Below are 55,491 nucleotides of genomic sequence, written 5' to 3'. Positions count from 1 at the left end.
CTTCCTTCCTCCGTTGCTGTTCGCCACGGCGCAGAAGAGTTCGTGGGCGGTGTTCCGGGTGCGCTGGCGGACACTGCTGCTGCTGGCAGTTGCCCTGGTGGTGGTCTCCACGGCTGCGGTGGCCGGTGCTGCCTGGCTCATGATTCCGGGCATTGGGATCCCTGCTGCGATCGCCTTGGGTGCCATGGTGGCGCCCCCCGATCCCGTGGCGGTGGAGTCCGTGGCCGGGCGGGTGCATATGCCGCGCCGGCTCGTGACGGTCCTGCAAAGCGAAGGCCTCTTCAACGATGCCGCGGCCATCGTGATCTTCCAGGCCGCCGTGGCCGCCACGATGTCCGGCAAGGAAGTGGGCCCGGAGGTGATCCCCCAGTTCGTGCTGGGCGCGGCACTGGCTGTGGTGATCGGCATTGCCATGGGCTTGCTGACCCGGTTCATCACCAAGCTGGTGACGTCCATGGTGGCCCGCAGCGCCGTGACCTTGGTGGTTCCTTTTGCGGCGTACATCCTCGCCGAAGAGCTCCACGCCTCAGGTGTGGTGGCCGTCGTCGTCACCGCTTTGGAACTGCAGCGCCATGCGCGTCCGCAGGATGCCGCTGAGCGCGTCACCAGGACGGCGTTCTGGGACGTGGTGGAGCTGCTCGCCACGGGCCTTGCCTTCGGCCTGGTGGGGCTGGAAATCCGCCAGGTCATCCGGGACGAAGGAACAGCCATCTTCGGGATGATCGGGATGGCGGTTGTCATCTGCGTTCTTGTTTTCGTGGTGCGGTACCTATGGCTTGGGCTGCTTGCCCTGACGGCCCGACGGCGGCGCAACCTCCTGCAGCCCACCTCGCCCAAGGAGGTGCTGATCCTGACCTGGTGCGGAATGCGCGGGCTTGCCACGTTGGCGCTTGCGTTGGCACTGCCGCTGACGTTGCCTGACGGCAGCGATTTCCCCGCCCGGCACGAGATCCTGGTCATTTCCTGCGCCGTACTTCTGGCCACCCTGGTTCTTCCCGGGCTAACCCTCCCATGGCTGATGCGGGTTCTGGACGCCACGGAGGACGGCTCCCATGAAAAGGACGCAGCCAAGGAGCTGGCCAAGCGGGCCCAGTCTGCCGCAGTTGCCGCCCTCAAGGAGCACGATCTCATGAAGGAACTTCCGCCGGAGAAGGTTGCCTTGATCAAGGAGAAGATGCGGCGTCTCCACGCCGAACTGCTGGACGGCACCTTGCGGAATGAATCGGCGGCCGAAAAGCGCAAGCGGGGACGCGAACTGTCCATCGCCGTGCAGACCATTGCCCTCGATGCGGCACGCCAGGAAGTGGTGGCAGCCCGCAACGAATTGGGGACCGACCCCGAGGTCGCGGACAGAGTCCTGCGTCAGCTGGACCTGCGCACCATGTCGATGCCGGACTAATCGGCCACTCTGTTTTTCGGCGCTTTATGTGTCGACGCTTAGTGTTTCGACGCCGGGTGTTTCGGTAAGGACGCCGGGTAAAGGTCCAGGGCGTGTTCCTCTACATAGTCCAGGGCGTGGCGGATCGCGCCAAGCGACACGATCCCGTCGCCCAGGACCGAGGCAGCCAGCCGCGGGGGAGTGAAGGTGAAGTCCGGCAGCTGCTTCGCAATGCCAGGAAGCAAAGCTTGGGCCGAGGGTGCCACGCCGCCTGCAATGACCACCAGCTCAGGGTTGACCAACGTGGCGATGGAACCGATCACCCGGGCCATGCGCCCTGCCACGCGCTCCAGGGCCTTCAAAGCGGCGTGGTCGCCGTCGGCTGCTGCCTTAAAGACCATTTCAGCGGTCAGTGCGGCGGGATCGTGGCCGCAGAGTTCGCCCAGTACCGAGTTGTCCCCCGGCGATTCAAGGGCCTCCTGTCCCCAGAGCACTGCGTAGTGGGCTATTCCGTAGGTGTCGCCGACGCCGTCTACGTTTTCGAGGAACCCGAGCTCCCCGAATCCGCCACGCTGGCCGTGCAGCAAGCGGCCGGACTCAAGGATGCCGGAACCCAGCCGGTCGCCGGCCAGCATGACCACCAGGTTGTCCACGCCTTGGGCTGTGCCCTGCCATCGCTCGGCCAACGCGGCCAGGTTGGCATCGTTTTCCAGAAGTACTTTCCATCCATGCCGCTCGGAGATGATCCCGCGGACATCGAAGGACTTCCAGAATTCCTGGGCGGTCAGGACTTCCCCGTCACGGCTGACCGGGGCAGCAACTCCGACGGAAACGGCCAGTACGGAGTCCGCTGTCGCGCCCGCCTTCTCCAACGCGTCTGCTGCGATCTTGTCCAGGACATCGGCACGCTCATCGGCGCCCACGGTGTCCGTCCGGAAGGACATAGTGACTTGGGAGAGTGGAGTGCCGGCCATGTCAGCCACGATCGCGGTGATCTTGTTGGCGCCGATGTCGATTCCGATCACGGTGGCCGCGCTGTCGTCGAAAACGAAGCGTCGGGCCGGCCTGCCTTTGACGTATTCCCCGGCTCCCCGCTGGTTCTCCAGTTCCTGGAGCCACCCGAGCCTGACCAGTTCGTCGCAGATGGAGATGACCGTGGCGCGGGAGAGTCCGGTGGACGCCATCAGTTCCGTGCCTGTCACCACTCCGGCGCCGCGCATGGCCTTGAGCATCGCGCCGGCATTGACCCGGCGGACGAGTTGGGTGGACGGAGCAGTTCCGGTCAGCATTCCGACTCCCGATGGATGAGGAAGCCGCCCATCGGAGTGACGGGACGGTGTATCTAAATTTAGTGCATAAATTTAGATGACAACACATTTCGTCCACCACTTGACGCTGTGGCGCCCATCACCCAACATTATCGATGGGTTATAAATTTATCACCTATCAAAAGTTGGGGACGAGGCCGCGGCCGGCCACTCCGCCATGGCATGGAAGCCATCCGGAGTTCCCGCGACGAAAGGACTACGGAGTCTGTGAAAGCAACGCGCAGGAAACGCCTGGCGGCGATGGTTTTGGGGTTGGCCCTCCTGGCCGGTCTCCTCTCGGGCTGTACCGGGGCACCAGGCAAGGAGACCATCCGCTTCACCTTCAGCAAGCGGGAGGCCATCGGCTTCATGACCAAGCTCGTCGCAGACTACAACGCCTCCCAGGACAAAACCGAGGTAGTACTGGACACCTCTGGCGTTGACGTCGTTTCGGCCAGTTTCGTCAGGGGCAACCCGCCGGACGTGGCCTTGGCGAATTACAACATGGAGACTTCCCGCTTCGTGCAAAGGGGAGCACTCAGTGACTTGTCCGGCACTGAAGCTGCCGGCCGTATCCGTGGGGACCTCCAGCCGCTTATGGACCAGTACGGTTCCTATCCCGGCCGCACCAGTGCATTGCCGTACTCGGTCATGGCGTCCTCGGTGATCTACAACAAGGAGATCTTCGCAGCGCACGACATCGCCGTGCCCAGGACCTGGAGCGAACTGATCGCAGCGTGTGATGCCCTGAAGGCAGCGGGCGTCACCCCCTTCTACGCCACGTGGAAGGACGACTGGACGATTGCGCAAGGATGGTTCGACTACTCGGTGGGCGGCCAAGTGGACACCCTTGACTTCTTCAAGAAGCTCGACGCCGAAGGCACCCGGGTGGGGCCGGATTCATCGGCGTCCTTCCAAAAGGACTTTGACCAGCCCGTGGGGAAGATGCTGACGCTGGCGCAGAACTACGTCAACAAGGATGCCGCGAGCCGGGCGTACGGGGACGGCAACCTCGCGTTCTCCCAAGGCAAGGCGGCCATGTACCTGCAGGGCCCCTGGGCGTTCAGTGAAATTGCCAAGACGGCCCCCGGCATGGACCTGGGTACGTTCCCCTTGCCGATGACCGAGGACCCCCAGGATCTGCGCGTCCGCGTCAACGTCGACCTTGCGGCCTGGATCCCGGAAGCGTCACAGCACAAGGAAGCCGCGCGCGACTTCCTGGAGTACCTTTACCGTCCTGAAGTAATCGACTCCTACAACGCATCGCAGCTGGGCTTTGCGCCCACCAAGGATTCCGCCAAGGCCACCGACCCCCGGGTTGCGGGAATGGTGGAGTACTACGCGCAGTCCCGCGTGTACCAAGGCCCATCGGTGCTGGTTCCGCGCACCATCCCCATCATGAACTACACGCAGGCAATCGTCTTCGGCGCATCCCCTGCATCCACCCTCCGCACACTCGACGCAGATTGGGCGCGGCTGGCGTTCCGCCAGTAGTGCAGATTCCAGGGAGTCAGACACATGTCCAGCATGACCACGTCATCCACATCCACCACGTCCGGCCAAGGGCAAGCCCGCCGGCAAAAGGCCGGCCCCGCACTGCGGAGCAAGCGCCGGGTGGAACCCATCTTCTACTTCTTCCTGGTGCCGAGCCTGGTCCTGTTCACCCTGGCCATCACGGTTCCCGGCATTATCGGCATCTTCTTCAGCTTCACCGACTCCATCGGAATCGGGGACTGGGACTTCGTCGGCCTCACCAACTACATCGCGATCTTCAGTGATCCTGCCATCCTGCAGAGCTACCTGTTCACGTTCGGTTTTTCGATCGTCACGGTAATCGCCGTCAACCTGGTCGCCTTCCTGCTGGCTGTGGGACTGACCGCGCGCATCCGGATGAAGACAGCACTGCGGACGGTCTTCGTTATTCCGATGGTGGTCTCCGGCATCATCATCGCTTACGTCTTCAACTTCCTGTTCTCGAATTCCCTGCCCGCGGCCGGCGCTGCGGCAGGAATCCCGTGGTTGGAAAACAGCCTGCTGGCCAACCCGGACCTCGCATGGATCGCGGTGGTGCTGGTGACTGCCTGGCAGGCCGTTCCGGGAGCATTGCTGATCTACATCGCGGGGCTGGTGGCCGTGCCGGGGGATGTCTACGAGGCCGCCGAGATCGATGGTGCCGGAAAGTTCCAGCAGCTGACAAGGATCACGCTTCCACTCGTTGCCGGCTATGTGGTAATCAACGTCATCCTCGGTTTCAAGGGCTTCCTGAACGCCTTCGACATCATTGTGGGGCTGACGAACGGTGGCCCGGGAACCTCCACCAGAAGCATCGCCATGACAGTGATTGCGGGCTTCAACGGCGGGGACTACGCCTACCAAATGGCCAACGCCACGATCTTCTTCGTGGTCGCCATCCTGATCTCTCTCCTTCAGCTTTCGCTGACTCGCGGACGGAACGCACTCTGATGACCACTCAAGCCACCCTCACCATTGATGACACCCAACGCGGGACCGGTACCCGGACCGACCGGCGGAAGAAAGCTGCTCCGTCCCCGGAGCGCGTCAACTGGCCGGCAACCACCATCCTTGTGCTGTGTGCGGTGACTGTCCTGCTGCCCCTGTATGTGACGATCTCAATGGCCTTCAAGACCCAGGGTCAGGCAGTGGACGGCAACGCATTTTCCCTTCCCGCACCGTTCAGCATTGACGGGTTCGTCCAGGCATGGACCTTGACGAATTTCCCGGTGGGCGCTGCGATGTCGTTGCTGGTCACGGCGGGGACCGTCGTGGCCACCATCGTCCTAGCTGCCTTTGCCTCATATGCAATCGTGCGCAACTGGGAACGCCGGTTCTTCAGGTACTCGTTCTTCTACCTGCTGGGTGCCATGTTCATTCCGTTCCCGGTAGTTGCCCTCCCGCAGATCCAACTCACGGGCCGCCTCGGACTGGACAACCCTTTCGGCGTCATCCTCTTGGCGACCATGTTCCAGCTGAGCTTCAGCGTGCTGCTCTTCACGGCGTTTCTGCGTTCAATCCCCATGGAACTTGAAGAGAGCGCCAGGATTGACGGAGCCACCACGTGGCAGACCTTTTGGAAGCTGATCTTCCCGCTCCTGGCACCCATGAGCGCCACAGTAGGGATCTTTGCCTTCCTCTATGCGTGGAATGACTTCATGATGCCGTCGCTGATCATTTCGGATCCGGCGCTGCAGACGCTTCCGGTCCGGCAAAACCTGTTCCAGACCCAATTCAGCAACAACTACCACGTGTCTTTTGCCTCGTACCTGATGGCGATGGCACCGGCAATCATTGCCTACCTTTTCACGCAGAGGTGGGTCATGGCCGGTGTCACCCAAGGCGCCGTCAAGGGCTAGACCAAATATTGACCTTCCGCGACCGGCGTTTCATACTGGTCCCGGAGCTAAATTTAGATTCTAAATCAAAGGAGTTTCGTGAGCACCTCCGCCACTCAGGCACACCGAACCGACGCAGACCGCATGTCCGATCCCAACTGGTGGCGCCAGGCGGCTGTCTACCAGATCTACCCGCGTAGCTTTCATGACGCGAACGGAGACGGTCTGGGCGACATCAAGGGCATCACGGCCAAGGTTCCCTACCTGAAAGAACTGGGGATCGACGCCGTCTGGCTGAGCCCGTTCTATCCGTCAGCGCTCGCCGACGGCGGATACGACGTCGACGACTACCGCAACGTGGACCCGAAGCTCGGGACGCTCGAGGACTTCGACGAGATGGCAGCTGCCCTGCACGCAGCCGGCATCAAAATCGTGGTGGACATCGTCCCCAACCACTCCTCCGACCGTCACGAATGGTTCAAGGAAGCCCTGGCATCGCCCAAGGGCTCAGCGGCTCGCGAACGCTACATCTTCCGTGACGGCAAGGGCGAGAACGGCGAGTTGCCGCCGTCGGACTGGGACTCGGTGTTTGGCGGACCCATCTGGGAACGGATCACCGAACCCGACGGCACCCCGGGGCAGTGGTACCTGCACATCTTCGCCAAGGAGCAGCCGGACTTCAACTGGGAGAACCCGGAGATCCGGGAGGACTTCCTGAAGACCCTGCGCTTCTGGTCGGACCGCGGCGTGGATGGTTTCCGCATCGACGTAGCCCACGGCATGGCCAAAGACCTTTCCGAGCCGCTGCCCATGAAGGCGGACCTTGAGGCAAAGGCCCACGGCACCGACGGCTTCATTGACGGTTCCCACCCGTTCTGGGACCGCGACGAAGTCCACGAGGTGTACGCCGAGTGGCGCAAGCTTTTCAACGAGTACAACCCGCCGCGCACCGCTGTGGCCGAGGCCTGGGTCCACGAGTCCCGCCGTGCCCGTTACGCCAGCCCGGAAGGTCTCGGCCAGGCATTCAACTTCGACCTGCTGCAGTCCGACTTTGATGCCGCGTCGTTCAAGAAGATCATCACGGACAATCTGGTGGCCGCCAAGGAGTCCGGAGCTTCATCCACGTGGGTCTTCTCCAACCACGACGTCGTCCGGCACGCCACACGCTACGGCCTGCCCAAGGGTGGTTCCGTGGCGCAGGGAACCAACGCGGCGCAGGACATCACGGGCGGAGAGCCCAAAGGCCAGGACGGAAAAGGCTGGCTGCTTGCCGGCGCGCCGGCCGAGGAGCTCGACGTCGAACTCGGCTTGCGTCGCGCCCGCGCCGCGACGCTCCTGCTGCTTGCGCTTCCGGGCTCCGCTTACCTGTACCAGGGGGAGGAACTGGGCCTTCGCGAAGTAACGGAAATCCCCGACTCCGAACGCCAGGACCCGTCGTTCTTCAGGAACCCGGGCGTGGAGATCGGCCGCGATGGTTGCCGTGTCCCGTTGCCGTGGACTGCGGAGGGCTCCTCCTTCGGCTTCGGTACCGGCCAGGCGCACCTGCCCCAGCCCGAATGGTTCGCGGACTACGCCGTAGCAAAGCAGGAAGGCGTCGAGGGTTCCACCCTGGAACTGTACCGGCGGGCACTACGCCTGCGCAGTGAACTGCAAACGGATGAAGAACTCGAGTGGGTGGAGACCGGCAACGCCGAGGTGCTGCACTTCAGCCGGCCCGGCGGATGGCACACGGTCACGAACTTCGGCGGGGAGCCCGTTGACCTGCCGGAAGGTGAGCTTGTCGTCGCAAGCGGTCCGTTGGACAACGGAAAGCTGCCGTCCGACACCACGGCCTGGATCGTTGCCAAGGCCTAAAGGAGCCACATTGACCAATGCGAACGGGCGGGGACGCCTCATCTATGGCTGCATGGGGCTCGGCGGTCCTTGGGACGGCACGTCCTACGGTGCTGCCGAGATTGACCAGGCCGCCGCTGTGATGGACGCTGCACAGGGCATCGGGATAAGCCTTTTCGACCACGCGGACATTTACCGCAACGGAAAGTCCGAGGCCGTGTTCGGCGAAGTCCTCGCCCGTTCGCAGGGTCTGCGCGAAAAGATCACGCTCCAAACCAAGTGTGGAATCAGGCTGGGGGAGCGGGGCCTGCAAACCCACTACGACCTGAGCCGTGAAGCGATTCTCGAACGGGTCAACGAAAGCCTGAAACGCCTTCAAACGGACTACGTGGACCTCCTGCTCCTTCACCGGCCGGATCCTTTGATGGACGCGCGCGAGGTAGCTGACGCCGTCGGGCAGTTAATGGCCGAAGGCAAGGTGCGGCAATTGGGTGTGTCCAACATGTCCGGCGCTCAGATCGCTTTCCTGCAGGACGCGCTGGAGACTCCCATCGTGGCCAACCAGCTTGAAATGAGCCTGCTTCGCAGCGACTGGCTGGAGAGCACCGTGCTGGTCAATCATCCCGGGGATGCGGGCTACAGCTTCCCGCACGGAACCTTGGAGTACTGCATGTCCCACGGGATCGAGCTGCAGGCCTACGGTTCCCTGGCCCAGGGGCGTTATACAGGTGCGAAGTCCGGTGACCTGTCCCTGGCTGAGTCGGCAACAGCGACGATGCTCGAAGAACTGGCCGGCGTGCACGGCACAACCCCTGAATCGGTGCTGCTTGCCTGGCTGATGAAACACCCGGCCCGCATCTCGCCGGTGGTTGGAACGACCAATCCCGCCCGGATCAGAGCGTGCGCCGACGCGGCCAAGGATATGACCCGGGCGCAGTGGTATGGCCTGTGGACAACGGCGCGCGGAAGCAACCTCCCCTAACCCGGACTGACCTTAACCCGGACTGAGTCGCAGTCGGGATCGTTCCCGGCGTTCGGAACGATCCCGACTGCGACTCAGCCGGGTTAAAACAGCAACACATACAGGCCCCTACGAAACGGCAGGCGCAGTCACCGGAGCGACTACGGAGTACGTGCTTGAGTCGCCCTGGAGCGCCTGGCTCGGCTTGCCTTCGATGCTGAGCGGGATGTCACCGGCAATGGTCACCCGGTTGAGCTTGCGCGGCTGGCCGTCGTAGTTGTCCGGTGCGTAGTGCTGTGTGATGCGGTTATCGAACAGGACCACCTGGTTCGGCTCCCAATTCACCCGGACCACGTTCTCCGGACGTGTCACATACGCCTGCAGCAGACGGATGATGTCCTTCGACTCGGTGTTGGACAAGCCCACGATCCTGAGCCGTTGCGCGAAGCCCCCAATGAACAATCCGCGCTCGCCGGTCAAAGGGTGGACCCGCACTACAGGGTGGGCCGTCTCGAACTTCAACCGGGTGAATTCCTTGCGGCGTTCCTCGGCGTTCTGGTGTTCCAGGTTCTTGGGCACCGAGTAGTCGTAATCGTTGGTGTGGATGGCCCACAGGGAATCGGCGAAGGTGCGCAGCTCATCGGGGAGGTCCTGGTACGCGCCGGCCGAGGACGCGATCAGGGTCTCGCCGCCATAGGCGGGCAGGTCGATGCTGCGCAACGTGGAAGCCTGCGGCGGGTTGACCACGAAAGTGACGTCCGTGTGCCAGTTGTTGGCCGAGCCGTTCTCGCTGTCCACGGGAAGGACGTTCTCTTCGCCCTCCACCGATGCCACTGTCGGGTGCGCCTTGGTGAGCGGGCCGAAGTGCGAAGCGAACTTCACCTGTGCCTCATCGCTGAGGATGTTCGCCTCCCGGAACACCAGCGCCTTGTGTTCGTTGAGCGCTGCCCGGATCTGCGCAACAGTGTCCTCGCTGAGGTCTCCGCTGATGTCCAGCCCGCGGATTTCGGCGCCGATGCGTGAACCGAGTTTGGCGAATTCGAGCTTGGTTTCCGTAATGACGGTCATGGTTCTGTTTCCTTACTTGTTGTGATGGTTGCGGCGGATGCCGCGGGGGTGGTTTCTAGGAAGCTGCGGCGCCCACGGCGGTCCGCCAACGGGAGAAGTGCCGTTCAAGTCCGACCAGCAGGAAGTTCACGCCGAGTCCCAGCAAGGACACCGTGAGGATGCCCGCGTACATGTCCGGGATCAGGAAGCTGCTCTGCGCGTTCACGATCAGGTAGCCCAGACCAGCCTTGGCGCCCACCATTTCAGCAGCAATCAGGACCAGGATGGACGCGGTGCCGGCCATGCGGATGCCCGTGAAGATCGTGGGAACGGCAGAGGGCAGGATGACCTTCTGGAACAGCTGGAAGCTGTTGAGCCCCAACGACCGTGCAGCCCTGATCAGCAGCGGGTCCACGGTCTTCACACCGGCGATCGTGTTCAGGAGGACCGGGAAGAACGCAGCGTACGCCACGATGCTGATCTTGGATTCCTCGCCAATGCCCAGCAGCAGCGTGAACACCGGCAGCAAGGCCAGCGCTGCCGTGTTCCTGAACAGCTCCAGCAACGGGTTCAGCACCGAGTTCAGTCGTCCGTACCAAGCGATGAGGAGGCCCAGCGAAACGCCCGCCACCAGGGCCGCGCCGAAGCCGGCTACCGAGCGGGTCAGGCTGGCCGCGATATGGCCCTGGATGGTCCCGGATTCGAACAGCTTTCCCCACGCCAGCAGGACCTCATGCAGCGGAGGCAGGAACACCCGCGTCGATGGACTCGCCAGGTACGTCGGCCCCAGCTCCCACAGCGCCAGGAACGCCACGATCGCTGCGGACTTCCACAAGCCCGAGCCGAGCGCCGCGGTGACCCGCCGGACCCGGCCGGCTGCCGGCGTCGAACGTTCCGTGTGGGGGTCCTGCGTGCGGGAAGGTGCGACGGCGGTCCTCGCACCGGTCGCGACGCCGGCCTGGGGTGCCGCTTCTTTTTGCGTAAGCGTGGTGGTCATCAGGCTGCGCTCCTTTCGGGGATGGTGGCGGGTTCGTCAGGGGCGCTGCCGTCGGGCAGGATCTTGCGGTGGCCCGCGTCCTGTGCCCGGCGGACTTCGTCGTGCAGCAGGGTCCATACCTGATGGCGGTGCTCCACGAAGGCGGGGTGGGAACGGATGTCCTCGTCGCCCTCCCGGTCCGGGATATCGATGTCCACGATTTCCTTGAGGCGTCCCGGGCGGGCGCTGAGCACGGCAACGCGCTCGCCGAGGTACACGGCTTCGTCGATGCCGTGGGTGATGAACACGATCGTCTTGCCCGTGGCCTTCCATATCCTGAGGAGCTCGTCCTGGAGTTGCTCGCGGGTCTGCGCGTCCAGGGCTGCGAACGGCTCATCCATCAGCAGCACATCCGGCTCGTAGGCCAGGCTCCGGGCGATGGCTACACGCTGCTTCATACCGCCGGACAGCTCGTGCGGGTAGCGGTCCTCGAAGCCCGCCAGGCCCACCAGCGCCAGGTACTCGCTGGCTTTCGCGGCGCGCTCACGGCGGTTCAGTTTCCTGCCATCCGGGCCGGCTCCTTCAAGCCCGATGGACACGTTGGCCGAGGCCGTGCGCCAAGGGAACAACGCGTACTGCTGGAACACCACGGCCCGGTCCTTGCCCGGTCCGGTTACTGCCTTGCCGTCCACCAATACCTCTCCCGAGGTGGGCGTGGAAAGCCCGGCAAGCAGGTCCAGAAGTGTGGTCTTGCCCGAACCGCTGGGCCCCACCAAGGTGAGGAATTCGCCGTCGCGGACATCCAGGCTGAGGGAATCGATGGCTGTGAGCGTCGTCGCGGGAGTGGACTTCGAGGCCCGGACCGTAAATTGTTTGCTGACGTTCCTGAGGCTGATCTTCGCGGTCATGGTCATCCCTTCTTCGCAGCGGCGAGATCGTTGAAGTCGTTGGTGTAGTACTTGGACGGCGTCAGCTTGTCCTTGACGATTCCGGCCGAGTTCAGCCACGCCTCCCACCGCGTGAAGTCCTGGTCCTGGATCACGCCTGCATCCGGCACGCCGGGGCTCTTCCAGAACTTCAGGTTTGCCGTGCTTTCGTTGCGTCCGCGGCTTTCGATGATCTTGGTGAACCGGGCAATGACTTCATCACGCGGTGTTTCCGCAGCCCACTTGATGGCCTTGGCAACGCCCGTGGTGAAGGTGCGTGTGGTGTTCGGGTTTTTTTCAATAAAGTCGCTGCGGAGGACGATCTGGCCGCCGGCGAAGTTGCCGAAAAGTCCAACATCGCTGAACAGGGACCGCAGGCCGCCGGCCTCAATGGCCCGGTCCTGGAGGACACCGCCCAGGGTGCCCGCATCCACCTGTCCGCGACGGATTGCTTCTTCCGTGTCGTTGGGGGCCAAAGGAACCAGCTGGACCTGCTTGATCTCGTCCTGGCTCAGGCCGTTCTTGGTCAGGTAGCTGTTGATGACGGCTTCATGGTGGGCGCCAAGGGTGTTGACCGCGATCTTTTTTCCGATCAGGTCGCGGGGTTCCTTGATGGAGCTGTCCGCCTTGACGTAGTAGCCGCTGAAGGTTTTCTCATCCGAACCGTAGTAGTTGACCACAGCCTTGACGGGGGCTCCGGCCTCGATCAGCTTGACTACCGCGCCGGAGAACGCGCCGCCGAAGTCTGTCTGGTTCGTCGCAGCGGACTGGATGTCCTGGGGACCGCTGGTGGTGTTACCCACCCAGTCGAGTTTCAGGTCGCCGAGGTATCCGAGGTCTGCCGCCAGTTCGGGGAAAGTCACGTTGTTGGCCGAGCCCTGGTACCGAAGTTCTTTGACTTCGTTGCCAGGCTGGCCGCCTTGTCCGGCTTCGGCTGCACCGCCGCAGCCGCTCACCGTCAGCGCTAGTACGACGGCGGCCGCGACGCTCAGGAGGGGCAGATGCAGTTTCATGGGAGCTACTTTCGATGGGTTGGGGTGGGTTGGGTTGGGTGTCGGGTGAGCCGGCTGACGCAATGGCCGGGGACCTTGCGCAACGGCTTGGGAACGATGAAAGCCCATGGCGACGGCGTGTGGGAAGTGGCGCGGTAACGCCCGGAAACGCTGCGAAACAGCCCGAAACGGGGCGAAATCCTGAGCCACGTCCGGCAACCGGAGGACTCAAAGACGCCGTATTGAGTCCCGTGAACAACAGCGACAGGTGCGCCTGAAATGACTGGCGCGGACCGCCGTCGGACGTTCATACTGCGGGACTCCACAGTCATATGGGGTTTAGTTCGTATTGATCCTCACAAGGAGGCCGAATTCTTCGCCTAGCGGGCGGCAGGGCAGATACGGTAGATACATGACGTCTAGCATCGCCGCCGAATCCATTCGGCCCACCCGCAACATTCCCGCCGACATCGCCCGCTCATGGCTTCTTGTGAACGCGATGAAAACGGAGCTTTTCGACGAATCCGCGGGTTCGCGCGCTGACGCCATCATTCTTGACATCGAAGACGCCGTGGACCCGTCCCAGAAGGACGCTGCACGCGAGAACGTGGTGAACTGGCTGACCGCAGGTGGCCAGGCCTGGGTCCGCATCAACGATGCCACCAGCAAGTTCTGGGCCGACGACCTCGCAGGACTGCGCGGAACTCCCGGCTTGCTCGGCGTGATGCTGGCCAAGACCGAGTCCGCCGACCAGGTCACCGAGTCCTACCACCGCATGGACGGCAAGACTCCCGTTATTCCGCTGGTTGAGTCCGCCCTCGGCATCGAGGAAGCCAACAACATTGCCCGTGCGCAGGGAGCATTCCGGCTCGCGTTCGGTTCGGGCGACTTCCGCCGCGACACCGGCATGGCGGCCACCCCGGAAGCCATGGCGTACCCGCGGGCCAAGCTCGTCGTCGCCAGCCGCGTCGGCAACCTGCCGGGACCGATCGATGGCCCCACCGTCGGCACCAACCACCCCATCCTGCGCGAGCAGACCGGAATCACCGTGACCATGGGCATGACCGGCAAGCTTTGCCTGGCCATTGACCAGACCACTGTGATCAACGAGGTCATCAGCCCCACGCCGTCCGACGTCGCCTGGGCCACCGACTTCATGAACGACTTCGAAGCCAACGGCCGCGTGATCCGCGATGGCTCCGACCTCCCGCGCCTGGGTCGCGCCGAGAAGATCATGAAGCTCGCCGTCGCCTTCGGAGTCCAGCCTTCGCTGTAGGCATGCCGGTCAGGTAAATATGCTCGTCCACGGAGTCGTTTGGGACTCTTCCTCTGCGGCGTTGCGGCTTTGGTCGCCGGAGTCGGAGTTCACTGATGTTGCGTTGGCCCGGGGCTCAGCCCTGGGCCTGCGCGTTTCCCCCGGTTTGTGGTGCCTGGGCCACAGCAAAGTCCACGGCCCGGGAGAGCGCACGCACGTTCCCTGCCCCAGCGGCTCTCCTGCCGAACGGGGCAAGCAATGCGGGACCTGCTTCGCCCGCGATGATTCCCGGCTGATGCACGACTTCCACCGGGGCGGCTCCGTTCCCACCGGCCTCCGCGCGTACCTGATGCAACCGCATTGGCTCTACGTGGCTACCTTCGCGAACGGGGCTACCAAAATCGGTACCGCGTCGGCGCCGCGCAAATGGAACAGGCTCGCGGAGCAGGGAGCGGTTCACGCTTCCTACGTAGCCCATGCTGAAGATGGCCGTGTTGTCCGGGTCCTGGAGGACCTTGTGACCCGCGAGCTCGGCCTCGTGCAGCAGGTCCGTTCCGCTGCCAAGGTGGCCGGACTCGTGGAGCCGCGCGACGCCGTCGAGCTTTCAGCCGTGAACCGGCAGCACGCCGGGCGCGTGCGCAGCTTGCTGGGCGGGCTGGCCATGACCGGTTTTGTCGTGGTGGAGGAAGAGTGGGACAGGCCCGCCCTGGCCGACACCCTCTGCACTGTCCGTCCCGGCGGCGTGCGTCACCGCTACCCGGCAACGTTCGACGACGGCGGGCACGGCCTGCGGATCCACTCACTGTCCGGGGCGATCGCCTTGGCGGGCCTGCCGGACGCTGCAGGCAACGAGGTCGAGGGCAGCTTCGTTGCCGACCTGGGCGCCTTGAAGGGCCGCAAGATCGAATTCGGTCCGCACACTACCGAGATCCCGGCCTTGCAGGACTCGCTCTTCTGACCTCCCGTTGCGGCGAGGGGCGACATCCCGACCCTAAAAAGGGCTTCTTTCCACTTCTTTCCCTTGAAACCCAACCCCTCGCACCCACCCCGCTAGACTTGGACGGTGCTAGAACAATTCTGGGCCACCGCCTCCACCTCCTACAAAGCGCTGGTTTTCAGCGCCATGGGGCTGATCGCTGTGGGACTCATCCTGTCCATTGTTGGGAACACCACGGGGAACCAGGCGCTGGCCATGGCCTCTTTGCCCGTGATCGGTGTCGGCTTGATCCTGCACGTCACCGGAATGGTGGTCCGGGGCCAGAAGATCCGCAAGAGCTACAAGAAGTAGCGTGCCCGCGGTTTTCACGCTGCCCGGGAAGCCGCCGCCCGATAGGGTTGGACCATGAGTATCAATCCGGACCTGCAGGGCCGCAGCTACCCTGCCGCAGAGGTTTACGACGTCGGCCGTGAAAAAATCCGCGAGTTCGCCAAGGCCGTGAAGGCCACCAACCCGGCGCACTTCGATGTTGAGGCAGCAAAGGCCCTGGGCCACAGCGACCTCGTGGCACCGCCAACGTTCGCCATTATTGTCGCCCAACGTGCCGATGCCCAACTGGTTGAGGATCCCGAATCGGGGATCGACTTCTCCCGGGTGGTCCACGCCGACCAGCGGTTCACGCACCACCGCGCGATCGTTGCCGGCGACCGTCTGGTAGCCGAGCTGCATGTCGACGGCGTCCGGGCCATGGGTGGGGGAGCGATGATCACCACACGCTCCGAAATCTCCACGGAAGCCGGCGAGAAGGTCGCCACCACCACCTCGTCCATTTTGGTCCGCGGAGAGGGACAGTAACCATGAGCCACACATTCGAAGAACTCAGCGTTGGCCAGGAGATCGGCACGCGGAGCATTCCCGTCACCCGCCAGGACCTGGTGAAGTACGCAGGAGCCTCGGGGGACTTCAACCCCATCCACTGGAACGAAGCATTCGCTACCTCCGTGGAACTCCCGGGCGTCATCGCCCACGGCATGTTCACCATGGGCGCCGCAGTCCAGTTGGTGAGCGACTGGGCAGGCGACCCTGCCGCCGTCGTCGATTACCAGACGCGCTTCACCAAGCCGGTCCTGGTCGCCGACACAACCGGCACGGATGAGGCCGGCGCTGTCATTGACGTCACCGGCGTGGTGGGAGCGCTCGACGCCGATGCCCGCACCGCCCGCATCGACCTCACCGTGGTAGCGGCCGGACAGAAAGTCCTCATGAAGTCGCAGGCGGTTGTGAAGGTCTCTTGAACCAACAGAACACCACCCCACACGGCAGCAAGCCGAGCGCCACTGCGACTGCGATGTTGCGGTGGCGCGCCGCTGTTCTGGCGTCCTATGCTGCCAGCGGGGTGGCCTTCGCTACCTGGGTGTCCCGGCTGCCGGCCATCCGGGACGGCCTGGACCTGACTCCGGGCGGCATCGGGCTGCTGCTGATGTGCATGACGGTGGCGTCCTTCATCTCGATTTCAGCCTCGGGCCTCATCGTGCTTCGGCTCGGTCCCAAGCTCACCACGAGAATCGGCAGCTGCATGGTGGGGGCGGGGCTGGTTGTGGTCGGTATCGGGACCTCGCTTGCCGCCAATCCGTTAGTGGTTGCCGCAGGACTGGTAGTCCTCGGCCTGGGTACGGCAAGTTGGAATACTGCGTCCAATGTCGAGGGTGCGGCGCTTGAACGCGAACTTGAACGGCACATCATGCCGCACCTGCACGGCGCGTTCAGCCTGGGAACCGTGGCTGCGGCGGGCTTCGGGGCCTGGGCAGCTGCCGTGCACATGCCGGTGTTCTGGCACTTCCTGATTTCCGGCTTCGTGGTGACGGCCTCGGTGGTGACTGCCGGCTTCTGGTTCCGCTCGGAAAAGACCGCCCAAGCCACCTCTAAATTCAGCCCCCACGAGACCGATACCTTCCGGGATCCCTCCACGGGCCCGCTGCCTGTTATTACTCCAACGCCGGCCGGCCAAGAGGGCGGCAAGGCAACCGCACCGCTGGACAACAAACGGCTTGTGGCCCTCGCATGGCGTGACCGCCGGACGCTGCTGATCGGAGTCCTTGTCCTTGGCCTGGCTTTGGCTGAGGGTGCGGCGGGTGACTGGGTGGCTCTGGCACTGGCAGACGGGCACGGCCAAAGCGACGCAGCGGGCGCCGTAGGTTACGGGGTGTTCGTGACGTTCATGACCATCGGCCGCTTCACGGGGACGGTCATCCTCGACCGGTTCGGGCGGGTGCTGGTGATGCGCTGGTGCTCGGCCACCGCCGTCGTGGGTCTTGCGCTTTTCGTGTTTTCACCGGTTCCGTGGCTTGCGTTCGTTGCGCTGGCGGTGTGGGGACTGGGCGCTTCGTTGGGCTTCCCCGTCGGAATGTCTGCTGCCGCCGATGATCCCGTTCATGCCGCCGCCCGCGTCTCCGTGGTGTCAACCATCGGCTACGGAGCGTTCCTGTGCGGTCCTCCGCTCCTTGGATTGCTGGCAGAGCACTTCGGCATCCTCCATTCGCTGCTGGCCCCTCTGGCGCTCTTGGTGGTCAGTTTCTTCCTGGCACCCTTGGCGGGCAAGCAAAAGGCCTCGTCGGTGGAGCCGGCCGATGCCCGTTAGGCTTGATCAGTGACCCAGATGCTTCTTTCAGACTTGACCACAGCTGCCGTCGGCGGCCCCGCAGGGAACTATGTTGAAGCCCGCACCGAAGCCGAAATCATCGACGCCGTCCGCTCGGCAGACGCCGCGGGGGAGAAACTCCTGATTATTGGCGGCGGGTCCAATCTGCTGATCTCCGACGACGGTTTCCCCGGCACCGTGGTAAAAATCGCTTCCGAGGGCTTTACCGTGAACTCCGAGGACAGCTGCGGCGGTGTCTCCGTGGTGGTCCAGGCGGGCCACAACTGGGATGCGCTGGTGGAATATTCCGTGCTGCACGCGTGGTCAGGCTTGGAGGCGTTGTCCGGCATCCCGGGTGCCACGGGCGCCACCCCGGTGCAGAACGTTGGCGCGTACGGCGCGGACGTGTCACAAACCATTGCCGCGGTCCGGACGTGGGACCGGGAGCGCAACGCTGTCCAGACCTTCACCAATTCCGAGCTGAAGTTCGGCTACCGTGACTCAATCCTGAAGCAAACCACTGTTGAGGGATCCCCGCGCTACGTGGTCCTGACCGTGGAGTTCCAGCTGCCGTTGGGCCGGATGAGCGCCCCGGTCCGCTACGCGGAATTGGCCCGGGCGCTGGGCGTAGAGGCAGGCAAGCGTGCCTATTCGAACGACGTCCGCCGGGAAGTCCTGCGGCTCCGGGGATCCAAGGGCATGGTCCTGGACGCGTCCGATCGCGACACCTACTCTACGGGTTCCTTCTTCACCAACCCCATTGTCCCCGCCGACCAGGCGGCAGGGCTGCCGGAGAATGCTCCCAAGTATCCGGCCGGTTCAGACGGCCTGGTGAAACTCTCCGCTGCGTGGCTGATCGACCAGGCCGGATTCGGCAAGGGCTTCGGGCTGGAGGAGACCAGCGTTTCCGGGGGGCGGGCTTCCCTGTCCACCAAGCACACCCTGGCCATCACCAACCGAGGCTCGGCCTCCACGGAGGATATGCTCGCCATCGCGCGCGAGGTGAGGGCTGGCGTCGTCGAACGCTTCGGCATTGAACTGCACCCGGAGCCGCTGCTGATCGGCGCCAGCCTCTAATCCCCTCGCGTGTTCCCGCGAGGGGCAAGCTTTCGGGTGTATAGGGCGTGGCTTAGGGTTGAGATCCCGCCCCTCGGCGCGTGTGGGCTAGCGTGTGCGGCGTTCGGCGATTGGCAGCACCTTGTTGAGCAGCAGGAACGTGAGTCCGCAGCTGACCGATCCCAACAGGAAGATCTGGCTGAACGCGATGCTTTGCGGCGACGGGCCGCTGGGCATGAACACGCCGGCCGTGGCGAATCCCACCAAGCCGAGCAGCAGCACGATCGCTCCGAGGAGGAAGCTGCGGACCTGCGCTGCCGCGGCGGGGTAGTACCAGGGTTCCGGGGCGTCGTCGTGGCGATCCGCAAGGGGCTGGCTGGCCGCTGCCGTTCCGATCAGCAGCGCCGCCGCAGCGGTTGCCACCAAGCTGACGGTCTGGATGGCTTGCATGGAGGGGGAGAGGCTTACTCCCGTTCCCACCGCCACGATCAGCCCGGAGCCAAGTCCCACGAGCGTGCAGAACCAGCCGGCGGTTGCCAACCACCGGCTCAATGGCCGCACAAACGGAGCGAGATCACCAAAAAGCATGAATTCATCCTAGGAGCCGCTGCTGGGTGACGGCTGGGAGGCGCGGCAAGGTTCCCTGTACTTGCCGGTCCTTTTAGGATGAAGCATGCCTGCACCCCTCACCCCGCGCGTCCTGGGCCGCTTGCGGCTCGCCGCCCAAGGCCTGTTGGGTAACGGCCTTCCGACCGTCCCCGATGCCGTCCGTTGGATGACCGCCATGCAGGCACAGGACCTTGGCGCTGCGCTGTGGGCGGTGGGGCAGCGGGTTCCCGGTATTGCGGCCTCCGACGTCCGGGCGGCCCTCGACGCCGGGACGGTGGTGCGTTCGTGGCCGATGCGCGGCACGTTGCATCTGCTGGCACCAGAGGACCTCCGTTGGATCTTGGGCATCACCAGCGGCCGCTTGATGAACATGGTGGCCGGGCGCCACCGGGAACTTGCCATCACGCCCGACGACATAGCCCACTGCCGGGACATCGCCTTCACAACTTTCGACACGCTCAAAACCGAAGGCGCGCCGGGCGCAAGCCGCGAGCAGCTTTTCCTCGCGTTCGAGGAGGCCGGCCAGCTCACCAAAGCCCAACGCGGCATCCACCTGCTCGGCAGCCTCTGCCAGCGTGCATGGCTGGTTCAGGGGCCCATGGCGGTGTCCAACGGCAAGGTGGGCGTGCAGCAGCTGTTTGTGCCTTTCGATGAATGGATCCACCAGTCAAGGGAGCTGGACAGGGAGGAAGGCATCGCTGAGTTGCTCTTCCGCTATCTGAGGAGTCGCGGGCCGGCCACCATCAAGGATTTCTCGTGGTGGAGCCAGATCCCCTTGAAGGAGGCGCGGGCTGCCCTCGCTACAGTCCGGGACGGCCTGGTTGAGCTGGAGTCCGGCGGCACCAGCTACTGGCTCTCGCCGGAGTCAGCTGCAATGCTCGACGACGGCGTCCCCGGATCGCGCTCGTTGCTGGCTCTTCCCGGGTTCGACGAATACCTGCTCGGCTACCAGGACCGGAGCCTGGTCCTTGCCCCTGAATTCGCGGGGCTGGTGGTCCCGGGAAAGAACGGCGTGTTCAAGCGGATCATCGTCTCCGGGGGTGAAGTGATCGGGACTTGGGCGAGGACGGCGAGTGGCAAGACCATCGGAGTCGAGCCTGAGCCGTTCGCGGGGACGTTGGGACCAGCGGCGGAACGGTCGTTCCAGGCACAGGGCTGGGCATACCTGAAGTTCATGGCCGGCTGACCTGCTCGCTACGCCTCAAAGTCGTTGTCGGCCCGCTGTTTCGTTGCAGCCCAACGACGTTGTTGCGGGTCCGCGACGTTATTAGGGGCTGCGCGCCAAGGGCCGTCTCCGCGCGGGCATGGTTTGATGCGGCACTTGTCCACATACGGCGGAAATGGGATGTCCTGACATCCTGGACCAACTCACGATGAATGCATGCAATCGCGAAAACTGGATGCACTAATAGCCGCCAATTGGCCTGACAGCACCATTGCTGTTACGTCGGACCTCGCAGGAAAAGGCTTGGGCGCCCGCGTGCTGACAGCGGGTGTGCGCTCCGGCAAGCTTATTCGGGTAAGACGGGGCGCATACGCCCGAAGCTCAGACTGGCGTCGCCGACCTCCCTGGGAGCAGGACCTGCTGAGAATCCAAGCACACCAGCTTAGTTCGCGCTCGGCCATTCTTTACAGCCATGCCAGTGCCGCGCGCCTGCATGGATGCGCACCGTGGGATGGTGGGCCCCTGGTGCACGTCACCACGCCGTTCTCGCCGGCCCAGACAAGTTCCGGGGAGGATGTACGGGCACATGGTGCAGCGCTGGAAGCTGCCGAGATTGTTGAGATCCTGACTCCTTGGGGGCGACCCGCCAGAGTGACGAGCCTGGAGCGCACTGTCGTCGATTGTGCCCGGACCCTGGAATTCGAACGGGCACTGGTGGTCGCAGACCAAGCCCTTCGCAGAGGGGCGGATCCGGTGTTGATTCAGGCTTATGTGGACGGGGGCCGGATCACGAGAGGCGCTCGACGCTTGCGGCGGGTGCTGGACGCAATGGATGGCCGTTCCGAATCTGTGGGCGAGACCCGGACGCGTGCTCTTTTGGAGAGGCTGGGAATCCCGGAAGCCGTGCTTCAGCTCGAAGTCGATACTCCCATCGGTCGCTACCGCGGAGACTTCGGATGGCCGGACAGCAAAGTTATTCTCGAGTTCGACGGCCGTACCAAGTACTTCGACTATGCGCCCACTGACGAGGTGGTCTTTCAGGAACGGAGACGTGAGAAAGCACTCAATGCATTGGGCTGGGACGTTATCCGAATCGAGTGGCAGGATCTCGGCAGGCCGTGGGAAGTGGAACGGCAAGTGAAGACTGCCTTGTCGAGGCCAGAACGTCGAAAACCCGCTGTTCCGTTGCAGGGCAACAACGGAACAGCGGGCTAGGGACGTGACAATGCCTGGGTTAGAGCTTGCCCGTCACGATGTTGAGCATGCGGCGCAGGGGCTCGGCTGCGCCCCACAGGAGCTGATCGCCCACGGTGAAGGCGCTGATGTATTCCGGACCCATTTCGAGCTTGCGGATACGGCCCACGGGGATGTCCAGCGTGCCTGATGCCGCAACCGGGGTCAGGTCTGCCATGGAGGCTTCCTTGGTGTTCGGAACAACCTTGGCCCACTCGTTGTCCTTGGCCAGGAGGTTTTCGATCTCCGTCACAGACAGGTCTTCGCGCAGCTTCAGCGTGAGGGCCTGGGAGTGGGAACGCATGGCTCCGATGCGGATGCACAGGCCGTCCATGGCGATGTGGTCTTTGCCCGCGGTTCCGGTTCCGGTGCCGAGGATCTTGTTGGTCTCGACGCCGGCCTTCCACTCTTCCTTGGACTGGCCGTTGCCGAGGTCGGCGTCGATCCAGGGAATCAGCGAGCCCGCGAGCGGCACGCCGAACTGCGTGGCGTCAACCCCGGTGCGCTGGGTGGCAAGCACCTTACGGTCGATCTCCAGGATGGCCGATGCCGGGTCGTCCAGTTCGCTGCTGACCTCGTTGTTGAGGGTGCCGAACTGGTTGAGGAGTTCGCGCATATGGCGCGCGCCACCGCCGGAAGCGGCCTGGTACGTCATGGACGTGCCCCACTCCACGAGGTTGTTCTTGAACAGGCCGCCGAGGCCCATGAGCATGCAGGAGACCGTACAGTTTCCGCCGATGAAGTCCTTCACGCCGCCGGAGAGTCCGGCGTCGATGACGTCGCGGTTGATGGGGTCCAGCACGATGATCGAGTCATCGTTCATGCGCAGGGTGGAGGCAGCATCGATCCAGAGGCCGTCCCAGCCGCGGCTACGGAGTTCACCATGGACCTGCTTGGTGTAGTCGCCGCCCTGCGCGGTGACAATAATCGGCAGCTTGGCAAGCGTCTCAATATCGAACGCGTCCTCGAGCTTGCCTGCCCCCTCTGCAAAGGACGGGGCGGCACCTCCTGCGTTCGAGGTGGAGAAAAATACCGGGTTGATGTTGGCGAAGTCGTTCTCTTCCTGCATGCGCTGCATCAGGACTGAGCCGACCATGCCACGCCAACCGACCAGTCCAACGGACGGATTAGCTGCTGTAGTCATTCACCAAGTCTAAACTTTCGAAGCAAAGTGCCGCTGTTGGTTACGTCACGCACGCGAAGCACGACGCCGGCACCCGCCACAGTGATGCTGCTGACTCAGTCGCGGGGAGCCGGCAGTGCATCCGACTCCTGCAGCAGGGCGGCCTTGCGCTTGCGCAGGGCAAAGAAGGCACCGAAGGTGAACACCTGCGTCACGACCACCAGGACGATGATTCCAACGATCTTGTTGCCGCCCAGGATCATGGTCAGGCCAACAATGGCTGAGAGCAGGGCGAAGAGCGGCAGCAGCATGTAGCCCAGTACGAACAGGGTTTCGGGTTTTTTCAGCATGCTTAGTCTTCCTGGCTTTTCTGGCTTGCGTTCCGGCGCCATGTAGTGAACCGGTAGTTGGTGCCGTTCTTGGCGGTGAGCCACCCTTCGGCGGGCGCCATGGTGTCAAAGGTCCAGTCATCGCCGAGTTCGGGCGCGTAGGTGTCACCCTCCACATCGGTGTCGATTATGGTGATGACCGCCAGGTTGGCGATACCCATGGACTGGCGGTAGATGTCGCCACCGCCGACAATCCACACCTTCTGGCCTCCGGGTGCAAACTGGGATTCCAGCAGTGCCTCGTCCAGGGAGGAAACCACGACGGCGCCCTGGGCCTCGGGCGTGGATGCCCACTTTTCGTTGCGGGTCACCACGATGTTGGTGCGGCCCGGAAGGGGACGGTACTTTTCCGGGAATGATTCCCAGGTCCGCCGGCCCATGATGACGGGGTGCCCGGTGGTGATCCGGCTGAAGTGCTTCATGTCTTCAGGCAGCTGCCACGGCATGGTCCCGTCCTTGCCGATGACGCCGGACTTGGTCTGCGCCCAAATCATGCCGATGCCGGTCATTCTGGCAGCGGTTTCCTGAGTGAAGATGACGCCGGGAAGCTGGGCCGGATCCTCGGAGGAAGGAGCGCTCATACCGCGATCGGTGCCTTGATGGTGGGGTGGTGGCGGTAGCCGACCACCTCGAAGTCGTCAACGGTGTAGTCGAAGATGGAGTCCGGCTTGCGGAGGATCTTCAGCTGCGGGTACTCGTACGGTTCACGGCTCAGCTGCTCCGCGACCTGCTCCACATGGTTGTCGTAGACGTGGACGTCGCCCCCGGTCCACACGAATTCGCCGGGTTCGAGGCCAAGCTGCTGGGCCACCATGAGCGTCAGGAGCGCGTAGGAGGCGATGTTGAAGGGGACACCCAGGAAAGTGTCGGCCGAGCGCTGGTACAACTGGCAGGAGAGCTTGCCGTCGGCAACGTAAAACTGGAAGAACGCGTGGCACGGCGGCAGCGCCATGTCCTTGAGTTCGGAAACATTCCATGCGGAGACGATGTGGCGCCGGGAGTCCGGGTTCGCGGCGAGGCTCTTCATCACTTCGGAGATCTGGTCGATGTGGCCGCCGTCGGGCGTGGGCCAGCTGCGCCACTGCACGCCGTAGACGGGGCCGAGTTCGCCGTCCGCGTCCGCCCACTCGTCCCAGATGGTCACTCCCTGGTCCTGCATCCACTTCACATTCGAATCCCCGCGCAGGAACCACAGCAGTTCCACGGCCACGGACTTGAAATGGACCCGCTTGGTGGTGATGAGAGGGAAGCTCCCGGCGAGATCGAACCTCAGCTGGCGGCCGAAAACGCTGCGCGTTCCGGTGCCGGTGCGGTCCGATTTGTGTGTGCCGTTGGCCATGACGTCGCGCAGGAGGTCTTCATACGGGGTGGGAATCACGGTTCAAGCTTACTTGTACCGTGCCCATTAACCGCCAGCCGTCCACGAAGAAGATCAATGAGCGTTGCGTCACCCACACCCGCGTCGCGGGCGGCCAGGATCAAGCCGTCGACGGCGGCGATCACCGCAGCGTCTCCGCCCGCCACGCGGTGCGGCGCCCGAGGCGGCCCGACGACGACAGTGCCGTTCCGGCGTCGTGATTCGATGACGCCGGACAGCTCAAGTTCCTTGTAGGCACGCGCCACCGTCCCTGCGGCGATGCCGAGGTCCGCGGCCAGGCTGCGCACTGTTGGCAGGCGGTTTCCAGGTTCCAGGACCCCGACGGCGATCAGGGAGCTGAGCTGTCGGCGGATCTGTTCGTAGGGCGGAACCGGATCTGCGAGGTCGATTGAGATTCCGGCGGTCATGGCGTCGGCTGGTTCTGCTTGGGTTCGGTGCCCCTGGGAATCGCCCGGAAAAGGCTCCGGACAGGCGTAACCGCGACGACGACGGCAATGACGGCTACAACGACTCCTGTCATGTACATAGGACTCGGTCCCAGCTGATTGAAAGCCGGGAACAATGTTCCCCATGCTTCGGCGTTGCCAAGCATCATCACCGCTGACTGTGCCAGAAGGAAGGCTGCCAGGGTTCGGACAATCCGGTACATCGAAATGGCGCGCAGTGCGGCATCAAGCCCGCTCTCGTCCCCCACTTCAGGAAGACCTCGACGACGGCGCGTGGCCAGGATCGCGGCAGCGCCCATCAGTCCGACCCCCATCGTGAGAAAGAGGTTGGCGGGCCAGGCGGGTGGGCCGACCAGGAGTGATTGGCCTGTACCTGTAAGGACGAGCGTTACCGCAAAGACCGTGGCCGAAACGATGCTGAAGGTGAGCAACCCCTTGGACACCGGCTGCCGCGGCCAATCGAGGGGCACCTCCGGGTGGCCATAGTTGCGGGCGATCAGAAACTCGCCTGCGGCAATGGTGAGCAGGACCAGGACGGCAGACACGGTGACGACAATCGCCGGGGCAAGGGAGCGCTGGCCTTCTACCGGAATGAAACCGAACCAGAACACCAGTGTCACAAGCGGCAAGACGGCAGCGACTCCCAGGACCGCTCCGAGGGAAACGCTGAGTTTTGCTGCGCCGTGGGTGCGGGGATCGGCGCGGAGAGCAGTGCCGCTGATGGCTTTCGCCGATGCCTGAAGCGAAGGAAGGACCGGCACCTTCCACCACCACATGACCAGCAGCACAGCCATGTTGACAAGACCCAAAACGTTGAACCACGACGATTGCCACGTTGCCCCAGGCGTCGGGAGGGCGGCAAAATTTCCCGCGATGCTGGCGAGGCCTGCGGCGATGGTGGCAACGGTCCGCAGCAGCCTGTTGGCTGCAATGGCTCGAAGCGTGCGGTTGTCGTCGCTGCTTAGCGTCTCCAGTTGGCGCCGCCGTGCGATGAGTACCAGGACGAGCCAGGTCCCTGCAACCAAAACCACTAAGGCGCCACCAAGCCACCCGGCAAGTTCCGAACCCGCGATCCTTCCATCCTGGCCCTGGCCTGTGTAGACCGTCGTTCCTATTGATGATGGGGGAGCGGGGACGGGGCGCACCGGAGCGTGAGCGGGCAGGGCTGCAATCGAGACTATGGCGGTACCGGCATAGGCAACGATCAAGACTGTTGTCCAGGTGAGTTTCGCCGGGAGGAAATCGCGGATCCTGCGGACGGTGAGTTCAGCGTACCTGTGCGGGGATTTGGGGGCCGGGTAGCTCCACTGGCCCAAGGCATGGACCACCAAGGACGCGGCGATCGGCCAAGCCAGGGCCGATAGGAGGTCTTCCGAGGTGAAGGGTGCATTTGGAGAGGTCGGATTGGCCCGGATCACACCCGCGCTCATGGCTCCTTGCAGGGAGCTGGCCATCCAGCCAATGATGCCGACCCACAGGCCGTGTGATGCCACAGAGGTGGCATCCGGCTTGGACCACACTTGTACCCGCAGGAACAGGTACACCAAGACGGCGCCCACGACGGGCCCCACCAAAAGCAACGGCGGCACATCAAAGGACACGGTAAAGACCCCCAAGTCTTAGAAACATTGTGTCAAGTATTTGATACAAAGACGTGGGAGTCAACCGTGCCGGTACCTAGTCGTCGAAAGGCTTGACCTGCTCCACGGAAACTATCTTCCGCTCGGATCCCCGCGCCACCTGGCACACGATGACCTCACCCGGCGAAAGAAAGGGATCCGCGGAGGGGAGGACTGCGCGCAGGTTTTGGGGCATGTGCTGCCCCAGTTGCTTCAGTGCGGTAGGCAGGGCGGGCCTGTGCGTGCAAACGGCTATGGGCAGTTGCTTGTCGAACAAGGCCTCGATGGCTGCAGCCGTCTTTTTCGGAGAACGCTGATGGTGGTGCTCGGTGAGCGCCTCCACCAACTTGACCTTCGCCCCCGACGCTTTCGCATAGGGCGCTATGGTTGCCACGCAGCGGGTCCATGGACTGGTCACCAGGCGCTGCGGTTTCCAGACGTCAAGAAGGCGCTGCACCGCAATGGCCTGCCGCTGGCCAGTGGCCGCCAAGGGACGGTCACCCTCGGCCTTGGTCCAGGACGATCGCGGCTTGGCTTTTGCATGACGGATCAGGATCAAAGGCCACGTGTCGAGTTCACCCCGGACGTGTGCCTTCTCCAGATATTCCAAGGGCTTCACGTCCGTGGGATTGCTGAGGAATGACGCCGCCCGGTCAGGGCTGCACCACATCACGCTGTCCACTTCCTTGCCATCGGGACGGAGCGGTTCACCGTTGACTTTGGCGGCCCAATACTGGACCACCTTGAGGCCCGCCGACACGTGATAGTGGATGGCCGGGAGGGGAATCCCCAGCGGTGCCCGCAGGCCAATCTCTTCCCACACTTCACGGGCAGCGCATTCCGGAACCGTTTCGCCGGCGTCGAGCTTTCCCTTGGGCCATGACCAATCGTCATAGCGGGGCCGGTGGATCAACAGAACCTCCAAGGCACCCTTGTTGAGGCGCCACGGGATGGCGCCGGCAGCGACGACGGCTACCGGCTCGCCGGGGTGGTCTGTCTGGTCCTCCACGGGGGTATCGCTGTTCAAATCTTCCTTACCTCCGTGCCGACGCACGCTGGCGCGAACGCGACTCCAACAGCCAGGACTGCATGTCCAGCAACGGCTTGCCATCGGCATCCAGGTGGTGCCTGGTCCAGTGCCCTTGGTTATCCAAGTGCCAGCTGGCCGTTCCGTCGTCAACATAGCGGCGCATCAGATCCATGACCGTGGTGATGTCCTCCTTGCTGGACAGCTGCACCAGGGCCTCCACGCGGCGGTCCAGGTTGCGGTGCATCATATCGGCGGAACCGATGTACACCACGGGATCGCCGCCGTTGCCGAAGGCGAACACCCGCGAGTGTTCAAGGAAGCGGCCAAGGATGGACCTGACCGTGATGTTCTCGCTGAGGCCGGGAACACCGGGGCGGAGGGAGCAAATGCCACGAACCACGACGTCCACCTTCACGCCCGCCTGGGACGCGCGGTACAGGGCGTCGATGATGGCTTCGTCAACCATGGAATTGACCTTGATCTGCACCAGGCCGGGAATGCCGGCACGGGCGTTGCGGATTTCAGTTTCAATCCGCTCCACAAGGCCGGCCCGGACGGAGCGCGGTGCCACCAGCAGCCTCTTGAAGGTGGACTTCGGCGCATAGCCGGACAGCTGGTTGAAGAGCTTGGAAAGGTCTTCGCCCACCTGCTCGTTGGCGGTCAGCAAACCGAGGTCTTCGTAGTAGCGGGCCGTGCGCGGGTGGTAGTTGCCCGTGCCAATGTGGCAGTAGCGGCGGAGGCCATCCACTTCCTGGCGAACCACCAGGGACAGCTTGCAGTGGGTTTTCAGGCCGACGATGCCGTACACAACATGGACACCGGCCTGTTCCAGCTTGCGGGCCCAGGAAATGTTGGCTTGCTCATCGAAACGGGCCTTGATCTCCACCAGGGCCAGAACCTGCTTGCCGGCCTCCGCAGCATCGATCAGCGCGTCCACGATCGGGGAGTCACCGGACGTCCGGTAAAGAGTCTGCTTGATGGCCTGGACCTTGGGATCCGCTGCAGCCTGTTCGAGGAACGCCTGGACCGAGGTGGAGAAGGAGTCGTAGGGGTGGTGCAACAGGATGTCCCTGCGGCGCATTGCCGCGAAGACATTCGCCGCCTTGGAGGTCTCGGACTCGTTGAGGTAGCGGGATGTGTGCGGGACGTGTTTCGGGTAGTGGAGATCGGCACGGTCGATGCCGCTGATCGCGGAGAGCCCCCGCAGGTCCAGCGGCGCGGGCACGGAGTACACCTCGGACTCCTCAACGCCCAGTTCCCTGATGAGCAGGGCCTTGATGTTCGGGTTGATGTCCGTGGTGACTTCCAAACGCACGGGAGGGCCAAAACGGCGTCGCAGGAGTTCCTTCTCCAAAGCCTGCAGGAGGTTCTCGGCGTCGTCCTCTTCAACTTCCAGGTCCTCGTTGCGGGTCACCCGGAAGGTGTGGTGTTCCAGGACCTCCATGCCCGGGAAGAGCTTGTCCAAGTGGACAGCGATGACTTCTTCCAAAGCGATGAACCGGGCAACGCGGCCGGGAATGGCACCTGCGCGCGGCCCGTCCACGGAGATCAGGCGGGGCAACTGGTCCGGAACCTTGACGCGGGCGAAGAGCTCCTTGTCACTGATCGGGTTGCTGACGATCACGGCCAGGTTCAGGGAGAGGCCCGAAATGTACGGGAAGGGGTGGGCAGGGTCCACGGCGAGGGGAGTCAGGATGGGGAAGACCTTCTCCTGGAACATGACGCTGATCCGCTGCCGGGCATCCTCGTCCAGCTCATGCCAATGCATGAGGTGGATGTGTTCGTAGGCCAGGGCCGGCCGGATCTGCTCGGCAAAAACGCGGGCGTGGCGTTCCTGCAGCTTGTGGGCCTCTTCACCGATCTGCTCCAGCACCTCGATGGGGCTGAGCCCCGCGGGGGAGGGGACAGCCAGTCCGGTGGCGATACGGCGCTTGAGGCCGGCCACGCGGACCATGAAGAACTCATCCAGGTTGGAAGCGAAGATCGAGAGGAAGTTGACGCGCTCCAGCAGGAACAGATCGGGATCCTCGGCAAGCTCCAGCACGCGGGAGTTGAAGGCAAGCCAGCTGAGCTCGCGGTCCAGGAAGCGGTCCGGGGAGATGTCGCCTTCGGGTTCCAGGCTCGGCGCGAATTCGGGAATATCGATGCGGTCCTGGGTGGCCCGCGAGGCCGGCACTTCAGAGGATCCGAAGCGCGGAGGCAGTGTCGCCCCCTTAGAGGTGGATCCGGCGATGCCGACGGGGTCCGGCTGCATGGGGCTCTCCTAAGCTCAGGACTGGGTTTCCTCCCACATTACAAGCAATCGCGGTGTCCGAATCCAATGAGCCGCCGCCTTTCCCTGCCGTGATCGCCCCAGGTTAATTTTTCGTTAACGGACCGTACATCACATCGGTGTCCCAGCGGACGAATCCCAGTTTCTGGTATAGAGCCACAGCAGCCTGGTTGTCGGCGTCCACGTACAGCATCACGGCGTGGAGGCCCTGATCCTGGAGGTGTTTGATTCCGGCAACAGTCAAGGCTTTGCCGAGCCCCGAACCCTGTGCGGCCGGAGTAACGCCCACCACGTACACCTCGCCGATTGCCGGGTGCGGCCCTTGCCGGGGGTGGACCTTGGTCCAGTGGAATCCCAGGAGTTCGTCCGCGTCGTTGACGGCCAGGAAGAAACCTTCGGGATCGAACCAGTCTTCTGCTTTCCGGGCCTCGAGGTCCTCGAGCGTCATGGAACCCTGTTCGGGGTGGTGGGAAAAAGCGGCGCGGTTGGCGGCCAGCCACGCCTGCTCGTCCTGGCCCGGCACGAAGGCGCGCAGCGAAACGCCGTCCGGGAGGGCGGCGTCGGGCAGTGCGGATGTCGACGACATCAGCCGCATCTTCCACAATTCGCGTACCGGCCCGTAACCGAAACGGGTGGCCAACTGCGCAGCGGCCTCGTGGCCGCCGTGCGACCAGGCGCTGAGGCCTTCAAGGCTCCGTTCCTTCTGCAGGGCGTCCAACAGCCGTCCGGCCACCCCCTGGTTCCGGTAACTTGGGTGGACGGCCAGTTCCAGGACTCCGCTGGCGTCCGGCGCGTCAACGACGACGGCGATTCCCGCCAGGTCTTCCGCCGTTGCCGGGTCTGAGCCTTCGATCGGCGCATACAGTGCGAAAGACACGACGGAATGATCGCCGCCGTCGGCACCACGCAGCATCACCAGGGTCTGCTCGGACAGGGGCGGGTTCCCGTCGGACTCCTCCGCCGCGGCGGTGAGTGCACTGAAATCCCTGAGGAGTTCGGCGTCCAAAGCGCCCTTGATGATCAGTACAGGCCAGTTCTCCGGGTGTGCTTGACTCATGGTGCAAGGCTATACGCCCCGGGCAAGCCCCGTAATTTGATGTCTCGGAGCAACGGAGGTAGTCTCGTTATCTCATTCGGCTTTGGCCGGGTACAGGGGGGATCCACCAGTGGGGTGGCCTCGATACGTTCGACCCGTATGTCCTCCACCAAGGAACGCAGGAAAGGCCGGGATCCGTGTGGATCCCGGCCTTTCCTGTGTCTAAACCTTTCCTGTGTCTAAACCGTCAGGCTTCGGAGAGCTCGTCGTCGGGCAACCGCACCAGGGTGAGCCTGTAGCCGACGTTGCGGACCGTGCTGATGAGGTTCTCATGGTCCACGCCGAGCTTGGCGCGAAGACGCCTGATGTGGACGTCCACCGTGCGGGTGCCTCCGTAGTAGTCATAGCCCCAGACCTCCGTCAGCAGTTGCTGCCGGGTGAAGACTCGGCCGGGGTGTTGTGCCAGGTACTTCAGGAGCTCGAACTCCTTGAACGTCAGGTTCAGGGGTTGGCCGCTGACGCGGGCGGTATAGCTTGCTTCGTCAATAACGACGCCGGCGGCCCGGATTTCAGTCTGGGTTTCTTCCTCGCCGGGCACGGCACGCGCCATGGCCAGCCGGATGCGGGCTTCCACCTCGGCAGGTCCGGCGGAGTCGAGCACGATGTCGTCCACGGCCCAGGCCGAAGAAACAGCAGCCATGCCGCCTTCGGTAAGGATCAGCATCAACGGCGCGCTGAGTCCGGTTGCCTTGAGCAATTGCGTCAACGAGCGGGCTCCTACCAGATCCTTGCGGGCATCAAGGAAGACAATGTCCGTGGGATCGGTTTCGAGCAAAGCGGTTGGTTCTGCCGGGAGGATGTGCACGCGGTGGTTCAACAACTCCAAGGCAGGCAAAATGTCCACCGAAGAGCCGGTGCTGTTCGTCAGGAGCAGGATGTGCGACATAGTTCCTCCAATGGGCTGTACGCGCATCATCGGGCGTCGAAACCGGAGTTTCACCGGCCGGTCCCAGCGCCCCGCGGCCCTTGCCCGTTGTGACGGGATCGAGGCCAGGACAGTGCGCTGTTGAAGTCTGAGTATACCCATCAGTGCCCTGCGACACATGGATTCGTGACGGGTTGGCAGGGGAATTACGACATATTGGGCCGGTATAAGGCAGGATTGTCGGGAGGCCGTAGAAGGCGCATCGGATTGAGGTCGGGCACACAGTGAAGTCTTGGAGCATCGGGGTATTCGGACTCGTGGCGCTCGCAGCCATCGTGGCCAGCACCTTCGTTTCCCGGGAAGCCATGGTTGGCGTGGGCATCGCGGCGTCTGCAGCAGTAGGCATCGGCTGGCCGCATTTCCTGGGAGTTCCGGCCAAGAAGACGCTGGCAGCTGTCATTGGACTGGCCGGCGCGGGATCGGCAGTAGCTGCCGCGTACCTGCCTGCCCCTGGCTTCCTTGACGGAACTCCGGCTTTTGTTGCCCTTGGCGTGATGGCCGTCTTCATTGTCCAACTCGTCCGGGGCACGGGCCAGGCCCAACGCCTGGAGTCAACGCTTGGCTGCAGTGCCGGCGTGCTGCTCAACTGCCTGGGCGCAGGCTGGATAGCCGGTGCCAGGTTCAACGGCGTCAGGGAAATGGTCCTCGTTGCCGGCCTGAGCGCAGCCGTTGCGCTGTTGGTAGGCATCATCCGTTGGCCGGACCGCATCGTGGCGCCGCTCGGAGTGGTCATGGCGGGCCTCATGGGTCCCCTCGCCGGCCTCGTTTTCTCGGACATCGCTGTGCTGCCCGCTGCCTTGGTGGGTGTCGTGGTGGGTTCGGTACTGGTGTGTTTTCGCCGCATGACCACCCTCAGGCGGGGGAGGCTTAACATTCCGGCAGCTGTTGGAATGGGCGTGGCCCCGGTCTGGGCCGTGGGCGCCTTGGCTTACTTCATAGACAAACTACTCATCTACTAGCGGTTAGGATTGCATCATGTCTGTACTCGCATTTGAAATCTTCTTCCTCGTTCTCCTTGGCCTGGCCAGCATCGCCATGGCGTGGTTTGCAGGATTTGTTGTCTACCGCCTTTTCAAGGGCCAGAAGTAAGCTTTCTGGTTCTGCAGCCCAACCGAGGTAACTGTTGTGCCTATTGAGATCCCCACAGATCTGACGCCCGAACTCGTTCCCCTTTCCTGGCTCATTGGTGAGTGGGAGGGCCGCGGCCGGCTCGGCAGCGGCGACGAGGATTCGGAACATTTCGTCCAGCACGTTTCGTTCACCCACAACGGCCTGCCGTACCTGCAATACCGGGCCGAGACCTGGATCAGCGACGACGCCGGCGCAAAGTTGCGTCCGTTGACAGTGGAGACCGGGTTCTGGGCGTTGGAGCGGAAACTTGAGGAAGGCGACGGCGGCCCCGGACTGATCCCGGCGGACATCGTCCCCGTTCTCAAAACGGCAGATGAAGTCGAAGAGCGCCGCAACAAGGACGGCGGATTCGATATCTCCGTCTCGATCGCCCACCCCGGCGGCATCACCGAGCTTTACTACGGCCAGATCAAGGGACCCCAGATCCAGCTGAGCACCGACATGGTGATGCGCGGGAGCCACTCCAAGGAATACACTGCAGCCACCCGGATCTTCGGCTTGGTGGACGGCAACCTCCTGTGGCGCTGGGATGTCGCAGCCAACGGCAAGACCCTCGAAGCCCACGCATCGGCGTTCCTGCACAAGGTTTCCTGACCCAAAGGGTTCACCGTACGTTCCGAGCAGCACGCCAGGCAGAAGGAGCAGAAAGTGACCGATCACCCCAAACCAGGCGGCTACGAGGGCCTTAAGGCCGTCTTCTTAAACGGCACCCTGAAGCCCTCACCACAGCTCAGCAACACCGATGGCCTGATCCGGATCAGCCGGGACATCATGGAAAAGCAAGGCGTCACGACACGCCTTATCCGCACCGTGGACCACGACATCGCCAGCGGCGTCTATCCGGACATGCGTGAACACGGCTGGAAGACAGACGAATGGCCGGAACTCTATCCCGCTGTCCGTGACGCTGACATCGTGGTGGTTGCGGGTCCCATTTGGTTGGGCGACAACTCCTCCCAGACCAAGAAACTCATTGAGCGGCTGTATGCCCACTCCGGTGAGCTGACCAGCAAGGGGCAGTGGGCTTTCTACCCCAAGGTGGGCGGTTGCCTGATCACCGGCAACGAGGACGGCATCAAGCACTGTGCCATGAACGTGCTCTACAGTCTCCAGCACATCGGTTTCACCATTCCGCCCCAGGCCGATGCCGGCTGGATCGGTGCTGTGGGACCGGGACCCAGCTATTTGGACGAAGGATCCGGTGGCCCGGAGAGTGATTTTACTAACAGGAACACCACCTTCATGACCTGGAACCTGCTCCATATGGCCAAGCTCCTGCGTGATGCCGGGGGCATTCCCGCCTACGGCAACCTGCCCGAAGAGTGGAAGGCCGGCACCCGGTTCGATTTTGATAACCCGGAATACCGCTGAAGCGAAATATTGCCCAACCCGGAATACCCCTGAGCCGCAAGGACTTCTACTACATATGACTTACAAGAGCCCTCTGTTGTCGCGCCCTGGCGCCGTTGAAGATACCGGTCTGGACGAAGGCGTCGCGGCACACTACGGCGAACCGTTGCGTGAGCAGCGCGCTTTGGCAGCGGGCACCGCCGTCGTGGATCTGTCCCACCGCGGCGTGGTGACCGTGGCCGGACCGGACCGCCTGAGCTGGCTGAACACGCTGTCCTCCCAGCAGCTCACCAACCTGCAGCCGGGCGTCTCCAGCGAACTTTTGTTGTTGAGCGTCCAAGGGCGCATCGAGTTCGACGCCCGCGTCATTGACGACGGCGGGACCACCTGGCTGATCGTCGAAGCAGCCGAAGCGGCGCCCCTGGCTGACTGGCTGAACAAAATGAAGTTCATGCTCCGGGTGGAGATCGACGACGTCTCGGAGCAGTGGGCCGTGGTGGGGGCCACCAAACCGCTGGAGCAGTTCTCCTCCCGCCTTGTGTGGGAGGATCCGTGGCCGCACGTGGGTCCTGGGGGTTACGCGTACAGCATCGTGCCGGAGGAATCCCACCCCGGGCTGGAGCGGCCCTGGTACGAATTCCTTGTTCCCGCAGCTGAGCTTGAGACCGCGGTGGAGGGCCTCCCGCTGGCCGGATCCATGGCAGCGGACGCGTTGAGGGTGGCTGCCTGGCGGCCCCGTCTGGGCGCGGAGACCGATGAGAAGACGATTCCGCATGAACTGGATCTGCTGCGCACCTCGGTGCACCTGAACAAGGGTTGCTACAAGGGCCAGGAAACCATCGCCCGGGTCCACAATCTCGGGCACCCGCCGAGGCGGCTGGTGTTCCTTCAGCTCGATGGTTCCCAGCACACCTTGCCGGCTGTGGGCAGTGTTGTATTTGCCGGGGAACGCAAGGTGGGTACTCTGACATCGGTGGCGCAGCACTTCGAGATGGGCCCTGTGGCGTTGGCCGTGATCAAGCGGTCCGTTTCCGCGGAGGAAACCCTCACGGTGATGGACGGCGAGGAGCCTTACATCGCAGCCCAGGAAGTGATCGTCGCCCCCGACGCCGGACAGGTTGTCGGGCGCCAGACCGGATTCCTGAAGGGACCCCACCGATGACCCCAAGCGATGGCCCTGCTGCCACAAACGACCAGACAGGCCCCGATGAGGAGACGCTGGCTCTGGCCCATGCCCTGTTCGACGCCGCCCGTGAGGGAAACACGGAGTTGCTGCGGGGCTATCTGAACGCCGGAGCCCCCGCCACCCTCACCAACGCGGCAGGGGATTCGCTGTTGATGCTCGCGGCCTACCACGGACATGAGGACGCCGTGCAGTTGATCATCCACCATGGTGCCGATGTCAACGCTGCGAACGACCGCGGACAGACGCCTCTCGCAGGCGCCGTTTTCAAGGGATATACCGGGGTCGCCAGGGCCCTGTTGGATGCGGGAGCGGATCCCGACGCCGGTACGCCCAGCGCGCGCGACGCCGCCTCGATGTTCGCCCGCACGGAAATCCTGGCCCTCCTGGGCTGACCGGGCTTTCCAGGTAAACCCCGGCCGCAGCAGCAGCCGGGGTTTACTTGCACCTGATTACTCCACGTGGAATAGTTGTTGTGGAATATTCTTGATGGGAGGACCAGGCTGTGGCCAAAAGTGCTGAGTTGACGCCGTTGGGCGTTGCGTCATTGGCGCTTCTCGCCGAGCAACCCATGCATCCCTACGAGATGTACCAGGTGCTGATGGCCCGTCACGAGGACCGGTTGGTCAAGGTCCGTCCGGGCACGCTCTATCACGCGGTCGGACGGCTTGAGGAACACGGACTCGTGGAGGCGACAGGGACGGAGCGCGAAGGCAACCGCCCCGAGCGGACCACCTATCGGATTACGGAGGCTGGACATGCGGCATTGGACGCGCGGCTCCAGGCCATGCTCGCTGCTCCCGTCAACGAATACCCCGTCTTTCCCCATGCCATTGCCGAAGCGCACCACCTTCCCGCGGAGGTGGTGACCGGCCTCCTGGAGGACCGGCTGGTCGCCTTGAACGCCGACCTCGACTTCCTGGTCCATGCCGAGGAGGCCGTGACGGCCAAGGGGCTGGACCGCAAATACTGGATCGACATCACTTATCAGCAAGCCATGCTTCGAACCGAGATCGCGTGGATCCGCGGTCTCCTTGAGGAGTTGGGCACCGGGCAGCTGCCTTGGGATGAACCCCGCCCTGCCCTCACCGGACTTTCAAACAAGCCAAAGGAATCCCTTGGAAAACATAGCTAAGCCATGGCCCGCACTGTGGTCACTCGTGGTTGGCTTCTTCATGATCCTCATCGACACCACCATTGTGTCGGTCGCGAATCCGCGGATCATGGAAGGCCTCAATACTGACATCAACGCCGTTATCTGGGTCACCAGCGCCTACCTGCTGGCCTATGCAGTACCCCTTCTCATCACCGGCAGGCTTGGTGACCGCTTTGGACCCAAGAACCTGTACCTCATCGGCCTGGTGGTCTTTACCCTGGCCTCGCTGTGGTGCGGCCTTTCCGGCGACGTGACCATGCTGATCGCTGCCAGGGCGGTGCAAGGACTCGGTGCCGCCATGATGACTCCCCAGACCATGGCCGTCATCACGCGTATCTTCCCGCCGGACCGGCGCGGTGCCGCCATGGGCCTGTGGGGAGCCACTGCAGGCATGGCCGTACTGGTCGGCCCCATCCTGGGCGGCGTGCTGGTCGACAGCCTCGGCTGGGAGTGGATCTTCTTCGTCAACGTCCCGATCGGTCTTGTGGCTTTCATCCTGGTCATGCGGTTCGTACCCAAACTGACCACGCACAGCCACTCCTTCGACGTTCTGGGCGTGCTGCTTTCCGCCGTCGGCATGTTCCTGCTGGTATTCGGAATCCAGGAAGGCCAGACCTACAAGTGGGGCACTGTGACTGGGTTCATTTCGGTGTGGGGCCTGATCATCACCGGTCTCGCGGTTCTCGTGGTCTTTGTCCTCTGGCAGTGGATCCTCGAACGCCGCGGAGGTGAACCGCTGCTTCCCCTAGGACTGTTCAAGGAACGCAACTTCTCCTTGGGCAACACCACCATCATGGCAGTCGGCTTCACAGTGACAGCGTTCCCTTTGCCCACCATCTTCTACTACCAGACAGTCCGGGGCCTGACGCCGACCCAGTCGGCCCTGCTCATGATTCCCATGGCAGTGATCTCAGGTGCCCTGGCGCCGTTCGTGGGCAAGCTGATCGACCGGGCCAACCCCCGATGGTTCGCATCCTTCGGCCTGCTTTGCCTCTCCGGAGCCCTGTTCTGGACCGCTTCCTTGCTGGGCCCGGACACTCCCATCTGGATGTTCCTGCTGCCCAGCGCCTTGCAGGGTGTGGCCAATGCCTTCATCTGGGGGCCAGTGTCCAACGCCACCACCCGCAACCTGGAACCGCGCCAGGCCGGTGCCGGCTCGGGCGTCTTCAACACCACGCGCCAGATCGGTGCCGTGCTGGGTTCGGCTGCGATCGCTGCCCTGATCCAGTCACGCCTGGCGGCTGAGCTCCCGGCCGCACCAGCAGGCGCGCCGGTCGGCGAGGTCTCCATGGGCGGCACTTTGCCGGAGTTACTGCACGCGGGATTCTCGACGGCGATGAGCCAGTCCATCATGCTGCCGGCCTTCGCGATCCTGCTGGGCGCCGTCGTCGCTCTGTTCTTCGGCAAACCGAAGTCCGTTTCCGGTTGGGGCGCGAAGGCTCCTGCCCAGGCTGAAACGGCCGACGCCGAACTCCAGCGCTAAGCGTGGAGTCTTTGTCCGGCCGATGTCCTGGGGGAGACTCCACGAAGGGCATTGGCTGGACAAAACTCCGGGCGGAATCAGCCGAGGAGCACGCTCGCGTGAAGCCCGCCCGTGGCGAAGCCAAGGCTGCGGGCCATCGCGAGTGCTCCGGTGTTGCTCACATCTGCCTTCCATTGCAGGGTCAGTCCGGCAGCAAGTGCTTCGTGGGCGGCGATCGAAGCAGCCAACCTTCCGATTCCGCGCCTGCGCCACGGGGGAGCCACCAGTACTCCCATGTTGGCCAGGATTCCCTCCCACTCGGAGTAGGCGCCGCAGGCCACAGGGGTGGGTTGCTCCTCTTCCGGATGCATGATGGTGAAGCGGTGCTCCAGGTTTTGGAGTCCCACTTCATTCACATCGTCGGGAGGGCATAGACCTTCCAGGCTGATGGCCTCGGGATTGCCATGGGAAACCGTGAGGTCTTCGGACGGCTGCTGCAGGGGAAGATCATCTGCGAAGAACAGGGCCGACGAGCCAAGTCCGTGCCCACCGTGCGACCGCGTCAGCGTCAACAATGTCACGTGCTGGGCCAACTCGGTATCGGGGATTCCCTCCGCCGCGTCCATTGCCCACTGCGGACCCACCAGGGCCGACACGCCGAACAGCCGCAGGAACACCAGCGCCCGGGCTGATTCGTCAACGCGGATGATCCTGGCGTCGGGGTCGCCCGGAGCAGTCCCTTCAGGGGCGAGTGCAGCAGCGGCGCCGGCGAAAGCGTCGTCGTCGAGCCCCAAATGGCGAGCCCACGCCAGCTGGATGATTGCAGCGGACGTGGGCTCCAGAGTCATGGATTCAGCCTAGCCGAACAGGACCGATGCTTCGTCGTAGCGGTGCTGCGGCACGGTCTTGAGCTTGCCGAGGGCTTCCTCGAAGCCCACGTGCGAGATATCCGTGCCCTTGAGGGCAACCATGGTGCCCCAGCGGCCTTCGACCACGGAGTCGATGGCAGCCATGCCGAGCCGGGTAGCCAGGACGCGGTCGTAGGCCGTAGGCACGCCACCGCGTTGGATGTGACCGAGGATGGTGGCACGGGTTTCAATGCCTGTACGGGCCTCGATCTCGGGGGCCAGCTGGTCGGCGATGCCACCCAGACGGGGCCGCCCGAACGTATCCAGTCCGCGCTCGGAGTGCGGGGATTCCATGTGGTCCGGGACGAAGCCCTCCGCCACAACCACCAAAGGGGCGCGGCCACGGTCGTGGGCTTCCTGTACCCACTCGGTGATCTGTTCGATGCTGGCTTTCTGCTCCGGAATCAGGATCGCGTGGGCGCCCGCTGCCATGCCCGCGTGGAGGGCAATCCAGCCAACGTGCCGTCCCATGACCTCCGCGATCATGCAGCGGTGGTGCGACTCGCCAGTGGTGCGGAGCCGGTCGATGGCTTCGGTCGCGATCTGGACTGCGGTGTCGAAGCCGAAGGTGTAGTCAGTGGCATCGAGGTCGTTGTCCACGGTCTTGGGCACGCCAACGATTTTCAGGCCGGCGTCGGTGAGGCGCTTTGCCGCAGCCAGGGTTCCCTCACCTCCAATGGCGATGATGGCGTCAATGCCCAGACGTTCCATGTGGGCTTTGATGACATCCGGACCGCCGCCGTTTTCGAACGGGTTCGTCCGGGAAGTACCCAGGATGGTTCCACCTTGCTTGGCGATACCGCGGACCATGGTGCGGGGGATGTCTATGACATCGCCTTCAACCACACCGCGCCAGCCGTCGCGGAAGCCGACGAATTCCTGGCCGTGGATGGCAATGCCTTTGAGGACTGCTCCCCGGATCACTGCGTTGAGTCCGGGGCAGTCGCCACCGCTGGTAAGAATGCCAATTTTCATGTTTGCTCACTCATGGCTTGGAGGAATACGTGCAAGAGCGCCACGCTGAGCTCCCCATGATTGTAGACGGGCATGTGGGGTAGGACACAAACGGTTACCTTCGAGCGCGGATGTGCGGTGCTGGAAACATAGCCGAAATCAGCGAAAAGCGCCCCGCCGGGCCGGCGGGGCGCTTCATGTTCTGTCCGGGTTCGGCAGGTTTGCCCGAATGGTTACCGGGAACGTTGGCTGATGAAGGATTCGAGGGCGATCTTGTTGTTCTGGTCCGGAAGGATGAGCCAGCCGAGGATGTACACCACCACTGCCGGCCCGGGGAGCAGGCAGAAGAGCAGGAAGGCCACCCGGACGTAAGCCACATCCACCCTGAGCTTCGCGGCGATGCCTCCGCACACGCCACCCAGCCAGCGTTGTGGTCCCCGCTTCAGGCCGAAGCCCCTGACGATGCTGAAGAACTTGTCCATGGCTACACACTTCCCTGTTGTGGTTGCTTTGTCACGTGGATCGGGTGGATCACGGGGCAGGGCTCTTGGATTTCGTGGAGCCCTTACGGGCCGAGAGGAGTCCGCCGACCACCAGTGCGGCCCCGGCTCCGATCATCAGGCCTATCAGCACATAGGTACCGTTCAATGACACCCAGCCAAGAGTGGAGATGATGATCAGTGCCGCCAGGGCCACCACGATCAGACCCCACACTACGGTTCCAATGCGGGCCTGCCTGGGTTCGTCCTCCTCTTGGTGTTCCACCCGGAAGCTGGGCTCCAAGGGCGGCGTCAGGGGGATCGGCTGGAGACCGGGCTTCGGCAGGGCTTCCGTAGGGCGGGTTTCCTTGGGCAGTGGCTCGGTTGGCTGAGATCCGGGGGTCGTGAAGGGCTCGTTCGTGCTCATGTCAGTTTCCTTCCTTGATGGTCACGTTGCTGAAGGTTCCGTCGATTTCCACTACGAGGTTGGCCCCGGGTTTCCCGGTGTTGTAGAGGGTGCTGTCGTCCTGGAGCCGGCCACCGCGGTCTGCGCCGCGTTCGTTGAGGTTGCCGAAAGTCATATCTGCCTTGACCTCCACGGGAACATCGTCCGGGATGATGACCGTGACATTGCTGGCGGTTGCGTCCACCGGGACCAGGACCTCGGAGATCAGCGGCGGCGTGGTGGTGACATTGCTCAGGTCAACAGTTCCCTTGGCTCCGGTGACGCTGATGCCCTGGCGTGCCTGTTCCAGGCTTGTCGGTGCCCAGTTGACATCGTGGAAGGTCCAGCGATCGCCATTCCGGGGAACTACATTGAAGATTCCGCCAACGATCAGGGCCACAACGGCCAGGAAGCCAAGCAGGCCGGATGTCCGTCCCCGAAGTCCCGCGACCAGGATGCCCAGGCCCAGCACGGCAGCACCGGTTGCCCACACCACGGCGTTGGCGGTGTTGCCCAGATCAATGACGTTGCCGGCGTCGAGCGCCTTCAACGTGCCGCCGGCCAGGAGCGCTGCACCGGCAGACACTGCGACGATGGCCGCGCCGGGTCCCTTGCGTTTGGGTGTGGCCGGTTTTTGTTCCCACCCCTGCGGCGGAGTAGGGCCGTGCGGGGGAGTGGGGCCGAACGGAGGACGCGGACCTGAAGGAGGGGTCGGCCCGGAAACGTAATTGCCCGGACCGTAACTGCCCGGACCGTAAGCTCCGCTGCGTGATCCCGCAGGCGTGCCCGCACCGTAGACAGGTACGCCGGCATTGGTTCCCGTGGCCGGGTAGGAGGCCGGAGCACCGTACGCTGCGGTTCCGCCAGGTGCGGCCGCGTAGTTCTGCGGGCTCATGGGCGCGGCTCCTTTCGACGCTTTGTTCCGCTGGACCAGGAAGTAGATGAGGTAGAAGACACCGCCCATCCAGAAAAGCGTCCAGAACAGGCCGGGAAGCCCGTTCCAGCCCCATCCCCAGAAACCGCGGCCCAGGCTCGGAAATCCGATGATGACCGTGATCAGAGCACCTGTCATTCCACCCGACCACCGTCCGGCGCCTGCCTCCTGGACGTGGATCCGGCCATCGGGTTCGGGCAGGAGTGCCCACGCGATGCCGTAGAGGAGGACCCCGACCCCGGCAAAGAGCGCAAGGACAATGAAGATTCCGCGCACGATCAACGGATCAATGCCGAACCGGTGGGCTACACCACTGGCAACCCCGCCGATCCAACGGTCAGGTCCACGGCGGATGCCCTGGTCCCGGATCCAATCGAAGAAGTTCTGTTGGGGCGGCTGGGGAGCGTCCTCCGCCGGCGCGTAGGTCCCGGCAGCAGGGCCAGTGCCGGCAGACGCTCCGGCAGTGGGCTGGTCCGACGCCCCGGAAGGTGATCCGAAAGCTCCGGTGGAAGCGCTGGAGCCGGACGGGCCGGCGGCGTCGCTGGAGCCGGACGGGCCGGCGGTGCCGGACATTCCGGGTTCCTCTGGGTTCATGCTGTTCGCGTTCATACTTCGATCCTGCCGCCCGGGCCCACATGCCCTCTACTGGGGGATACCCTGAATGATCCCTGAGAGAGCCCCTGACCCTGCCGGAATCCGGTTCGGGGAACCCTGATCCGTGCTTGGATTGGTACATGAGAACCGCCGTTGAACGCCCCCCGCTGGTCCGCAGCAGCGACCGCATGATCGCGGGCGTCTGCAGCGGCTTGGCGGATCACCTGGGGTGGCCGGTCAAGTTTGTGCGGCTTGGCATGGTGCTGGCCAGTTTTGCCGGCGGGGCAGGTGTGGCGTTCTATGCGTGGCTGTGGACCATGGTTCCCACCGCGGATGAGAACGCCAAGCGCAATGCCCGCCGACCGGCGTCGCCCATTGCTCCTGCCGTGAGCCTGCCGCCTGTGGCCCCTGGAAGCATTGACACCGCCCGGGCGCCAAGGGCGTACGACGCCGGCGCCGCACCGGCGGCTTTCAGCGGACCCGCACCGGCGGCTTTCAGCGGACCGGCGGTGGCTGGTGCTCCGGGCGGCGGGTCGGCAGCCACCGGAGCCACAGGTCCCGCCGCAACAGCTCCGGACGCAGGCGCAAACCCGCCCGGAGGCTGGTGGGACGGCAGCGCCCTGGCATCGTGGTTCTCGTTCCGGAAGATTCAGTACGGCAAGGAGATCCTCCTCGGTGCCGCGCTGCTTCTGGTTGCTGCCATTCTGATCGCCCGCCAATTCGGGGTCGACGTCCCCTTGGGCACTCTGATTCCGGCAGCAGCCATCCTCGGTGGTGCGGCGATTGCCTGGATGCAGCTGGACGAAACCCGCAGGGCCGGCCTGGTGGACAAGACGAAGGCCGACCAAGCCGGTGGCTGGGTCCGTCTCGCAGCGGGCCTGGCGCTGGTTGTGGCAGGCGTCCTGGTGATGGTGTCCGGTTCGGGCTCCTGGGAACAGACCTGGCTTGCCCTGCTGGCCTCCGTGGCTGTCCTGGGCGGCGTTGCCTTGGTGTTGCTGCCCTGGGGGCTGAAATTCTGGAAGGACCTCGAAACAGAGCGGGCCGGCCGTGTCCGCGAGACCGAGCGCGCTGAAATCGCCGCCCATCTGCACGACTCAGTGCTCCAGACCCTCGCACTGATCCAGCGGCGGGCGGGATCCGAACAGGACGTGGTCCGCTTGGCACGTGCGCAGGAACGCGAACTCCGGACCTGGCTCTTCAGCGACCCCGCCAAGGAAACGGGCCTCCTGGCTGAACGGATCAAGGCGATCGCAGCCGAAGTGGAGGACTCCCACGGCAATGCGGTGGAAGTGGTCACCGTGGGTGATACCGAAATGACGGAACGGCACGAGGCCCTGGTGCAGGCGGCCAGGGAAGCGATGCTCAATGCGGCCCGGCATGGTGGCGGGACGGTATCGGTCTACCTTGAGAGCACTGACGGCAACACTGAGATCTTCATCAAGGACCGCGGCCCCGGTTTCAACCTTGACGCTGTGCCCGACGATCGCCTGGGCGTCAAGGAATCAATCATCGGCCGGATGAAACGGCACGGTGGAACCGCGGTCATCAACAGCAGCAGCGACGGCACGGAAGTCCGCTTGGCCCTTCCGTCAGCACCTTCGGAGGCGAATGAGCAGCGGAAAGGTGAAGCTTTCATGAGTGAGGCTCGAAACAGCGAAGTCCGGAACGGAGACATGAAGCAATGACGATCAATCCTGATGGTGGTCCGGGACGCACTGTGCGGGTGGTGATCGTGGATGACCACACCATTTTCCGCTCCGGGCTGAAGGCCGATCTTGACGCACGCATGGACGTAGTGGGCGAAGCCGGAACGGTGGAGCAGGCCATCGCAGTAATCGCGGAAACGCGCCCCGAGGTAGTGCTCCTGGATGTTCATCTTCCCGGCGGCCTGGGCGGCGGCGGCCGTGAGGTCATCGCCGGTTCCTCGGCCCTGCTGGGTACCACCAGTTTCCTGGCCTTGAGCGTGTCCGACGCCGCGGAGGACGTGGTTTCGGTGATCCGGGCCGGCGCCCGCGGTTACGTCACCAAGACCATTTCCGGCAGGGAAATTTCCGACGCCGTGATCCGGGTTGCCGATGGAGATGCCGTGTTTTCTCCCCGGCTCGCAGGATTCGTGCTGGACGCCTTCGGAACGGCTCCGGCGGACATCGCGGATGATGAACTGGACAAGCTCTCCGCCCGGGAACTCGAAGTCATGCGGCTCATCGCCAGGGGATACAGCTACAAGGAAGTTGCCAAGGAGCTGTTTATCTCCATCAAGACAGTGGAAACGCACGTCTCAGCCGTCCTGCGGAAACTCCAGCTCTCCAGCCGCCATGAACTCACCAAGTGGGCAGCGGAGCGACGCCTCCTCTGACGCTTGCTCACATCCCGCGGGGGATTTCCCAACGCTTGCTCACATCCCGCGGGGGATTTCCCAACGCTTGCTCACATCCCGCGCCTTAAACGCAAAACGCTCTTCCACCTGTCACGGTGGAAGAGCGTTTGCGTTGGCTGCTTGCTACTTGGCCTTGCCCAGGAATTCCTGGATGCGGCGGACACCTTCAGCGAGGTCGTCGTCGCCCAATGCGTAGGAAAGGCGGACGTAGCCGGAGGGGCCGAACGCCTCGCCCGGAACCACGGCTACTTCGACTTCGTCGAGGATGAGCGCGGCGAGTTCAGCCGAGGTGCTCGGCCGGACCGGGCCGTTCGAGGTTTCGAATTCCTTGCCCAGCAGACCGCGGACGTCCGCGTACACGTAGAAGGCGCCGGTCGGCGTCGGGCATTCAACGCCGTCAATCGCGTTGAGTCCGGCGACGATCGCCTTGCGGCGCCGGTCGAAGGCCACCTTCATTTCGTCGACGGCGGTCAGCGGACCCGTGAGGGCAGCGGCGGCTGCGATCTGCATGATGTTGGAGACGTTGGACGTGGCGTGAGACTGCAGGTTGGTAGCGGCCTTGATGACGTCGGCAGGGCCGATCATCCAGCCGACGCGCCAGCCGGTCATGGCATAGGTCTTGGCAACGCCGTTGAGGATGACCACCTTGTCGCCAAGCTCCGGAGCGGCCGTGGCGATGGAGGTGAACTGGACGCCGTCGTAGGTCAGGTGCTCGTAGATTTCGTCCGTGACGACCCACAGGCCCTTGGATGCCGCCCACTTGCCGATCTCCGCAACCTGTTCCGGGCTGTAGACGGCGCCGGTCGGGTTGGAGGGGGAAACGAACAGGAGGATCTTGGTCTTGTCCGTGACAGCTGCTTCAAGCTGCTCGATGGTCACCAGGTAGCCCTGCTCCGGCCCGGCGAAAACCTCGACGGGCACGCCGCCGGCCAGGCGGATTGCCTCCGGGTAGGTGGTCCAGAACGGGGTGGGGATGATGACTTCGTCGCCCGGATCCACCAGGGTGGCAAAGGTGTTGTACACGGCCTGCTTGCCGCCGTTGGTCACCAGGACCTGGGCGGGATCGACCTTGTAGCCCGAGTCGCGGAGGGTCTTATCCGCGATGGCCTTCTTCAGCTCCGGAAGCCCGCCCGCTGGGGAATAGCGGTGGTACTTCGGCTGCCCGGCTGCCTCGATGGCTGCCTGGACGATGTAGTCGGGGGTGGGGAAATCCGGTTCGCCGGCACCGAAACCAATCACGGGACGACCCGCGGCCTTCAGTGCCTTGGCCTTGGCGTCAACGGCAAGGGTGGCGGACTCGGCAATGGCTGAGATTCGCTGTGAAATGCGGGCGGCAGTTGTTCCGGCAGACATCTATGTACCGTTCTTCGCAGGCAGCTCGTGGGCTGGATGATGGGATTCGACGTAAACTACCTTATGCTGTTCTGCGGAGCTCCCGCGTGCCCACCCGGCTTTGTGACTGATAATGCTGGTCACAGGCCGAAAAGGGGACAGGGAGGTCCGGAACAAGGCCGGTTCGACTATCGCGAAATTCTTGCGTAGACTGGTTCACCGGTGTTGAAAAGCATCACAGGCTGAAGTGCGGCCTGAAACATGGATTCGATCCATAGGGTAGTGGCGCAATTGGTAGCGCAGCGGTCTCCAAAACCGCAGGTTGCAGGTTCGAGTCCTGTCTGCCCTGCGCAAGCTGTTCCGGCGGAAACGCCGGGGCACGCGCAGCAACCATGGCTCTGATCAGAGTCGGGTCAACGACTTTGCAAGGTGAGTGAGGACCAGGTGACCGAAACAGCTGCCAGCAGCTCGAAGGGCCGTCCCGCCAAGAAAGCCGATCGCGGCTTCTTCGCCCGTATTGCACTCTTCGTACGCCAGATCATCGGCGAGCTGAAGAAGGTCGTTGCACCCACCCGCAAGGAACTGATCAATTACACGCTCGTGGTGCTGGTGTTCGTGGTCATCATGATGGTTATCGTCACCCTTCTGGATCTCGCCTTCGGCACGGGAGTCAGCTGGGTCTTCGGTGGGTCAGGCGCTACGGACCGCTAAGCGGATCTGTCCGCAAACTGTGTGAAATCCCTTGGTTCGCCGGGAATTTTGCGGGGTTTGCGGAATTGAGCCATTTAAATAGGCATGTTAGGCAATGAGGAAGCAGGAGACCAAGTGTCTGAGCAGGAGCTCGAGGTAAACGAGACTGAGCTGGGCGAATCCGCCGAGGACTCAGCCGACGCCACGGCAATTGTCGCGGAAGAGTCCGAGGTCGATTCCGCTGCGCCCGAATCTGCCGACGTCGACTCTGAGGATTCCGAAGAGGACTTCGAGTCCGACGTGGATGAAGAGTCCGATGACGCGTCCGGCGAGGCTGCCGACGTCGAGACCGCGGAAGAGTCCGACGGCGACCAGCTGGCTGCCGCTGCTGCAGCAGCGCCTGCTGATCCCGCGGAGGAGTTCAAGGCCAAGCTGCGCCGCCAGGAGGGTGACTGGTACGTCATCCACTCCTACGCCGGTTACGAAAACCGCGTCAAGGCCAACCTTGAGACCCGCATCCAGACCCTGGACATGGAAGATTACATCTTCGAGATCCAGGTGCCCATGGAAGAGGTCGTCGAGATCAAGAATGCGCAGCGCAAGGTTATCAACCGCGTCCGCATCCCCGGTTACGTCCTGGTCCGCATGGACCTGACCGACGCCTCGTGGGGCGCCGTCCGTCACACCCCCGGTGTTACCGGCTTCGTGGGCAACGCCCACAACCCGGTCCCGCTCCGCCTTGACGAGGTCTTCTCCATGCTCGCCCCGGTCTTCGAAGAAGAGCAGGCAGAGCAGGGCAAGCCGGTCAACAAGCAGAACCAGGCCCCCGTGGCCGTCGACTTCGAGGTCGGCGAGTCGGTCATCGTCAAGGAAGGTCCGTTCGAGACCCTTCCGGCAACGATCTCCGAAATCAAGCCCGAGTCCCAGACCCTGGTGGTTCTGGTCTCGATCTTCGAGCGCGAAACCCCGGTGACGCTCGCATTCAACCAGGTCACCAAGATCTAGCTGATTCCAAAATTTCGCTCCTGTCCTGCCTGCTTAGCAGTTCGGGAGCGGCCGGCCGCCTCGCCATGGCGGCCACCAACCTGGGACGCGCTCCTGTGTCCCAGGAAGCTATTGAGAGAAGGACCCTACATTGGCTCCCAAGAAGAAGGTCACCGGCCTCATCAAGCTGCAGATCCAGGCAGGTGCCGCTAACCCGGCTCCGCCGATCGGTCCTGCACTTGGCCAGCACGGTGTCAACATCATGGAATTCTGCAAGGCGTACAACGCTGCAACGGAATCCCAGCGCGGAAACGTTATCCCGGTTGAAATCACGGTCTACGAGGACCGTTCCTTCACCTTCATCACCAAGACCCCGCCGGCTGCAGAGCTCATCAAGAAGGCTGCAGGCGTCGCCAAGGGTTCGGCTACCCCGCACACCGTCAAGGTTGCCAAGCTGACCCAGGCACAGGTTGAGGAAATTGCTTCCACCAAGATGGAAGACCTGAACGCCAACGACATCAAGGCTGCTGCCCTGATCATCGCCGGCACCGCCCGCTCCATGGGCATCACGGTCGAAGGCTAGAACCCTCGAAGGCCTATCGTGGCCTTCACCCGCCGGGCAACCGGTATCTGAAACATTGAAATGTCGCAGGATCCTTGCCGGATCCCCGACTGTGGCAGGGCCCAGCGCGGTCCGCAGACCACAACTGCACAAGGAGAAACAGCAGCATGGCAAAGCGCAGCAAAGCATATGAGGCAGCCGTAGCCAAGATCGAGGCAGACAAGGTCTACGCCCCGTTCGAGGCCATCACCCTCGCGAAGGACACCAACCCTTCCAAGTTCGACGCAACCGTTGAGGTCGCTTTCCGCCTGGGCGTCGACCCGCGTAAGGCCGACCAGATGGTTCGTGGCACCGTCAACCTGCCCCACGGCACCGGTAAGACCGCCCGCGTCCTCGTTTTCGCAACCGGCGACAAGGCTGAAGCAGCAATCGCTGCCGGCGCCGACTTCGTTGGTTCCGATGACCTGATCGAAAAGATCGCCGGCGGCTGGACCGACTTCGACGCCGCGGTGGCAACCCCTGACCTCATGGGCAAGGTTGGCCGCCTCGGTAAGGTTCTCGGCCCGCGTAACCTCATGCCGAACCCGAAGACCGGCACGGTTACCCCGGACGTCACCAAGGCTGTCAACGACATCAAGGGCGGCAAGATCGACTTCCGCGTCGACAAGCACTCCAACCTTCACTTCATCATCGGCAAGGTGTCCTTCGACGCCACCAAGCTGGCTGAGAACTACGCAGCAGCACTGGAAGAGGTGCTTCGTTTGAAGCCGTCCGCTTCCAAGGGCCGCTACATCCAGAAGGCTACCGTTGCCACCACGTTCGGCCCGGGCATCACCGTTGACCCGAACGTCACCAAGGTTCTCACCGACGCGTAAGCTTCGCGAGCACTGGCTCTGAAAAGGACCGTCCGGCTTTTGCCGGGCGGTCCTTTTTCTGTCACTGCCTGCATTCGCTTCCAGCCTGTTTTCTTGTCTCCGTCTGTTCCGCGCGGGAGGCGGGCCGTAGGCTGTGGTGCGTGACGTCGTCGAACATTTCAGGGCCTTCCGGATTGACCGTGGAACGGATCCGTGTTCCCACGAGTCCGGACGCCGCAGATGCCCCTGACTTCCAGGCCTTTCACCAACTGAACGTCGCCCACGCCATGGAACTGTGGGGCAACCTGGACCGCTGCGCTACCCTGGCCGAGGCCGTCCTTTTCTGGCAGGGAAATGAATACGAAGAGCGCCAGGTCCATCTGGCCCGCCTCGATGGTGAGGTGGTGGGTTGCGGCACTTTGACGCTGCCCCTGAGTGAAAACACGACGACGGCGGGTGTGGACGTGCTTGTCGACGCGCCCTTCCGGCGCCGTGGCTTTGGATCCCAGATACTGGCCCTGTTGGAGGAACTGGCCAGTGGCCGCGGGCGGGTTTCGTTCGATGCCTACTGCGGAGAACCCATCGCGCCCGTCGAGGCCGGCGTGGAGTTGTTGGAGGCCAAGTCCGGCTCAGGCGGGGTGCCTTTGGACGCGGCATCCACACGTTTCGCCCTCCGCCACGGTTACTCGTTGGAGCAGGTCGAAACGAACAGCACGCTTGCCTTTCCCGTTTCCGGGGAATCGCTTGGGGTCCTGGAAGCGGAGGCCTTGAAACGCTCGGCGGGCTACAGCGTCCTGGGCTGGAAGTCGCGTTGCCCGGACCACCTTGTGGGCGCTTTCGCCCGCCTCAAGAGCCTCATGAGCACAGAGGTTCCCATCGCAGGCCTCGGGTGGGAAGGCGAGGTGTGGGACGCTGCCCGGGTCCGCCGGGAGGAAGCCACCTGGCAAGCCAGCGGTGTGGAGTCCGCCGTGTGCGCAGCCCGCCATGACGCGACGGGGGAGCTGGCCGCATACACGGTCCTGACGCACCGTGAAGAGGCGCCGGCGGTGATCTACCAAGAGGACACCCTGGTGGCTCCCGGGCACCGGGGACACGGTTTAGGGATGCTGGTGAAAACCGGCAACCTTCGCCGCGCACAGGAACTCTGGCCGGACGCCACGTCGGTCATGACATGGAACGCCGTTGAAAACCAGCATATGCTGGCCATAAATATCGCCCTTGGATTCAAGCCGTCCGGCTTTGAAGGCGAATGGCAGAAACGGCTGGGATGACTGTAGACGAGACGGGTACCGTTCAGGTCGGGCAGCTGTGGGTGCCTGACACCCTGGACAGCCCTGAGGCCGCCGATTTCCTGGACGCCGTGGAAGTCGGACGCCGGGTGCGCATGGAAACGTGGGGGAGCGACGACCTCGCCTACACTCCCTTGGAAAAGCTGCTGGAATTTTCCGATCCCTATGAACGCCAGATCATCCTGGTGGCCAAGGTCGAAGGCGCCATCGTCGGTGTCGTGGACATCGCCTTGCCCCTGGCTGACAACATGGACCTGGCCGAATTCACCCTGGACATCCTTCCCGAGTACCAAGGGCAAGGAGTCGGACGGCAATTGCTGGAGGCCGCCGAACAGCTGGCCCGCGCCGAAGGCCGGACCATGATCCTGGTGGACACCAACCACCCTGCAACGTCCCTGACGGAGGTACCCGAGGACCAGCTGATTCCGGGCAGCGGGGCCGGATTTGTCCCTGTCAGCAGCAGGGAGGTGGACTTCGCCAAGAGGGCCGGCTACACACTCCAGCACATCGAACAGTTCAGCTCCTGCATCCTTCCCCTGGACTCCCAGCTCGTAGCTGACCTCCAGCTGGAAGCGGAGGAAGCCAACGGGGGCCGCTATGCCCTCCACCACTGGACGGACCGCTGCCCGGACGCCTGGCTGGATGCTGTTGCCGCGTTGGAAAACGCAGCAGGCGAGGTTGTGCGTGACGATGCCGAGGACGATGCTCCCGAGGTTGAAGCGGGCGGAATGGTTTTCGACACCGCCGTCCTTCGGGAAACTGAAGACGCCGCATTGGCGCAGGGACGGCGCACGGTGGTTACCGCCGTCGAGCATCTTGAGAGCGGCAAGCTGGTGGGCCTGACCACCATCAGTGTCCTGGCCCACCGCCAGGACGTGGTCTTCCAGGACGACACCCTGGTCCTCCAGGAGCACCGCGGAAACAAACTGGGTTTGCTCATCAAAGTGGCCAACATGGAACGGCTCAGCGAGCAGTTTCCGGACGCAAGAGTGATCTACACCTGGAACGCGCCGGAAAACCGTTACCTCCTGACTGTCAACAAGCAGTTGGGGTTCACGACGGCCGGCATCACCGGACTGTGGCAGAAGGAACTTCCGGGCCGGGATAAGGGGCCGACAGTCTCCGAATAGGGGCAACCGCGAGCTGTACTGCCGCGCCCCGATTTGGTTTGCCGCACACTGTCCCGTAACCTTGAAGTACCAAAGACCGTCGGTTGATGGGAATCCACTCTTTCGAGCACAGCTCAATTCTGCAGCCACGCCCCTGAGAACAAAGTGAATTCCTTGACGAAGGACCCTGAACATAGGGCGGCCGGCGCAGGTGAACGAAGCTAGTCTCCACGGATCGAACCGTGTTGAGCCAAGCCCCGTGCATCTGCGCGGGGCGTTTTTAGTTTTAGCTCTCGTGAGCGGGGACCCGGAAGACCGGCTTTATTCCCCGGAAGGAGGGTTATGACAACGCCTAGCAAGGTTTCCGCAGTTGCGGAGATCACCAACGATTTCAAGGAATCGAACGCGGCTGTCCTGACCGAATACCGCGGGCTCACTGTTGCACAGCTCAAGGAACTGCGTGTTGCGCTCGGCCAGGACACCAAGTTCTCGGTCGTCAAGAACACCCTGAGCGCCATTGCAGCCAAGGAAGCTGGAGTTGAAGCATTCAACGATCAGCTTGCCGGCCCCACTGCAATCGCCTTCATCAAGGGTGACGCTGTTGCTGCTGCCAAGAGCCTGACGGACTTTGCCAAGGCCAACAAGCAGCTGGTTATCAAGACCGGCGTCTTCGAAGGCAAGGCATTGGACGCAGCAGGAGTTGCCGCACTGGCAGCCCTGGAGTCCCGCGAACTGCAGCTTGCACGCGTTGCCGGTGTCCTCAAGGCTCCCGCATCTGCTGCTGCACGCATCATCGACGCTCTGCGCCTCAAGCTTGAAGAAGAGGGCGGCGCACCTGCACCGGCCGCTGATGAAGCCCCGGCCGAAGAGGCTGCTGCTGAAGAGGTTGCGGCTCCGGCCGAAGCCGCTGAAGCTGCAACCGAAGAGAACTAAGTTCTCCCCCCAAACAAACTCTGGTGTATGGATCGGCATCGTCCGGACCTGCACCAACTAATGGAAGGACGCCACCATGGCGAAGCTCAGCAACGAAGAGCTCATTGAAGCTTTCAAGGAACTGACCATCATCGAGCTCTCCGAGTTCGTCAAGCTCTTCGAAGAGACCTTCGAAGTTACGGCTGCTGCTGTTGCAGTTGCTGGCCCCGCTGCCGGCGGTGCTGCTGAAGCTGCTGAAGAGAAGACTGACTTCGACGTCATCCTCGAAGCTGCTGGCGACAAGAAGATCGCAGTGATCAAGGAAGTTCGCGCCATCACCTCCCTCGGCCTCAAGGAAGCCAAGGACCTGGTTGACAGCGCACCGAAGGCTGTTCTCGAAGGCGCCAACAAGGAAGCCGCAGAGAAGGCAAAGGCTCAGCTCGAAGAAGCTGGCGCAACGGTTACCCTCAAGTAACTCGTTTTGCTTTGGAAGCCCCGTCCGGTTCGCCGGGCGGGGCTTCCTGCGTTAAACAGCAACGCGGGGTCACTTATGGCCCATCCCAAGGGGATTTACCGGCCAAAAGTGACCCCGCGTTGCTTTAAGAAGGTTCGCTGATGTCCGCTACGACGGCGCCCAGGGCTGAGGTCAGCGCGTCGGCGTCAACAAAAGCGCTGCGGCCGTGTGCCCCGGCTCCCATGGAGATGCGCCGCCCCGTAATCGTGGCGTCGGCGTACACGGGCCATGCCGTGGTGCTGCCCAGGGGAGTGATGGTTCCGCGTTCATAGCCGGTGGCGTCCAACGCCACCTCCGCGGGTGGGAGTGACAACTTGTTGACGCCCACCAGCGCGCGCAGCTTGGGCCAGGAGATCTGGCGGTCCCCGGGAATCAAAGCGAAGAGGAAGCTGCCGTCCCGGTGCTTGACCACCAGGGACTTCACAATGTCCGCCGGCCGGATCCCCAGGATGGTGGCGGCCTCTTCCAGGCTTCGCGCTGCGGGACGTTCGACGACGTCGACGTCCAGTCCGCGGGCGGCGGCGTCGGCAAGGAACCGCTCCGCACCCTCAGTCTCAATGCCACCCATCAGTCGCGGTACAGCAGTAGTGCTTCGCCCTGGCCGCCTCCGCCGCACAGGGAAACCGCGGCTTTGCCGGTTCCCCGGCGCTTGAGTTCATGGGCAGCATGCAGGGCAAGCCGAGCGCCGGACGCTCCGATCGGATGGCCCAAAGCGATGGCTCCTCCGTGGATGTTGCACTTCTCCAGGGGATAGCGCAGGTCCTTGAGGGACTGCACCGCCACCGACCCGAATGCCTCGTTGATTTCAATGAAGTCGAGGTCTTCGGCCGCCCACCCGGCACGCTTCAACGCCTGGGCGATCGCATTCGACGGCTGGGAGTGCAGCGAGTTGTCAGGCCCGGCAACCTGCCCGGGCTTGCCGACGACGGCGAGGTATTCCAGCCCGTTGTCCCGGGCGAAGCGGCGACTGGTCAGCACGAGTGCGGAGGCGCCGTCGGACAGGGGAGAGGAGTTACCCGCCGTGATGGTGCCGTCCGTCGCAAAGGCGGCCCGCAGTGGGGCGAGGGTTTCCACCGTGGTGTTGGGGCGGACACCCTCGTCCGTGGTGAGGACCAGTGGATCGCCTTTTCGCTGTTTTACCTTCACGGGAGCAATTTCGACGTCGAAGATTCCGTCCGCGATCGCAGCCGCGGCACGCTGGTGCGAAGCCGCCGCGACCTCGTCCTGGGCCTTGCGGTCTATGCCCAGGGTGACGTTCTTGGTTTCCGTGGACAGACCCATGGATTGCCCGTCGAAAGCGTCGGTGAGGCCGTCGTGGGCGGCAACATCCAATGCCTGGATGGAGCCATACGTCCAGCCCTGGCGGGAACCGGGGAGGAGGTGCGGGGCCCTTGTCATGGACTCCTGGCCGCCCGCGACCACCACGGTGGCATCGCCGCTGCGGATCATGCGCGCGGCATCAATGACTGCTGTCAGACCCGAGAGGCACACCTTGTTGATGGTCACGGCCGGGATGTTCCAGCCCACGCCGGCCGCGATTGCGCTTTGGCGGGCCGGATTCTGTCCGGCACCGGCCTGGAGGACCTGGCCCATGATGACGGCGTCAACCTGTTCGGGCTTTACGCCGCTCGCCGCCAGTGCGGCGCCGATGGCGTGCGCGCCGAGTTCGACGGCGGTGAAGCCCGCCAATTGTCCGTTGAGTCGACCCTGCGGGGTGCGGGAAGCGGCGAGGATGACAACGTCATTGTCGTCAGCGGAGTTGCTCATGGTCTCTCTTCCGGTCCGGGAATGGTGTAGCAAGGCTATCGCGGTGTTTGTGACTAACCGTTAAACGATCCTGCCCGCCCGCGCATTCCGGGTGGCCGGAACTTCCTTCATTGGGTGCCTGCGGCAACGGTGCTTGCAATCACGGACGATCTGGGGTAGACAGGAAGGCTCCTTTGCCGTATTGTAGATATTTGCGTCTTCCCTGTTAACCTTCAGCCTTCATATAGCGGTGGGCTTTACCTCTCAGCTGCGTCATTGACGTGCCGTTCCGAAACGTGCACAACCATGCGCAGACTGGGTCCGGGTCATATAGCGGAACCGGATTAAGTATCCTGCGGAGCACTCTGCAGAATGCAAACGGGGGAGATCTGAAAACGCCTGAAGGTCTGTGGAAGGATCCCTCTTGGTCGCCTCGAGCACCTCTAATAACGAAACCGCTAACACGGCAAGCACCGATGGTGCCACCCGTCGCCTCTCATTCGCAAAGATTCACGAACCCCTTGATGTTCCGAATCTTCTCGCCCTGCAGACGGACAGCTTTGACTGGCTCGTCGGAAACGAACG

General features: G+C 63.4%; 57 protein-coding genes and 1 tRNA gene (2 of these 58 running past the window's edge). 34 read left to right on the top strand and 24 right to left on the bottom strand.

Going from position 1 to position 55,491, the window contains the following annotated elements; translation table 11 throughout:
* Nucleotides 1-1,399, top strand: the 3' portion of a protein-coding gene (locus PV760_RS01090; RefSeq protein WP_039242464.1) for a Na+/H+ antiporter. The gene continues 173 nt to the left of window position 1, outside the view; the window shows 1,399 of its 1,572 coding nt (coding positions 174-1,572); its start codon lies off the left edge, out of view; the stop codon is at nucleotides 1,397-1,399.
* Nucleotides 1,400-1,437: 38 nt separating this feature from the next.
* Here PV760_RS01090 and PV760_RS01085 read toward each other — a convergent pair whose 3' ends face one another.
* Nucleotides 1,438-2,667, bottom strand: a complete 1,230-nt coding sequence (locus PV760_RS01085) for an ROK family protein (protein WP_110503813.1) — start codon at nucleotides 2,665-2,667, stop codon at nucleotides 1,438-1,440.
* 279 nt (nucleotides 2,668-2,946) lie between these two features.
* Here PV760_RS01085 and PV760_RS01080 point away from each other — a divergent pair, with 279 nt between their 5' ends.
* The 5 genes from PV760_RS01080 (at nucleotide 2,947) to PV760_RS01060 (ending at nucleotide 8,850) form a co-directional block, all read left to right on the top strand.
* A complete protein-coding gene (locus PV760_RS01080; RefSeq protein ID WP_354626970.1) occupies nucleotides 2,947-4,179 on the top strand; it encodes an ABC transporter substrate-binding protein in 1,233 nt (410 codons plus the stop codon).
* A 24-nt stretch (nucleotides 4,180-4,203) separates the two neighbouring features.
* Nucleotides 4,204-5,148: a carbohydrate ABC transporter permease gene (locus PV760_RS01075; protein WP_079580789.1), complete on the top strand. Its 945-nt coding sequence runs from the start codon at nucleotides 4,204-4,206 to the stop codon at nucleotides 5,146-5,148.
* Nucleotides 5,148-6,056 carry a carbohydrate ABC transporter permease gene (locus PV760_RS01070; RefSeq protein WP_018776743.1) on the top strand — a complete coding sequence of 303 codons (909 nt, stop codon included), beginning with the start codon at nucleotides 5,148-5,150 and terminating at the stop codon, nucleotides 6,054-6,056. Before PV760_RS01075 ends, PV760_RS01070 begins: the two co-directional genes overlap by 1 nt.
* Before the next feature lie 78 nt (nucleotides 6,057-6,134).
* Nucleotides 6,135-7,889 (top strand): glycoside hydrolase family 13 protein, encoded by a 1,755-nt coding sequence (locus PV760_RS01065; RefSeq protein WP_354626936.1) that lies wholly within the window; start codon nucleotides 6,135-6,137, stop codon nucleotides 7,887-7,889.
* A gap of 10 nt (nucleotides 7,890-7,899) precedes the next feature.
* Nucleotides 7,900-8,850 carry an aldo/keto reductase gene (locus PV760_RS01060; RefSeq protein ID WP_354626935.1) on the top strand — a complete coding sequence of 317 codons (951 nt, stop codon included), beginning with the start codon at nucleotides 7,900-7,902 and terminating at the stop codon, nucleotides 8,848-8,850.
* 108 nt (nucleotides 8,851-8,958) lie between these two features.
* Here PV760_RS01060 and PV760_RS01055 read toward each other — a convergent pair whose 3' ends face one another.
* The 4 genes from PV760_RS01055 to PV760_RS01040 are packed head-to-tail and all read right to left on the bottom strand — an operon-like array spanning nucleotide 8,959 to nucleotide 12,791.
* Complete coding sequence (locus PV760_RS01055; protein WP_055971613.1) at nucleotides 8,959-9,897, bottom strand: TauD/TfdA dioxygenase family protein; 939 nt, start codon at nucleotides 9,895-9,897, stop codon at nucleotides 8,959-8,961.
* Between the two features lie 55 nt (nucleotides 9,898-9,952).
* On the bottom strand, nucleotides 9,953-10,873 hold the full coding sequence (locus PV760_RS01050; protein ID WP_354626934.1) for an ABC transporter permease: 921 nt from the start codon (nucleotides 10,871-10,873) through the stop codon (nucleotides 9,953-9,955).
* A complete protein-coding gene (locus tag PV760_RS01045; protein WP_354626933.1) occupies nucleotides 10,873-11,760 on the bottom strand; it encodes an ABC transporter ATP-binding protein in 888 nt (295 codons plus the stop codon). Before PV760_RS01045 ends, PV760_RS01050 begins: the two co-directional genes overlap by 1 nt.
* A 2-nt stretch (nucleotides 11,761-11,762) precedes the next feature.
* The gene (locus PV760_RS01040; RefSeq protein ID WP_018776737.1) at nucleotides 11,763-12,791 is read right to left on the bottom strand and encodes an ABC transporter substrate-binding protein; all 1,029 of its coding nucleotides are present in this window, start codon (nucleotides 12,789-12,791) and stop codon (nucleotides 11,763-11,765) included.
* Between the two features lie 391 nt (nucleotides 12,792-13,182).
* Here PV760_RS01040 and PV760_RS01035 point away from each other — a divergent pair, with 391 nt between their 5' ends.
* The 7 genes from PV760_RS01035 to PV760_RS01005 all read left to right on the top strand — a co-directional run bounded on the left by PV760_RS01035 (nucleotide 13,183) and on the right by PV760_RS01005 (nucleotide 18,677).
* On the top strand, nucleotides 13,183-14,046 hold the full coding sequence (locus tag PV760_RS01035; RefSeq protein ID WP_018776736.1) for an HpcH/HpaI aldolase/citrate lyase family protein: 864 nt from the start codon (nucleotides 13,183-13,185) through the stop codon (nucleotides 14,044-14,046).
* A 19-nt stretch (nucleotides 14,047-14,065) separates the two neighbouring features.
* On the top strand, nucleotides 14,066-14,983 hold the full coding sequence (locus PV760_RS01030) for a DUF2797 domain-containing protein (RefSeq protein WP_079580778.1): 918 nt from the start codon (nucleotides 14,066-14,068) through the stop codon (nucleotides 14,981-14,983).
* Nucleotides 14,984-15,088: 105 nt separating this feature from the next.
* Entirely contained in the window at nucleotides 15,089-15,313 is a 225-nt protein-coding gene (locus tag PV760_RS01025) for a DUF3188 domain-containing protein (protein WP_018776734.1), read from the top strand.
* A gap of 54 nt (nucleotides 15,314-15,367) precedes the next feature.
* Complete coding sequence (locus tag PV760_RS01020; RefSeq protein ID WP_018776733.1) at nucleotides 15,368-15,817, top strand: MaoC family dehydratase N-terminal domain-containing protein; 450 nt, start codon at nucleotides 15,368-15,370, stop codon at nucleotides 15,815-15,817.
* A 2-nt stretch (nucleotides 15,818-15,819) separates the two neighbouring features.
* A complete protein-coding gene (locus PV760_RS01015) occupies nucleotides 15,820-16,257 on the top strand; it encodes a MaoC family dehydratase (RefSeq protein ID WP_018776732.1) in 438 nt (145 codons plus the stop codon).
* Between the two features lie 53 nt (nucleotides 16,258-16,310).
* On the top strand, nucleotides 16,311-17,600 hold the full coding sequence (locus PV760_RS01010; RefSeq protein WP_416428667.1) for an MFS transporter: 1,290 nt from the start codon (nucleotides 16,311-16,313) through the stop codon (nucleotides 17,598-17,600).
* Between the two features lie 9 nt (nucleotides 17,601-17,609).
* A complete protein-coding gene (locus PV760_RS01005) occupies nucleotides 17,610-18,677 on the top strand; it encodes a UDP-N-acetylmuramate dehydrogenase (protein WP_026267014.1) in 1,068 nt (355 codons plus the stop codon).
* Between the two features lie 87 nt (nucleotides 18,678-18,764).
* On the opposite strand, the gene PV760_RS01000 is transcribed toward PV760_RS01005, so the two are convergent.
* Complete coding sequence (locus tag PV760_RS01000; RefSeq protein ID WP_018776729.1) at nucleotides 18,765-19,244, bottom strand: hypothetical protein; 480 nt, start codon at nucleotides 19,242-19,244, stop codon at nucleotides 18,765-18,767.
* A gap of 85 nt (nucleotides 19,245-19,329) precedes the next feature.
* Here PV760_RS01000 and PV760_RS00995 point away from each other — a divergent pair, with 85 nt between their 5' ends.
* Together PV760_RS00995 and PV760_RS00990 are read left to right on the top strand one after the other, a co-directional pair.
* The gene (locus PV760_RS00995) at nucleotides 19,330-20,451 is read left to right on the top strand and encodes a winged helix DNA-binding domain-containing protein (protein ID WP_354626931.1); all 1,122 of its coding nucleotides are present in this window, start codon (nucleotides 19,330-19,332) and stop codon (nucleotides 20,449-20,451) included.
* A gap of 504 nt (nucleotides 20,452-20,955) precedes the next feature.
* Nucleotides 20,956-21,645, top strand: a complete 690-nt coding sequence (locus PV760_RS00990) for a DUF559 domain-containing protein (RefSeq protein ID WP_235503006.1) — start codon at nucleotides 20,956-20,958, stop codon at nucleotides 21,643-21,645.
* 19 nt (nucleotides 21,646-21,664) lie between these two features.
* Here the strand turns inward: PV760_RS00990 and asd are convergent, their stop codons facing one another.
* From asd to PV760_RS00940, 10 genes are all read right to left on the bottom strand, one after another.
* The gene (gene asd, locus PV760_RS00985; protein ID WP_055971632.1) at nucleotides 21,665-22,807 is read right to left on the bottom strand and encodes an aspartate-semialdehyde dehydrogenase; all 1,143 of its coding nucleotides are present in this window, start codon (nucleotides 22,805-22,807) and stop codon (nucleotides 21,665-21,667) included.
* Between the two features lie 95 nt (nucleotides 22,808-22,902).
* Nucleotides 22,903-23,136 (bottom strand): NF038396 family protein, encoded by a 234-nt coding sequence (locus PV760_RS00980; protein WP_018776726.1) that lies wholly within the window; start codon nucleotides 23,134-23,136, stop codon nucleotides 22,903-22,905.
* 2 nt (nucleotides 23,137-23,138) lie between these two features.
* A complete protein-coding gene (locus tag PV760_RS00975; RefSeq protein WP_079580765.1) occupies nucleotides 23,139-23,756 on the bottom strand; it encodes a dihydrofolate reductase in 618 nt (205 codons plus the stop codon).
* Nucleotides 23,753-24,514 (bottom strand): thymidylate synthase, encoded by a 762-nt coding sequence (locus PV760_RS00970; protein WP_052247255.1) that lies wholly within the window; start codon nucleotides 24,512-24,514, stop codon nucleotides 23,753-23,755. The genes PV760_RS00975 and PV760_RS00970 overlap by 4 nt, the downstream gene beginning before the upstream one ends.
* A gap of 35 nt (nucleotides 24,515-24,549) precedes the next feature.
* The gene (locus PV760_RS00965; RefSeq protein WP_064721582.1) at nucleotides 24,550-24,960 is read right to left on the bottom strand and encodes a GntR family transcriptional regulator; all 411 of its coding nucleotides are present in this window, start codon (nucleotides 24,958-24,960) and stop codon (nucleotides 24,550-24,552) included.
* Nucleotides 24,957-26,600: a hypothetical protein gene (locus tag PV760_RS00960; RefSeq protein ID WP_281445064.1), complete on the bottom strand. Its 1,644-nt coding sequence runs from the start codon at nucleotides 26,598-26,600 to the stop codon at nucleotides 24,957-24,959. Before PV760_RS00960 ends, PV760_RS00965 begins: the two co-directional genes overlap by 4 nt.
* A 76-nt stretch (nucleotides 26,601-26,676) precedes the next feature.
* The gene (locus PV760_RS00955; protein WP_039242427.1) at nucleotides 26,677-27,645 is read right to left on the bottom strand and encodes an NUDIX hydrolase; all 969 of its coding nucleotides are present in this window, start codon (nucleotides 27,643-27,645) and stop codon (nucleotides 26,677-26,679) included.
* A gap of 7 nt (nucleotides 27,646-27,652) precedes the next feature.
* Entirely contained in the window at nucleotides 27,653-29,902 is a 2,250-nt protein-coding gene (locus PV760_RS00950) for an RNA degradosome polyphosphate kinase (RefSeq protein ID WP_018776720.1), read from the bottom strand.
* Between the two features lie 103 nt (nucleotides 29,903-30,005).
* Entirely contained in the window at nucleotides 30,006-30,977 is a 972-nt protein-coding gene (mshD, locus tag PV760_RS00945; protein WP_354626930.1) for a mycothiol synthase, read from the bottom strand.
* 226 nt (nucleotides 30,978-31,203) lie between these two features.
* A complete protein-coding gene (locus PV760_RS00940; RefSeq protein WP_018776718.1) occupies nucleotides 31,204-31,902 on the bottom strand; it encodes a winged helix-turn-helix transcriptional regulator in 699 nt (232 codons plus the stop codon).
* Nucleotides 31,903-32,165: 263 nt separating this feature from the next.
* On the opposite strand from PV760_RS00940, the gene PV760_RS00935 reads away from it, so the two are divergent.
* From PV760_RS00935 to PV760_RS00905, 7 genes are all read left to right on the top strand, one after another.
* Nucleotides 32,166-32,900 carry a hypothetical protein gene (locus PV760_RS00935; RefSeq protein WP_018776717.1) on the top strand — a complete coding sequence of 245 codons (735 nt, stop codon included), beginning with the start codon at nucleotides 32,166-32,168 and terminating at the stop codon, nucleotides 32,898-32,900.
* 166 nt (nucleotides 32,901-33,066) lie between these two features.
* The gene (locus PV760_RS00930) at nucleotides 33,067-33,666 is read left to right on the top strand and encodes a nitrobindin family protein (protein WP_018776715.1); all 600 of its coding nucleotides are present in this window, start codon (nucleotides 33,067-33,069) and stop codon (nucleotides 33,664-33,666) included.
* A 54-nt stretch (nucleotides 33,667-33,720) separates the two neighbouring features.
* Nucleotides 33,721-34,443: a flavodoxin family protein gene (locus tag PV760_RS00925; RefSeq protein ID WP_193589844.1), complete on the top strand. Its 723-nt coding sequence runs from the start codon at nucleotides 33,721-33,723 to the stop codon at nucleotides 34,441-34,443.
* 55 nt (nucleotides 34,444-34,498) lie between these two features.
* Entirely contained in the window at nucleotides 34,499-35,584 is a 1,086-nt protein-coding gene (ygfZ, locus tag PV760_RS00920; RefSeq protein WP_018776713.1) for a CAF17-like 4Fe-4S cluster assembly/insertion protein YgfZ, read from the top strand.
* A complete protein-coding gene (locus PV760_RS00915; RefSeq protein WP_018776712.1) occupies nucleotides 35,581-36,000 on the top strand; it encodes an ankyrin repeat domain-containing protein in 420 nt (139 codons plus the stop codon). The genes ygfZ and PV760_RS00915 overlap by 4 nt, the downstream gene beginning before the upstream one ends.
* Nucleotides 36,001-36,110: 110 nt before the next feature.
* Nucleotides 36,111-36,740 carry a PadR family transcriptional regulator gene (locus tag PV760_RS00910; RefSeq protein ID WP_018776711.1) on the top strand — a complete coding sequence of 210 codons (630 nt, stop codon included), beginning with the start codon at nucleotides 36,111-36,113 and terminating at the stop codon, nucleotides 36,738-36,740.
* Nucleotides 36,724-38,244: a DHA2 family efflux MFS transporter permease subunit gene (locus PV760_RS00905; protein WP_018776710.1), complete on the top strand. Its 1,521-nt coding sequence runs from the start codon at nucleotides 36,724-36,726 to the stop codon at nucleotides 38,242-38,244. The genes PV760_RS00910 and PV760_RS00905 overlap by 17 nt, the downstream gene beginning before the upstream one ends.
* A 77-nt stretch (nucleotides 38,245-38,321) precedes the next feature.
* Here PV760_RS00905 and PV760_RS00900 read toward each other — a convergent pair whose 3' ends face one another.
* The 5 genes from PV760_RS00900 to PV760_RS00880 all read right to left on the bottom strand — a co-directional run bounded on the left by PV760_RS00900 (nucleotide 38,322) and on the right by PV760_RS00880 (nucleotide 42,552).
* The gene (locus tag PV760_RS00900) at nucleotides 38,322-39,071 is read right to left on the bottom strand and encodes a GNAT family N-acetyltransferase (RefSeq protein WP_018776709.1); all 750 of its coding nucleotides are present in this window, start codon (nucleotides 39,069-39,071) and stop codon (nucleotides 38,322-38,324) included.
* Between the two features lie 9 nt (nucleotides 39,072-39,080).
* Nucleotides 39,081-40,106: a 6-phosphofructokinase gene (locus PV760_RS00895; RefSeq protein WP_018776708.1), complete on the bottom strand. Its 1,026-nt coding sequence runs from the start codon at nucleotides 40,104-40,106 to the stop codon at nucleotides 39,081-39,083.
* Between the two features lie 212 nt (nucleotides 40,107-40,318).
* A complete protein-coding gene (locus tag PV760_RS00890) occupies nucleotides 40,319-40,567 on the bottom strand; it encodes a PspC domain-containing protein (RefSeq protein WP_018776707.1) in 249 nt (82 codons plus the stop codon).
* Between the two features lie 49 nt (nucleotides 40,568-40,616).
* Complete coding sequence (locus tag PV760_RS00885) at nucleotides 40,617-40,991, bottom strand: hypothetical protein (RefSeq protein WP_079580755.1); 375 nt, start codon at nucleotides 40,989-40,991, stop codon at nucleotides 40,617-40,619.
* A 1-nt stretch (nucleotide 40,992) separates the two neighbouring features.
* Complete coding sequence (locus PV760_RS00880; RefSeq protein WP_354626928.1) at nucleotides 40,993-42,552, bottom strand: PspC domain-containing protein; 1,560 nt, start codon at nucleotides 42,550-42,552, stop codon at nucleotides 40,993-40,995.
* A gap of 125 nt (nucleotides 42,553-42,677) precedes the next feature.
* On the opposite strand from PV760_RS00880, the gene PV760_RS00875 reads away from it, so the two are divergent.
* Nucleotides 42,678-44,222, top strand: coding sequence for an ATP-binding protein (locus PV760_RS00875; protein ID WP_354626927.1), 1,545 nt, complete (start codon nucleotides 42,678-42,680; stop codon nucleotides 44,220-44,222).
* The gene (locus PV760_RS00870) at nucleotides 44,219-44,893 is read left to right on the top strand and encodes a LuxR C-terminal-related transcriptional regulator (protein WP_354626926.1); all 675 of its coding nucleotides are present in this window, start codon (nucleotides 44,219-44,221) and stop codon (nucleotides 44,891-44,893) included. Before PV760_RS00875 ends, PV760_RS00870 begins: the two co-directional genes overlap by 4 nt.
* Before the next feature lie 144 nt (nucleotides 44,894-45,037).
* Here the strand turns inward: PV760_RS00870 and PV760_RS00865 are convergent, their stop codons facing one another.
* On the bottom strand, nucleotides 45,038-46,267 hold the full coding sequence (locus PV760_RS00865) for a pyridoxal phosphate-dependent aminotransferase (RefSeq protein WP_018776702.1): 1,230 nt from the start codon (nucleotides 46,265-46,267) through the stop codon (nucleotides 45,038-45,040).
* 255 nt (nucleotides 46,268-46,522) lie between these two features.
* Between PV760_RS00865 and PV760_RS00860 the strand changes: the two genes are divergently transcribed.
* The 9 genes from PV760_RS00860 (at nucleotide 46,523) to rplL (ending at nucleotide 53,121) form a co-directional block, all read left to right on the top strand.
* A tRNA-Trp gene (locus PV760_RS00860) sits at nucleotides 46,523-46,595 on the top strand.
* Between the two features lie 80 nt (nucleotides 46,596-46,675).
* A complete protein-coding gene (gene secE / locus PV760_RS00855; protein WP_026267011.1) occupies nucleotides 46,676-46,957 on the top strand; it encodes a preprotein translocase subunit SecE in 282 nt (93 codons plus the stop codon).
* Nucleotides 46,958-47,071: 114 nt separating this feature from the next.
* Nucleotides 47,072-47,941: a transcription termination/antitermination protein NusG gene (nusG, locus tag PV760_RS00850; protein ID WP_018776700.1), complete on the top strand. Its 870-nt coding sequence runs from the start codon at nucleotides 47,072-47,074 to the stop codon at nucleotides 47,939-47,941.
* Between the two features lie 130 nt (nucleotides 47,942-48,071).
* A complete protein-coding gene (rplK, locus tag PV760_RS00845) occupies nucleotides 48,072-48,503 on the top strand; it encodes a 50S ribosomal protein L11 (protein WP_011775609.1) in 432 nt (143 codons plus the stop codon).
* Between the two features lie 146 nt (nucleotides 48,504-48,649).
* Entirely contained in the window at nucleotides 48,650-49,357 is a 708-nt protein-coding gene (gene rplA, locus PV760_RS00840) for a 50S ribosomal protein L1 (protein WP_018776699.1), read from the top strand.
* Between the two features lie 140 nt (nucleotides 49,358-49,497).
* Nucleotides 49,498-50,607, top strand: coding sequence for a GNAT family N-acetyltransferase (locus PV760_RS00835; protein ID WP_354626925.1), 1,110 nt, complete (start codon nucleotides 49,498-49,500; stop codon nucleotides 50,605-50,607).
* On the top strand, nucleotides 50,586-51,755 hold the full coding sequence (locus tag PV760_RS00830; RefSeq protein WP_502921415.1) for a GNAT family N-acetyltransferase: 1,170 nt from the start codon (nucleotides 50,586-50,588) through the stop codon (nucleotides 51,753-51,755). Before PV760_RS00835 ends, PV760_RS00830 begins: the two co-directional genes overlap by 22 nt.
* Nucleotides 51,756-52,076: 321 nt before the next feature.
* Complete coding sequence (rplJ, locus tag PV760_RS00825; RefSeq protein WP_018776696.1) at nucleotides 52,077-52,667, top strand: 50S ribosomal protein L10; 591 nt, start codon at nucleotides 52,077-52,079, stop codon at nucleotides 52,665-52,667.
* 76 nt (nucleotides 52,668-52,743) lie between these two features.
* Complete coding sequence (gene rplL / locus PV760_RS00820) at nucleotides 52,744-53,121, top strand: 50S ribosomal protein L7/L12 (protein WP_018776695.1); 378 nt, start codon at nucleotides 52,744-52,746, stop codon at nucleotides 53,119-53,121.
* Between the two features lie 124 nt (nucleotides 53,122-53,245).
* Here the strand turns inward: rplL and PV760_RS00815 are convergent, their stop codons facing one another.
* Both PV760_RS00815 and PV760_RS00810 read right to left on the bottom strand, forming a co-directional pair.
* A complete protein-coding gene (locus tag PV760_RS00815; protein WP_018776694.1) occupies nucleotides 53,246-53,728 on the bottom strand; it encodes an aminoacyl-tRNA deacylase in 483 nt (160 codons plus the stop codon).
* Nucleotides 53,728-54,927: an acetyl-CoA C-acetyltransferase gene (locus tag PV760_RS00810; RefSeq protein WP_354626923.1), complete on the bottom strand. Its 1,200-nt coding sequence runs from the start codon at nucleotides 54,925-54,927 to the stop codon at nucleotides 53,728-53,730. Before PV760_RS00810 ends, PV760_RS00815 begins: the two co-directional genes overlap by 1 nt.
* Nucleotides 54,928-55,330: 403 nt before the next feature.
* On the opposite strand from PV760_RS00810, the gene rpoB reads away from it, so the two are divergent.
* A protein-coding gene (rpoB, locus tag PV760_RS00805; protein ID WP_026267008.1) for a DNA-directed RNA polymerase subunit beta crosses the window boundary here: on the top strand, nucleotides 55,331-55,491 show its start. Its footprint extends 3,346 nt past the window's final position; only the first 161 of its 3,507 coding nucleotides appear in the window; the start codon lies at nucleotides 55,331-55,333; the stop codon falls past the right edge of the window.

The organism is Paenarthrobacter sp. CC6, assembly GCF_040560085.1.
Classification (GTDB): Bacteria; Actinomycetota; Actinomycetes; order Actinomycetales; family Micrococcaceae; genus Arthrobacter; species Arthrobacter nicotinovorans.
This window is presented reverse-complemented; position numbering and strand designations above follow the sequence as displayed.

What these genes read in the sequence shown, in the direction of transcription:
- PV760_RS01085 (WP_110503813.1), bottom strand. Translation starts at nt 2,667, where the DNA reads ATGCTGACCGGAACTGCTCCGTCCACCCAACTCGTCCGCCGGGTCAAT.
- PV760_RS01080 (WP_354626970.1), top strand. Translation starts at nt 2,947, where the DNA reads ATGGTTTTGGGGTTGGCCCTCCTGGCCGGTCTCCTCTCGGGCTGTACC.
- PV760_RS01075 (WP_079580789.1), top strand. Translation starts at nt 4,204, where the DNA reads ATGTCCAGCATGACCACGTCATCCACATCCACCACGTCCGGCCAAGGG.
- PV760_RS01070 (WP_018776743.1), top strand. Translation starts at nt 5,148, where the DNA reads ATGACCACTCAAGCCACCCTCACCATTGATGACACCCAACGCGGGACC.
- PV760_RS01055 (WP_055971613.1), bottom strand. Translation starts at nt 9,897, where the DNA reads ATGACCGTCATTACGGAAACCAAGCTCGAATTCGCCAAACTCGGTTCA.
- PV760_RS01050 (WP_354626934.1), bottom strand. Translation starts at nt 10,873, where the DNA reads ATGACCACCACGCTTACGCAAAAAGAAGCGGCACCCCAGGCCGGCGTC.
- PV760_RS01045 (WP_354626933.1), bottom strand. Translation starts at nt 11,760, where the DNA reads ATGACCGCGAAGATCAGCCTCAGGAACGTCAGCAAACAATTTACGGTC.
- PV760_RS01040 (WP_018776737.1), bottom strand. Translation starts at nt 12,791, where the DNA reads ATGAAACTGCATCTGCCCCTCCTGAGCGTCGCGGCCGCCGTCGTACTA.
- PV760_RS01035 (WP_018776736.1), top strand. Translation starts at nt 13,183, where the DNA reads ATGACGTCTAGCATCGCCGCCGAATCCATTCGGCCCACCCGCAACATT.
- PV760_RS01030 (WP_079580778.1), top strand. Translation starts at nt 14,066, where the DNA reads ATGCTCGTCCACGGAGTCGTTTGGGACTCTTCCTCTGCGGCGTTGCGG.
- PV760_RS01020 (WP_018776733.1), top strand. Translation starts at nt 15,368, where the DNA reads ATGAGTATCAATCCGGACCTGCAGGGCCGCAGCTACCCTGCCGCAGAG.
- PV760_RS01015 (WP_018776732.1), top strand. Translation starts at nt 15,820, where the DNA reads ATGAGCCACACATTCGAAGAACTCAGCGTTGGCCAGGAGATCGGCACG.
- PV760_RS01010 (WP_416428667.1), top strand. Translation starts at nt 16,311, where the DNA reads ATGTTGCGGTGGCGCGCCGCTGTTCTGGCGTCCTATGCTGCCAGCGGG.
- PV760_RS01000 (WP_018776729.1), bottom strand. Translation starts at nt 19,244, where the DNA reads ATGCTTTTTGGTGATCTCGCTCCGTTTGTGCGGCCATTGAGCCGGTGG.
- PV760_RS00995 (WP_354626931.1), top strand. Translation starts at nt 19,330, where the DNA reads ATGCCTGCACCCCTCACCCCGCGCGTCCTGGGCCGCTTGCGGCTCGCC.
- asd (WP_055971632.1), bottom strand. Translation starts at nt 22,807, where the DNA reads ATGACTACAGCAGCTAATCCGTCCGTTGGACTGGTCGGTTGGCGTGGC.
- PV760_RS00980 (WP_018776726.1), bottom strand. Translation starts at nt 23,136, where the DNA reads ATGCTGAAAAAACCCGAAACCCTGTTCGTACTGGGCTACATGCTGCTG.
- PV760_RS00975 (WP_079580765.1), bottom strand. Translation starts at nt 23,756, where the DNA reads ATGAGCGCTCCTTCCTCCGAGGATCCGGCCCAGCTTCCCGGCGTCATC.
- PV760_RS00970 (WP_052247255.1), bottom strand. Translation starts at nt 24,514, where the DNA reads ATGGCCAACGGCACACACAAATCGGACCGCACCGGCACCGGAACGCGC.
- PV760_RS00965 (WP_064721582.1), bottom strand. Translation starts at nt 24,960, where the DNA reads ATGACCGCCGGAATCTCAATCGACCTCGCAGATCCGGTTCCGCCCTAC.
- PV760_RS00950 (WP_018776720.1), bottom strand. Translation starts at nt 29,902, where the DNA reads ATGCAGCCGGACCCCGTCGGCATCGCCGGATCCACCTCTAAGGGGGCG.
- mshD (WP_354626930.1), bottom strand. Translation starts at nt 30,977, where the DNA reads ATGAGTCAAGCACACCCGGAGAACTGGCCTGTACTGATCATCAAGGGC.
- PV760_RS00940 (WP_018776718.1), bottom strand. Translation starts at nt 31,902, where the DNA reads ATGTCGCACATCCTGCTCCTGACGAACAGCACCGGCTCTTCGGTGGAC.
- ygfZ (WP_018776713.1), top strand. Translation starts at nt 34,499, where the DNA reads ATGACTTACAAGAGCCCTCTGTTGTCGCGCCCTGGCGCCGTTGAAGAT.
- PV760_RS00915 (WP_018776712.1), top strand. Translation starts at nt 35,581, where the DNA reads ATGACCCCAAGCGATGGCCCTGCTGCCACAAACGACCAGACAGGCCCC.
- PV760_RS00900 (WP_018776709.1), bottom strand. Translation starts at nt 39,071, where the DNA reads ATGACTCTGGAGCCCACGTCCGCTGCAATCATCCAGCTGGCGTGGGCT.
- PV760_RS00895 (WP_018776708.1), bottom strand. Translation starts at nt 40,106, where the DNA reads ATGAAAATTGGCATTCTTACCAGCGGTGGCGACTGCCCCGGACTCAAC.
- PV760_RS00890 (WP_018776707.1), bottom strand. Translation starts at nt 40,567, where the DNA reads ATGGACAAGTTCTTCAGCATCGTCAGGGGCTTCGGCCTGAAGCGGGGA.
- PV760_RS00885 (WP_079580755.1), bottom strand. Translation starts at nt 40,991, where the DNA reads ATGAGCACGAACGAGCCCTTCACGACCCCCGGATCTCAGCCAACCGAG.
- PV760_RS00880 (WP_354626928.1), bottom strand. Translation starts at nt 42,552, where the DNA reads ATGAACGCGAACAGCATGAACCCAGAGGAACCCGGAATGTCCGGCACC.
- PV760_RS00875 (WP_354626927.1), top strand. Translation starts at nt 42,678, where the DNA reads ATGAGAACCGCCGTTGAACGCCCCCCGCTGGTCCGCAGCAGCGACCGC.
- PV760_RS00870 (WP_354626926.1), top strand. Translation starts at nt 44,219, where the DNA reads ATGACGATCAATCCTGATGGTGGTCCGGGACGCACTGTGCGGGTGGTG.
- PV760_RS00865 (WP_018776702.1), bottom strand. Translation starts at nt 46,267, where the DNA reads ATGTCTGCCGGAACAACTGCCGCCCGCATTTCACAGCGAATCTCAGCC.
- rplA (WP_018776699.1), top strand. Translation starts at nt 48,650, where the DNA reads ATGGCAAAGCGCAGCAAAGCATATGAGGCAGCCGTAGCCAAGATCGAG.
- PV760_RS00830 (WP_502921415.1), top strand. Translation starts at nt 50,586, where the DNA reads ATGGCAGAAACGGCTGGGATGACTGTAGACGAGACGGGTACCGTTCAG.
- rplJ (WP_018776696.1), top strand. Translation starts at nt 52,077, where the DNA reads ATGACAACGCCTAGCAAGGTTTCCGCAGTTGCGGAGATCACCAACGAT.
- rplL (WP_018776695.1), top strand. Translation starts at nt 52,744, where the DNA reads ATGGCGAAGCTCAGCAACGAAGAGCTCATTGAAGCTTTCAAGGAACTG.
- PV760_RS00815 (WP_018776694.1), bottom strand. Translation starts at nt 53,728, where the DNA reads ATGGGTGGCATTGAGACTGAGGGTGCGGAGCGGTTCCTTGCCGACGCC.
- PV760_RS00810 (WP_354626923.1), bottom strand. Translation starts at nt 54,927, where the DNA reads ATGAGCAACTCCGCTGACGACAATGACGTTGTCATCCTCGCCGCTTCC.